Source organism: Chitinophaga sp. HK235, from assembly GCF_018255755.1.
Classification (GTDB): Bacteria; Bacteroidota; Bacteroidia; order Chitinophagales; family Chitinophagaceae; genus Chitinophaga.
Genome location: NZ_CP073766.1, coordinates 4094678 through 4150930 on the forward strand (window position 1 = coordinate 4094678; position 56253 = coordinate 4150930).

The window sequence follows — 56253 nt, forward strand, 5'->3', positions numbered from 1 at the left end:
TTTGCTTTTGCAGTCACCTTTGTTAATTTCGTTTACCCCTCTTAACCGCCCCACCCACTTATCCCTGATACCCGGATACCCCGGCCTGTACTTCTTTTCACTAACTCCCAAATTTATCCCACATGAAAAAAACTTCATTTATCCTGTTCTGCTGCAGTCTGCTCGCGCTCTTATCCCTGACCAGATGTCAGAAACCCTACCCGTCAGGCCCTTGTCTGCCGCCCGTAAAACTTTCCAAAATAACCGGATTGATGCCCTACTACCCTGATACCCTGCGCTTTACATACAATGCCTTAGGCAACCCTACTGCCATCCTACGAAGTTTTGTCTCCACCGGGTCTCCCAATCAGTTGTTCCGGTATGATAAACACAACCGCCTTGCAGTGATCATAGGCGCCTATGATTCGCCATATTACATATATGAATTTGCCCGAAAATTTGTTTACGACAATGCCGGCCGTATCATCAGAGACACTGGTTTCGTTTTTGGGAGGTACAACCCCGAAGGCGAACCCATTATAAAAACAGGTGATACCATCTGGATACACCACTACACCTATGACTATAAAAACAGAATCAACAAGGAAATAGCCATCCAACTACACCACCACCAACCAGCAGTGAAGACCACCAGAGACTTTTACTACAATGCTGACGGTAACTTGTATAAAGTCCATCGGACAGACGAGGAATTCCCTCCCTTCTGTAATGCCAACTGCGTCACCGCTTCAGACGAATACTTCGAATACGACAACAATATCAATTTCCACCAGCTACATCCCATCTGGCAGTTTATTGACGGAGACTACAGTAGAAACAACCCTTTCAAAGCCACCACCTACAACAACTTCGGACTACCTGTTAAAATAGGTCCCCCTTCTCATGGCCAGGAACACCAGATTTTCTATAATCAGATCCGGCAGGCGGAGCTTCACTATCAATACTAAAACAAGCACTATTAAAACAAAAAAAGTCCCCCCGGTTGGGAGGACTTTTTTATTAACGTATATCCGTCAGTGTTATACCAGCTTAAAGGTTTCGGTGAACTTGGTCGTAAAGTTACCTTTACGGAAGTTCTCGTCCCTCATCAGCTGCTGATGGAAAGGAATGGTAGTTTTAACACCTTCGATCACGAATTCGCTCAGTGCGCGCTCCATAGTATTGATAGCCTCTTCACGGGTTTGTGCCATCGTGATGATTTTAGCTACCATGGAATCGTAATACGGAGGAATCACATAACCGGCATAAATGTGGGAGTCCACGCGTACACCGTGGCCGCCCGGGATATGCAGGGTAGTGATCTTACCCGGAGAAGGACGGAAATCGTTGTAAGGATCTTCCGCATTGATACGGCACTCGATGGCATGCATCTGAGGCGTATAGTTCTTTCCGGAGATAGGAATACCGGCTGCGATCTTAATCTGTTCCTTAACCAGGTCGAAGTTGATCACCTCTTCTGTCACCCCGTGTTCTACCTGAATACGGGTGTTCATTTCCATGAAGTAGAAGTTACGGTGTTTATCCACCAGGAACTCAATGGTACCAACGCTTTCGTAGTTGATAGCGCTGGCTGCTTTGATAGCAGCTTCGCCCATTTTCTCACGCAGCTCGGGAGTCATGAAAGGAGAAGGGGATTCTTCTACCAGTTTCTGGTGACGGCGCTGGATAGAGCAGTCTCTTTCAGACAGGTGGCATACTTTGCCATATTGATCACCTGCAACCTGGATTTCAATGTGACGGGGCTCTTCCACGAATTTCTCCATGTAGATACCGTCGTTGTTGAAAGCGGCGCGGGCTTCATTTTTAGCCATATTGTAGGCATTCTCCAGCTCATTCTCATTCCATACCACGCGCATACCTTTACCACCACCACCGGCAGTAGCTTTCAGGATTACGGGTAAGCCCATTTTTTTTGCAAGGGTTTGGGCTTCTTCCACGCTCTGGAGCAGGCCCTCGGAACCGGGGATTACCGGTACACCGGCTGCAATCATGGTTTCTTTCGCCGTCATCTTGTCGCCCATTTTACGGATCATTTCCGGAGTGGGGCCGATGAACTTGATACCATGCTCTCCGCAGATTTCGGCAAAACGGGCATTTTCAGCCAGGAAGCCATATCCGGGGTGGATTGCGTCGGCATTGGTGATCTCGGCGGCTGCCATGAGGTGAGGGATATTCAGGTAAGATTCGCTGCTCTGTGGCTTGCCAATACACACCGCTTCATCCGCAAACTTCACATGCAGGCTGTCTTTATCTGCAGTAGAATAAACTGCAACCGTTTTGATACCCATTTCCTTACAGGTACGGATAATCCGAAGGGCGATCTCACCACGGTTGGCAATCAATATTTTTTTAAACATTGTTTTCCTTATAAGTTGATATAATAGCAAGTAGCATTCAGCCATTAGTCTTTAGTAGTTAGCCTTTAACCCAACATAAAATACTGTCAGAGGCTAAAGGCTAACTGCTAAAAGCTAATGGCTGTTATTACGGTTCTACTAAAAACAAAGGTTGATCATATTCTACCGGAGAAGCATCGTCAACAAGTACTTTAACGATCTTACCACTCACTTCACTTTCAATTTCGTTGAATAATTTCATCGCTTCGATGATGCAAACTACTTTACCAGCAGTTACATCGTCACCAACATTGATAAAAGGAGGTTTATCTGGACCGGCGGAGCGGTAGAAAGTACCGATCATTGGAGATTTGATAGTGATCAGGTTATCTGCTTTAGGTGCAGTTGGCGCAGCAGCGGCTGGTGTGCCTGCTGCAGGTACTGGTGCGGCTGCCGGAGCTACAGCTGCTACCGTTTGGATGGGCGCTGCGGCCGCAGGAACAGTGATTACCTGTTGTACTTCGTTGTCTTTCTGTTTTATTGTAATCTTGAACTTGTCCTGCTCAATGCTCAGTTCACTGATATTGGATTTGTTGATCATCTTTACCAGTTCCTGAATCTGTTTAAAGTCCATGTAGACAATTTTTGGTTTATAAATTATATAGAATATGCGAAGATTGGATTATTTGCATGGACGATCATCTGAATATCGCGTCATAAACAGTAATGCTTACTCAAACATCCGGACCATCCAACCTAATAACGAATTACGCTTTTACTCTTTCGATGTATTCGCCATTCTTGGTATTCACACGGATCAGTTCGCCCTCTTCTACAAACAGGGGCACCATTACAGTTGCACCGGTTTCTACAGTAGCAGGTTTCAGTGTACGGGTAGCAGTATCACCTTTTACACCAGGCTCGGAGTAAGTTACCAGTACCACGATTTTATCAGGCAGTTCTACCGACATGTATTGTTCAGTTTCTGTGTTGATCTGTACCGCCACTTCCTGACCTTCTTTCAGGAACTGAGGTGCATCGATGGTCTGCTCGGCCATAGCAATCTGCTCAAAAGTTTCATTATCCATGAAATTGTAGCCGGTGTCATCCTTATATAAAAACTGAAATGCTTTTTTCTCAATACGAACCGGGAAAATGGTATCACCAGAGTTCCAGGTGTGTTCTATAGAACGGGAATTATCAACGCCTTTCAATTTAGCCCAAACTTTCGCTGCAGCACGGGCGGTTTTGTTTTGACCAAACTCTACAACAGAATACAAACTGTTATCCAGCTTGATAATTAATCCTGTTCTGATATCTGCGGTGGTAGCCATAAATAGGTTACTGATTTTAAGTTAAAAATTTATACGGATTGCAAAAGTAGAAATTTTTGCATATGAACGATCAACTAATTCCTAAAATTAGGCAGATTAGTGACTTTCCAGCCCAATTTTCGTCTTTTTTCTCCAATAAATGACATTAAAGGGGTAAATTGAATTTTAAATCACAGAAATTTTTTGCATATGCGTAATGTGTTTTTATTTGTATTGTGTTGTCTACCAATGTTCCTGAAGGCCCAAAATGCTGCCCCTTCCAAACCTGCTTATCTGCAGTATCCTGTCATTCCGGCATTCCCCCTCACCATGGTAGATGGCCATACCATCACCAAAAACGACCTTCGCAAAAATGAAAAAACAATGGTTTTTGTTTTTAGCGTAGATTGCGACCATTGCAAGCATCTAACAGAAGAAATGCTGAAAAACCTGGACAAATTCAAACGTACCCAGATCCTGATGATAACGCCCTTTAAGGTAGAACAGATGAAGGAATACTATGACCATTATAACATTAAGAATTACCCCAATATTATTATGGCCAGCGAACCTACCCGCCAGATTATGTATTTCTATGACCTGCATTACTTCCCCGGACTTTATCTATATGGCAAAAAACAACAGTTCATCAAGGGCTTTGAAGGCACTGTGAAACTGGATTCCCTGGCTCATTACCTGAAATAGGGAATACCAGCCAAAGCACGGCCATACCAGGTTTATCTGATCCCGAATCATTACATTTGTTTATCATAATCATTCTTCACTTTTAAAGCTATCTACAAAATGAAAGTTACAGTAGTAGGAGCAGGAAATGTGGGCGCAACCTGCGCCAACGTGCTGGCCCATAGAGATTTTCTACAAGAAGTGGTTTTATTGGATATTAAGGAAGGAACAGCTGAAGGAAAAGCGCTGGATACATGGCAGCAAGCTCCCATCGATTATTACAGCACCAGGGTTACCGGGGTCACTAATGATTATACCAAAACGGCCAACAGCGATGTGGTAGTAATCACCTCAGGCCTCCCCCGCAAACCCGGCATGAGCCGTGACGACCTGATTTCCACCAACGCCAATATCGTTAAATCAGTTACTGAAAATATTACCAAACACTCTCCCAACGCAATTATCATTGTTGTCAGCAACCCGCTTGACGTAATGACCTACTGTGCGTACCTGACTGCCAAAAAGAACAGCAACAAGGTGTTCGGTATGGCCGGTGTCCTGGATACCGCCCGTTACCGCGCTTTCCTGGCCGAAGAAATCGGTTGTTCCCCCAAAGATATCCAGGCCATCCTGATGGGCGGCCACGGCGATACTATGGTCCCCCTCCCCCGCTACACCACCGTTAGCGGCATTCCTGTTACTGAACTGGTAGCGGCAGACAAACTGGAAGCCATCATTCAACGTACCAAAGTAGGCGGCGGCGAAATCGTCAACCTCCTCGGCACCTCTGCCTGGTACGCTCCGGGAGCTGCAGCTGCCCAGATGGTGGAAGCTATCGTAAAAGATGAAAAACGTATCTTCCCGGTTTGTGCATGGCTCACCGGCGAATACGGCCTGAAAGATATCTACCTCGGCGTTCCTGTAGTCCTGGGTAAAAACGGTATCGAAAAAATTCTGGAACTGAAACTTAATGAAGAAGAAAAAGCACTGCTCAACACTTCCGCCCAACACGTGAAAGAAGTGATGGACGTGCTCGATAAAATGCAGTCTGCTACGGCATAATCGCATATACTTCTTACCTGCAGGGCTGATCAGAAGGTTGTCAAAACCTTCCGGTCAGCCCTCACTGTTTATACCCACCGGGAAAAATACCAACATCATTCACAACCTCCAATGTTAATTTGTGTTAAAAAAGATTCGTAATTTTGATATCAGCCTGCGTATAAAATCGTATAAATGAAATACTTCTAATCAGTCGGGCACCCATTTTCGCTAACTCTCAGCAACAGCGTATGTCAAATCTTGAAAAACTCATTACACAAAAAAATTTCGGAGATGATTATCAACGGGGACTTGTAAGCCTCATCTTCGTCGGTAACTGGATCACCTCCCGCCATCAGCAGTTTTTCAAACGTTACGACATCACCATGCAACAATACAACATACTGCGCATCCTTCGCGGACAACACCCCAAAGCCGCCAGTATCAACCTGCTGAAAGAAAGAATGCTCGACAAAATGAGCGATGTGTCCCGTCTCGTGGAAAGACTGCGTAAAGCCGACTTCGTGGAACGCAAGAGCTGCGAACTCGACAGAAGAGCTGTAGACGTAAAAATTACCGCCAAAGGCCTGGAACTGCTCAGCACCATCGATGCGGAACTCAGTCAGCTGAACGATTCCTTCAAATCTCTGAATGAAAAAGAAATCGGTCAGCTGAACAAATTATTGGATAAAATGCTGGAAGCTTACCATTAACCTATATCTCTTCCAGATAATTCAGGTCTTTTCCAAAAGTCTCTTCTATTTTCCAGGCAGCAACCATAGCAATACCGATACAAATTACCGCTACTATCGCCCCGCTCTGCAGAAAGGTGAAATAATGCTGCACCTGTATAAACAACAGGGAGATCAGCGGTAACATGCCCCTCGCAAAGTTAGGCACCGTGGTGGCCACCGTAGCCCGCAGGTTGGTACCAAAACTCTCTGCCGCAATGGTCACAAAAATAGCCCAGAACCCTACACTGAAGCCCAGCAGGAAACATACGGTATAAAACATCCAGGTCTGCGCCCCGAACATATTGAGATAAACCGCCACCATAATACCAGTAAACACCAGAAACAACAACATTACCTTACGCCGGCTTCTCCACAGCTGACTAATCAACCCGGAAGAAAAATCCCCCAGTGTCAGCCCTGCATAACAGAAAGCCACCGCATCACCGGGATTGATAGCTCCGTTGACATTCATTTCCTTGGCAAACTTGTTGGAAAAAGCAATCAGGATACCTACCACAAACCAGGTAGGTGCACCCAGCAACATACATTTCAGATATTTGAAAAACCGCTGCCGGCTGGTAAATAACGCGAAAAAACTACCCCTGGCTGCAGTTGAAGAACGTACTTCATTGAACAGATGCGATTCCATCACACTCACCCGCAGAATCAGCAGACAAAGGCCCAAACCTCCACCGATAAAATAACAGATCCGCCAGTCTCCTACCAGTTTGGCGATCAGGTTGGCCGCCACTGCGCCGGAAACCCCTACTGTGGCCACGATCATGGTGCCATATCCTCGTTTTTCTTTTGGTAATATCTCAGATACCAGGGTAATACCTGCACCCAGTTCCCCTGCCAGACCAAAACCAGCAACAAACCGCCAGAGTACATAACCATTGATGCTATGCACAAAACCATTGGCAATATTGGCCACGGAATAAATCAGGATGGAACCGAACAATACGCTCAAACGGCCCTTTTTATCGCCGACGATGCCCCATACAATCCCTCCGATCAACAATCCCAGCATCTGGATATTGATCAGCAACAGGCCGGCACCGGCATCAATTTCATTTTGTGGTAATCCCAGTTCCTTTAAACTAGGCACCCGGACAATGGTAAAAAGAAGAAGGTCATAGATATCTACAAAATAGCCCAGAGAAGCAACAATGACGGCTATATTAAAGATAGAGGCAGAGCGGCTATCAGTTTTCATTTGATATTTGGTTGATAAAATAAATAACGCTCAAAATAAAAAAAATGGGCTAATTATAGCCCATTTTTTAAAAAATTTTATAAAGTTGTGTCTGATGCACTGGTAACTTCGGATTTGTTGGGGTCGTGATCAATCGGATGTTTGACCTTACCGGAGACAAGCTTTATAATAACCGGTAGTGTGGTAACAAGAATAATCACCAGAATGATCAGCTCCAGATGATTTTTAAGAGTAGGGAACAGTTTGTCAAGATAATGGCCTGCCAGCATCATGGAAAATACCCAGGAGAAGGAACCAATTATATTAAACAACATGAATTTCTTTTTTTCCATCTGCACGATACCGGCCACGATAGGGGCAAACGTACGGATAATGGGCAGGAAACGGGCCAGGAAGATGGCGCCGCCGCCATACTTCACAAAGAAGTCATGCGCCTGGTGCAGGTGTTTTTTCTTAAAGAAGAAAGTATCTTTTTTCTTAAATAACAACGGACCGGATTTCTGACCAAACCAGAAGCCTACCATGTTACCCAGCACACCAGCCAGTGCAATCAGCAGCATCACCACAAAAAATGGCATATCGTAAAAGCTCCGGCAGAGATCCTCACTATAAATACCTGCTACAAACAGCAGGGAATCGCCGGGAAGGAAAAAACCAATAAATAAACCGGTTTCTGCAAAAATAATTGCCAGTAACAGGTACAGGCCACCATGTTCAATAATCCACGAGGGATTAATGAGGTGTTTAAAAAACTCTAAAATCTGGTCCATGCTTATAAATCTTTCAGAATCCGTAAATTAAGAATAAAACTGTTATCTATTTGTTAACTAACACATCCGTAACATCGCTTTCTCCCAGCTTATTCTCCCATTTAGACACCACGGCAGTGGCCATGGCATTACCAATTACGTTAGTAGCAGAACGGCCCATATCCAGCAGGTGATCCACGCCCAGCAACAACAACAGCCCCGCTTCCGGAATATGGAACATAGACAGGGTACCGGCAATCACTACCAAAGAAGCACGGGGTACACCGGCAATACCTTTACTGGTGATCATCAGCACCAGCAACATCGTAATCTGCTGTTCGATACCCAGGTGCATACCATAAGCCTGTGCAATAAACAGGCTGGCGAATGTCATATACATCATGGAACCGTCCAGGTTAAAGGAATAGCCCAGGGGTAATACAAAACTTACAATACGGTTATCACAACCGAACCGCTCCAGTTCTGCCATGGTGCGGGGATAGGCTGCTTCACTGCTGGCAGTACCAAAAGCCAGCAACAGCGGATCTTTAATGCCACCCAGTAACCGGAATACCCGTTTACCAAGAATAATCCATCCAACAAAAGCCAGTACTATCCATAAACTGAAAAGACCTGCATAAAATTGTATGATGAACTTACCATATACCATTAACACTGCCAGTCCTTTAGTAGCGATAATGGCCGCCATAGCGCCGAATACGGCAAAAGGAGCGAAGTTCATCACAAAACCGGTTACTTTCAGCATAATATGTGCTACACTGTCCATCAGTTTTACCACTGGTTGCGCTTTTTCTCCGATAGCAGCAGCAGCAATACCAAAGAAAAGTGCGAATATCACGATCTGCAGGATCTCATTTTTAGCCATCGCATCGATCACACTGTCGGGTACCACGTGATGGAAAAATCCTTTGAGTGACATATCCGCCTTGGCAATGCCGGAAGCAGCATGCGTATCAGGCAATGGAAGGTTGAGCGACACGCCTGGTTGCATAATATTTACCAGTATCAAACCCAAAAACAATGATACAAAGGTTGCACTGATAAACCACAGCATAGTTTTACCACCGATACGGCCAACGGCTTTGATATCGCCCATTTTAGCCACGCCCACCACCAGTGTGGAGAATACCAGGGGAGCAATGATCATTTTTACCAGGCGCAGGAAAATATCTGTGAGGATAGAAATCCGATCAGCAAAGATCTGACGAGTATCACCTTCACCACCAGGAAGGACCACACCTTTCTTTAAGAGGTCAGTAGCGGGAACGCTATAAATGGAATAAACAGCATAACCAGTACCAATACCAACCAACATGGCGATAAAAATGAACAATGTCAGCCGATTCGATGATTTCTTCATGCGACGCCAGGATTTTTCTTTTTTAAAAAATTTAATAATTGTTGTAACCGGAAAATTTCCCAAAAATAAGGTTCTGCCGCTACAAATAAGCCTTTTCCGGGCAAAATAAAAGTAAGGGTTATAGATTTTAGATGTTATATTTGACGGATCGACTTACAACACAACAGAACTAAACTACCTTAAAAACATCAACCACAACTTTTCTTTTGTATGGGTCTTTTATTTTCCAGAACAAAATCTTTAAACCAACTTCTAAATGAAGCGAGCGAGTCGGAGAAAGGATTAAAGCGGACATTATCAGCTACCAACCTGATTGCACTGGGTATTGGCGCCATCATTGGTGCGGGGCTGTTTTCCCTCACTGGTCTGGCTGCAGCCAACAACTCAGGACCGGCTGTAACGATCTCTTTCCTCATAGGCGCCATTGGTTGCGCTTTTGCAGGTTTATGCTATGCCGAATTTGCTTCCATGATCCCTATTGCAGGTAGTGCCTATACGTACTCCTACGCCACTATGGGCGAATTTATGGCCTGGATCATCGGATGGGACCTGGTGCTGGAATACGCACTGGGCGCGGCTACAGTTGCTATCAGCTGGTCACAGTATCTGGTGAAATTCCTTCACCACTTTAATATCCATCTGCCAGCACAGCTAACAGCCTCTCCCTTTGAAACCATCACCATGGTGGACGGTACTACTGTACACGGTTGGCTGAACCTTCCTGCTATCTTCATTGTGATATGCTTATCCATGCTGCTGATACGCGGTACTAAAGAATCCGCCTTTACAAACGCCCTGCTCGTAGCACTAAAGGTAACGGTGGTACTGGTATTTATCGCAGTGGGCTGGAGCCATGTAAACCCAGCTAACTACGACCCTTACATCCCTGCCAATGAAGGCTTTGGCCACTTCGGCATTTCCGGTGTATTGCGTGGCGCCGCTGTGGTGTTCTTCGCTTTTATCGGTTTTGATGCTGTATCTACCGCAGCACAGGAAGCCAAAAAGCCTCAGAAAGACATGCCGATCGGCATCCTGGGCTCTCTGGCCATCTGTACCGTCTTATATGTGCTGTTCTCCCACGTGATGACCGGCCTCGCCAACTACAAGGAATTTAAAGACAGCGCTGCTCCGGTAGCTATCGCTATTGCGAAAACTCCATACGGCTGGCTGCAACAGGCTATCATCCTCGCTATCATCGCTGGTTACACTTCCGTAATCCTCGTAATGCTGATGGGACAGTCCCGCGTGTTTTACTCCATGTCTCAGGATGGTTTATTACCTAAAACATTCTCTCAGGTACATCCTAAATACCGTACTCCTTACAAATCCAACCTGCTGTTCATGGTGTTTGTAAGCATGTTCTCCGCTTTTGTGCCTGTGCACGTAGTGGGTGAAATGGTGAGCATCGGTACCCTCTTTGCCTTTGTACTGGTATGTATCGGTATTATCATCATGCGCAAAAAACAGCCGGATGCGGTAAGACCATTCAAAACTCCGCTGGTGCCTTTCGTTCCGATCATGGGCATTATCATTTGCGTGATCATGATGGCTGCACTGCCCTGGGATACCTGGTTAAGGCTGGCTATCTGGATGGGACTGGGTTTCATCATCTATTTCACCTATAGCAAGAAAAACAGTAAGATCGGCCAACGCGGCGAATAGGCTGCCGGTGCTGCTCAAAAACTGTAAAAAAAAATATAAACAGAAAACCGTCCAGGCTTGCCCCGGGCGGTTTTCTGTTATAAAGAGGCTCTATTTTCCCCGAAAGTTCTCTAAATTTGCATCTTTAGTAGCCTTTTGAGGTAAATACCTCCAATTGTTTATCATTCACAAATAATTAATTTATAACCCATTATGGGAAGGATATTTGAAGTAAGAAAGTCAACCATGTTTGCCCGTTGGGACAAGATGGCAAAAGCATTTTCAAGAATCGGAAAAGAGATCGCCATTGCCGTTAAAGCCAGTGGCCCTGATCCGGACAACAACCCTGCTCTCCGTCGTTGCATACTCAACGCCAAAAGCGTAAACATGCCTAAAGACCGTGTGGACGCAGCTATTAAGCGTGCACAAGGTAAAGACAAGACTGATTACGAAGAAGTTGTATACGAAGGTTACGCCCCTCATGGTGTGGCTGTAATCATCGATACTGCTACTGACAATACTACCCGTACTGTGGCGAACCTGCGTATGCACTTTACCAAAGGTGGTGGCAGCCTCGGTAACAGTGGTTCCGTAGGTTTCCTGTTCAACCGTGTGGGTGAGTTTAAGGTAAAAAATACCGGCCAGGACCTCGAAGAACTGGAACTGGAACTGATTGATTTCGGCCTGGAAGAAATCGGAGAAGACAGCGAAGGTAATATCATCATCCGTGCGGCATTCACCGAATTCGGTAATATGGCCAAAGCACTGGAAGACAAAGGCCTGGAAGTGACTAACTCCGAGCTGAAACGTATCCCTTCCACCACCGTGGAACTGAGCGAAGAACAAGCCAAAGAAGTACTGGAACTGGTAGATCGTCTGGAACAGGACGACGACGTACAGCAGGTTTTCTACAATCTGAAGTAATAACTTTTCTACATAAAAAAAACGTCCCGGCATACACCGGGACGTTTTTTTTATCAGGTTTAATAAACAATAAGCCCTCAGGCTTTCGCAATGATGTGAGTGCGGTCCATCTCATTGATGACCAGCATAAGACCTTTTCCATGGAAAGTTTCAATCCTGATAGACGGGTCCATGGCAATATGCCTGCGTAAACGGCTCAGGTATACGTCCATCACCCGTTGTGCCAGGTAGCCGTCCTGACCCCAGACACTGGCGAGGATATGTTCCCGTTTGAGCTTTTTGTTAGAGTTTTCACACAGATAGCGCAGTAGTTCCGCCTCCTTGGGTGCGATCCGGACGTGGTTGTCTACCTCATTGTCTTTATGCCGCAGCTGAAGCTGGGAATAGTCAAAAATGAGGTTACCGACAGTATAAACAATCCGCTTCTCACTCCGAAGCAGACGGCTGCGTTTAATGTAAACTTTAATACGGCTGATCAGTTCATCCGTATTAAAGGGCTTTACCAGGTAATCATCCGCCCCGATATCAAACCCCTGCAACCTGTCCTGCTCCATATAACGGGAGGAAGTAAATACAATGGGAATATTGAAATCCATCGCACGGATCTCTCCGGCCAGCGTAAAACCGTCTTTCCTTGGCATGACTACATCCAGAATACACAGATCAAAGATCGTTTCCTGAAACTTCTCCCAACCGGCCTGCCCATCTATAGCATGCGTAACTTCAAAATTGGCACGCTCCAGCTGGCGCTTGAGCACTTTTGCAAAAAATTCATCGTCCTCTACCAAAAGAATACGTGATTTCATATTTCGGTTGAATTTTGAAGGTGACTTCCTGAATTAGAAACGCGGTCGACCGAAGAAGGTACCGTACTATTTTTATATATTTTAAATCAATAAGGGTAAAATGTACGTTTCCAAAATTATACTAAAACCGGTTATCATTCTGTTCAGTTTCAGAAAACAGTTCAGTGTATTCATTCATCAAACTAAAAATAACAGTTATTTGTAAAGGAAATATTGAAAATTACAAACACATGCTAAATTTCACACAATAATATTTTATTGTATTTTATTGATACTATTTTGACACGCTCCATTCAGAAAACTTTCTACATTCCCGATAGCCACCCGCAGTAACCTGCTCCTCGCCTCCCGCGTAGCCCACGCTATATGCGGCGTAATAATGGTACCCGGCGCCTTCAACAACGGATTATCAGCTGCAGGGGGTTCAGTAGACAACACATCTAATCCGGCCCCGGCTATCACCCCTTCCTGTAATGCCACCGCCAGGTCTGCTTCCTGAATCAACGGCCCCCGACTGGTATTAATCAGAAAAGCCGTCTTCTTCATCGTCCGCAACAGCGCAGCATTCACAAACTCCCGGTTCTCCTGGTTCAGCGGACAATGCAGCGATACAATGTCTGCTTCCCGGAAACAGGTAGCCTGGTCTACAAAGGTTACACCCTCCATCCGGTCACGCTCCGGATACCGGTGACTGGCAATCACCTTCATCCCAAAAGCCTGCGCTATCCTCGCAACCGCCTGCCCAATCTGACCAAACCCAATAATACCCAGGGTACGGCCCTCCAGTTCTGTCAGTGGTGTTTTCCAGTAACTGAAGTCAATACTACTGCTCCATTCCCCAGCCCTCACACTCTCTGCATGCAAACCGGTATGATGGCACAATTCAAGTATCAGGGCAAAGGTAAGCTGCGCCACTGAAGCAGTACTGTAAGCGGGGACATTGGTAACCGGTATCTTACGGGCCGTAGCCGCTGCTATGTCTACCACATTGTAGCCCGTAGCCATAACCCCGATGTATTCCAGGGCTGGCAGACTGTTGATCGTATCTGCGCTGATAATAGCCTTGTTGGTCAGCAGGATATGCGCTCCCTTCGCCCTTGCTGCCACCTCACTTTCCGGCGTCCGGTCGTATATCGTAACATTGCCCAGCGCTTTCAGTGGAGCCCAGTCCAGGTCTCCCGGATTTAATGCATATCCGTCCAGTACAACGATGTTTTTCATATTCTTTTGTTTGATTGCTAAATATACATGATGAATTAAATAATTATTAACTCAGCCTGCTGCCCCTCTGCACTTTGAAAAAAAACTACACCTTTGCTGCGTCGTAATGAATGAACCTACTAAGCTTGCAATAACTGCTTAATTTTAAAACAGAAGCCACCGCATATGCAGATTGATGCATTTACGGTGGCTTCGCCTATTTTAGTCAGATAAGAAACTATTCTTCCATCATCTCCATCACAATCTTCACTACGTCTTCCGTATTAGGTTTGGAGAAATAATCGCCGTCAGAACCATACGCCGGACGGTGAGCCTGCGCACTCAGCGTACGCGGTGCCACATCCAGCCAACGGTAGCCGCCCTGCTGTTCCATTACCTGCTGGAACATAAAGGCGGTGCCACCTCCCGGTACGTCTTCATCAATAAAGGCGATACGGTTGGTTTTCTGCAGTGATTTCACAATACTGTGATGAATATCAAAAGGCAGTAAGGTCTGCACATCTATCAGTTCGCAGGAGATACCCATTTCTTCCAGTGTTACAATGGCTTCTTCCAGGATACGGGTCATGGAGCCATAGGTCACCAGGGTTACATCGGTACCTTCTTTCAGCACTTCCGGTATGCCCAGTGGTACGGTAAAGGTTTCCAGGTTGGAAGGCAGTTTTTCCTTCAGCCGGTAGCCGTTAAGCGATTCGATCACCAGTGCCGGCTCGTTGGCCTGTAGCAGTGTATTATACATACCGGCTGCCTGTACCATGTTGCGGGGCACACATACGTTCATACCTCTGAGGGAGTTGATGATCATGCCCATCGGTGAACCACTATGCCAGATACCTTCCAGCCGGTGGCCACGGGTACGTACAATGATAGGACAATGCTGAATCCCTTTGGTACGGTACTGCAGGGAGGCAACATCATCGCTGAGCGGTTGCAGTCCATACAGCAGATAGTCGAGATACTGAATTTCGGCTATCGGGCGCAGTCCACGGAGGGCCATGCCAATGCCTTGTCCCATGATGGTAAGTTCACGTATACCTGTATCCGTTATACGCAGTGGTCCGTGTTTCTGTTGTAAACCGGCAAAACCCTGGTTTACGTCACCGATCTTACCCACATCTTCACCAAAAGCAAATACTTTCGGGTTGTTGGAGATCAGCTGGTCGAAATATTTATTGAGCACTTCATACCCGTTCAGCGTGATAGCGTCTTCGTTGTAAGCCGCCGGCACTACTGGCACGTTCAGTATGGAATTAGCACCGGTTGCGTGCAGGTAGGAATTGTAGTTTTCTTTTTCAGCCTGGAGATAGTTGTTGTAATACTGCTGCAAAGCCTGTACAGCAGGATCTGCTTTCAGTGCTTTGTGTTTTACCAGGATGATGGAAGCGGCTTTCAGGATATCCCTGCGCTGCGGCTCACGGTTGGCCTGCAACTCACGTACCTGCTGAGATACCAGTTCAGCGTTGGCTCCGGCGGCATCAGCAACCGGAGAGGCCAGTGTTGTAAAATGCTGTACTTCCGCTTTGATGGGGGTGATATATTTTTCCCAGGCGGCCTTACGGGCATCCTGTGAAGTAGTTTTGGCTTCTGCTTCAATATTCACCAGTGTTTCTTCATCACACAGAGCGTTTTCAAGAATCCATGATCTCATTTTGAGATTACAGTCAAAATCTTTCTCCCAGGACAGGCGTTCCTTGCTTTTGTAACGCTCGTGGGAACCGCTGGTAGAGTGGCCCTGAGGCTGTGTGATCTCTTCCACATGAAAGAGGGCTGGCACATGTGTTTCGCGTATTTTGCGGATAGCCGCTTCAAACACTTCACACATACCGGCATAATCCCAGCCTTTCACATTGTAGATATCAAAACCATTGGTACCATCTGTTTTCCGGAAGCCTTCCAGTGCTGCGCTGATGGAGTTTTTGGTGGTCTGGTATTTACGCGGTACGGAGATACCATAACCATCATCCCATACAAACACTGCCAGCGGCACCTGCAGTACACCGGCGGCATTCATGGATTCCCAGAAATGGCCTTCGGAAGTAGAAGCGTCACCGATAGTAGCGAAACAGATTTCGTTACCGTTATCGGAGAGATGTTTGAGATCATGGAGCGCTTCCACTTCACGGAACATTTTGGAAGCATAGGCCAAACCTACGGAGCGGGGCATCTGCCCGGCAGTAGGTGCCATGTCTGCAGCGGAGTTTTTCATGTCCGCGAGATTGAGCCAGGTACCATCCTTATCGAGGTTGGGCGTGGCGAAATGTGAGTTCATCTGCCGGCCACCGGAAAAAGGATCATGTTGCTGATCAGGGTCAGCGTATAACTGGGAAAAGAATTGTTCGGGAGTAGCGATACCAGTGGCAAACGCAACAGTCTGGTCGCGGTAATAACCGGAGCGGAAGTCGCCAGGCTTGAAGTATTTGGACATCGCCACCTGCGCCACTTCCTTACCATCCCCGAAAATGCCAAATTTAGCCTTACCCGTGAGAACTTCTCTGCGGGCCAGCAGACTAACTTCCCTGCTTACACAGGCCAACCTGTAGTCATTTAACACTTCCTTACGGAACTCTTCGAATGACAACCGGCTTTCTATATTCATAGATAGTGCTTTATTTTCTATCATGCCTATTGGTTAAAGTACAAAAGTAAGGTTAATTATACAGTTGAAAAATCACAAGCCATACCCCATTTAAAATAATCTGATTTTTTTTAATAAGATTTTAATAAATTACAAGGTTACTATTACTTTTTGGCCGTAAATTTGTTTCTGGTCAAAAAGAAATTTATATTTTTTAACCAGTTGTGCTAAAACCATCATATGAAAATGAAAAAATTCATCTTGTCCCTATTCGCCAGCTTGTTGATTACTACAGCTTTGTGGGCACAGTCACAGACAAATCCGGCAGATACAAAAGTGAAATTTGCCAAAGAAACTGTGGACTTCGGAAAAACAGCTTTAAACAAACCAGTAACTGTTGATTTCGAGTTCACCAACATCTCAAAAGAGCCGATTTTAATTGAAGCTGCTCGCGCAAGCTGCGGCTGCACTACTCCTAAATGGACTCAGGAACCTATCCTGCCAGGCAAAAAAGGTAAAATCACTGCTAACTACAGTGCTAACGGTTTAGGCCAGCAGAACAAAACCATCTGGGTGAAGTTCAAAGGCGTTGACCAGGATAAAGAACTGCACCTGACCGGTACAGTAGCTAATAACTAATCTTTTTGTCAGCACAATATTCGGGAGGCTGTCTCATTGGAGGCAGCCTCTTTTTATTGCTGTCTGTGCTACTTTTGTTGCCCTGCCTAACCCCTATCTTTCCTATCTTTGCAAGGCAAAAGATCAAAACAATTTTATGCCTACCATTAGCCAGAGAGGCGTGCAAATGCCGCCATCTCCCATCAGAAAACTTGTTCCCTTCGCCGAAGCAGCCAAAAAAAGAGGTGTGAAGGTTTATCATCTGAATATCGGACAACCTGATATTGAGACACCGAAACCTATCCTTGATGCAGTACGGCATACTGATTTCAAAGTTCTGGAATATAGCCACAGCGCGGGCAATGAGAGCTATCGCCGTAAGCTGGTGACTTATTACGATCGGTTTAATATTTCCCTGAACCACAACCAGATCATTGTCACCACCGGTGGTTCTGAAGCGATTGTGTTTGCGTTTATGGCCTGTCTGGATCCGGGAGACGAGGTAATCGTTCCTGAGCCTTTTTATGCGAACTACAATGGTTTTGCTGTAGAAGCGGAGATCAAGATCAAAACCATTACCGCCAGCATTGAAACAGGTTTTGCCTTACCGGCGATGTCTGCTTTTGAAGCGGCTATCACGCCACGCACGAAGGCGATCCTGATCTGCAATCCTAACAATCCTACCGGCTACCTGTACAGCCAGGAAGAGATGGAAGTGCTGAAACAGCTGTGTCTGAAACATAACCTGTTCCTGTTTTCCGATGAGGCTTACCGGGAATTCTGTTATGCCGGTACCCATTTCTCCGCGATGAACCTGGAAGGCCTGGATGATAATGTGATCCTGATGGATACTATTTCCAAGCGTTATAGCGCCTGTGGTGGCCGTATTGGAGCTTTTGTAACCAAGAACCAGGCGGTGCTGGACGCAGCGATGAAATTTGCCCAGGCGAGACTGAGCCCTCCTTCTTTTGCGCAGATCGCAGGGGAAGCGGCCGTAGATCTGCCACTGGATTATTTCGATGGTATAAAGGCTGAATACCAGCGTCGTCGCGATGTGCTGGTGGCTGGCCTGAATGCGATTCCGGGCGTGTTCTGTCCTAATCCGGGCGGTGCGTTTTATGCCATGGCCAGCTTGCCGATCGACGATTCCGACAAGTTCTGCCAATGGATGCTGGAATCTTTTGAATATGAAAAACAAACAGTGATGTTGTCTCCGGCAACCGGCTTTTATGCTACGCCCGGACTGGGCAAGCAGGAAGTGCGGCTGGCTTATGTATTGAATCAGGACGATATTCGTCATGCAATAGTTTGCCTGGAAAAAGCGCTGGAAGTTTATCCTGGTCGTACCAACAAATAATTATCTGAAAAAACCAGGAGTTATGAAATGTGAAGGTTGGAAACAAAACATATTATTAATAATTTAATATTTGTTTTTATCCAATAAAACACGATTTTTTAACATCAACCTCTTGGTTTTTTCATATTTTATTTTGTATATTTGATTCAGAATAACAAAAAGAACTTAAAAAATTCAAAAATAAAAATATTTACATATACGATAGCTTGCAAAATCTAAACTTGTTTAAGAAAAATTTAACCTGGAGAATTTCAACAAACGTTTTTTTGGAGCGAACTTTGAATTCAGAATACAGCAAGAGAATTATCAGCAATCTGTAAAAAGTATAAAGCTTACTAAAACGTTTTAGCAAAATATCGTATTTTTGTATCAGTTTTTCATAACGTGGAATTTATAAAGGCAAACGGCTCTGATCACAGAGCCGTATTTTTTTGTCCTAACTAGCCAGTTTTTGCCTGAAAACTGCCGAAAATCATCATTTTGGTCTTGTCAATCAAAATTTTCATCCTGCTAATTCACTATTACACACCTTTTTTTTATAATATTGTTATGTAATAAAACGGCGGAAAAGCTAATGCCTAGTTGCATAGTATTTTCGTTTGTTTTCATAACGTGGAATTTTAAAATGCAACGGTCCCGATTCCTCGGGACCGTTTCAGTTATATACAGTCTTATTCAGAAAAAACCTGTCTTATTTTTTATTGGCTTTGATCATTTCAAAGAAATCATCAAACAGATAGCGGGAGTCGAACGGACCAGGTGTACTTTCCGGATGGTATTGTACGGAGAAGGCTGGTTTGTTCTTGATACGGATACCTTCCACGGTATTGTCGTTCAGGTTGATGTGGGTCACTTCCACCTGTTCGCTGGCAGCTATAGCAGCAGCGTCCACCGCAAAGCCGTGGTTCTGGGTAGTGATCTCACACAGACCTGTTTTGAGGTTTTTCACCGGATGGTTCAAACCGCGGTGACCGTGGTGCATTTTGTAGGTAGGGATACCGTTGGCCAGGGCCAGCAGCTGATGTCCGAGGCAGATACCAAACAGGGGCCTTTCAGCAGCCAGGATCTGTTTTACGGTTTCTACCGCATATTTCAGCGGAGCCGGATCGCCGGGACCGTTGGAGATAAAGTAAGCGTTGGGTTTGAATTCTTCACATACCTCGAATTTGGTGTCGGTAGGGAATACTTTCAGATAAGCGCCCTTTTCAGATAAACATTTCAGCATGTTTCTCTTCACACCGTTGTCCATCACCGCAATACGGATTTCCGCATTAGGATCACCTACGGTGTAAGGCTCTTTGGTGGTCACTTCCTGGCACAGCGCCAATCCTTCCATGGAAGGAACCTTAGCCAGCTCAGCCTTCAGTTTTTCAACATCCAGCGTCTCGGAAGAGATGATGCAGTTCATAGCACCTTTACTACGGATATGTGATACCAGTGCACGGGTATCCACATCATAGATGGCTACCAGGTTGTTATCGGTCAGGAACTTTTCCAGCGACTCATCAGCCATTTTTCTGGAATAGTTGTACGCGATATTTTTCGCAATCAGACCACTTATCTTCACACTGCTGCTCTCTACGTCCTCTTTCTTAGTGCCGTAGTTTCCGATATAGCAGTTGTTCATGATAAGTACCTGTCCTTTGTAAGAAGGGTCTGTAAACACTTCCTGGTAACCCGTCATACCGGTATTGAAAGCTAACTCACCGGCGGCAGTGCCAATTTTCCCAAAAGCTTTTCCCTGAAAAACCGTACCGTCGTCGAGCAACAGTATGGCAGGCTGGATGGTTCTTGTCTGAGGCATTTCTGGTATCTGTTCTTGTTTTATATTTTAAAAAAAACCTTCAAGGGTTTGTGGGCCCTGAAGGTTCGGATAAAAAACCGTGCAAAGTTATGAAATGCAAGGTTTAAATACAGATTTTTTTTGCCTTTACTGCCCGCTTATTTAATTTTTAACGATTTAAGTACCCTTTGAGCGACCTGAGGGGCTACTGCATCGTCGTCGCGGTAGCGGATCAGGATTTCCCAGCGACTCTTCCCTTTTACCACTACCAGGTTCTGGAATGCCAGCCTGATCCCACCCTTGTAGAGGTAATTGCCCTCCTCCAGTTTGCCGGACATACCGGAAATGAGCACTGGTATGGACTTGGAGCGGATGTCTGACAGGTCGTCCTGCTGCATGGTATGTCGCATGTCTTCCGCTGCGTTTTCCAGGTTGTTGGCCACATTTTCCCAGTAGCTGTACATATTCACTGTAATCTGGATGCCTCCCCCCTCTTCATTCCGGTAGCTTTTGGCATATTCGGTCACTTTAGTGATTTCCGGGGCCAGTGCCTGGTCATGTATCCACAGTTTGACGGGGGTGCTTATTTCCAGCGCCTGACGGCCGATAGTAGCTGTTTGCCAGCTGGAATACAGGTAGGATTTAGGGACTTTGGCGTACAGCAGCGTAAACACGGCCCTTTTACCGAATAGTGTGCCGGCAGTGGCCAGCAGTACCAGCACCAGGGAGAAAAAGACGATGACTTTTCCCTTGTTGGCGGGCTGCAACTGGTTTCTGAGCCAGATGGCGGTTTTGTTGGGCTTTTTTTCTTTTATGGAGATGCCTACCAATTGCTGATATTCGGCAAAAGAACCCAGTGGATGAGCCTTGCGCCAGTCGGCGAAGGTATTGGGTAGTTTTTTGCCACAGTTGTCACAAAAGGTAAGGTATTCAGATTTCAGGGCATTGGTGTGCGAACAGGTATCGCATTGCAGGTATTTCATAGGTCGATGGATTAGGTGATGGTCTTTCCCTGGGGGAAACGCGGTATAATATTACAAAATAAATACATTTATTTAGACATAAAAAAAGGACAAAGCGATGCTTTGTCCTTTTTTGTATCGTAATATAAAATTACTCAGCTGATTTTTCTTCAGTGGCATCAGCAGCTTTTTCTGCACCAGCAGCGTCAGCTTTCTTTTTGGCACCACCAGCACGACGGGTTTTCTTAGCAGCAGCTTTTTCTGTTGGAGCACCGTAGATTTCGTTGAAATCAACCAGCTCAATCAGGGCAACTTCTGCATTATCCCCATGACGTTTACCCAGCTTAATGATACGGGTGTAACCACCAGGACGGTTAGCTATTTTTTCGCTGATCGTACCGAACAGTTCAGTGATAGCTTCTTTGTCCTGCAGGTAGCTGAACACGATCCTACGGTTGTGAGTAGTATCGGATTTACCTCTTGTCAGCAGCGGCTCAACATACACGCGCAGGGCTTTAGCCTTAGCGATAGTAGTGGTGATACGTTTGTGGCTGATCAGTTCGCAAGCCAGATTGGACATCAGGGCTTTACGATGAGATGCTGTTCTGCTTAATTTGTTTAATTTAACTCCGTGACGCATGACATTTTCTGTTTTACCCTTACACCGTGTCAGGAATTGTAAGGTACTTATTAAAAATAAAGGATGCCTTGCAAATGGTTGTCATCCGCAAGGCATCTGGTATGTTTGATTATTCTTCTTCGAGTTTCAGTTTGGACAGGTCCATACCGAAGTGGAGGCCTCTTTCGCCCAGCACTTGTTCGATTTCGCTGAGGGATTTCTGACCAAAGTTTCTGAATTTCATCAGTTCTTCCTGTTCGTACTGTACCAGTTCGCTCAGGGAGTTGATTTTCGCTGCTTTCAGACAGTTGAACGCACGTACGCTCAGATCGAGATCTTCGAGTGGTGTTTTCAGTATCTTACGCAGTTGCAGTGTTTGTTCATCCACAACATCTTCTTTCTCAGCGTCTTTGGTATCAAAGCTGATGTTTTCATCGGTGATGATCATCAGGTGCTGGATGAGGATGCGGGAAGCTTGTTTTACTGCTTCTTCCGGGTGGATGGTACCGTCTGTGACAACTTCCATGATGAGTTTTTCATAGTCGGTTTTTTGTTCCACACGGGTGTTTTCTATGCTGTACTTTACGTTTTTGATTGGCGTAAAGATAGAGTCAATAGCGATGTAGCCGAATACTGCATCTTTGGGTTTGTTTTCTTCAGCTGGCACATAACCGCGGCCTTTGCCGATGGTCAGTTCGATATCCAGTTTGGCAGAAGGGTCCAGGGTGCAGATCAGCAGCTCAGGGTTCATGATCTGGAAAGCGCTGGTGGCTTTTTCGATCATGTCTGCGCGGAATTCTGTTTTCCCTTTGATGGACAGGGTGATCTTTTCGTTCGTTACATCGTTTTCAGCGATTTTCTTGAACCTAACTTGTTTAAGGTTCAGGATGATCTCGGTAACGTCTTCAGTAACACCTCTCAGTGTAGCGAACTCATGATCAGCACCTTCAATTTTTATACCCACAATGGCATAGCCCTCCAAAGAAGACAACAGTACGCGACGTAACGCATTACCGATAGTCACAGCATAACCTGGTTCTAATGGACGGAATTCGAATTGAGCTTCAAAGTCGGTAGACTTCTGCAATACGATCTTATCAGGTTTCTGGAAATTTAAAATTGCCATTGATATGATAGATTTATTAGTTTAAATATGAAGTTAGTCCATGGCATAAGCCATGGACTAATATTTATTACTTAGAGTACAATTCTACAATCAGTTGTTCCTTGATATTTTCAGGAACGCTCTCTCTCTCAGGATAAGCAATGAATACGCCTTTCATTTCTTTCTCATTCCAGTCCAGCCAGCTGAATTTTGGATTTTTACCACGAATAACGCTGGTCAGAGCGGAATTATTGGCAGTTTTGTTTTTCAGGCTGATTACATCACCTGGTTTCAGTTGGAATGAAGGAGTGTTTACCACGATACCGTTAACGGTGATGTGTTTGTGGGAAACCAGCTGACGGGCAGCAGGGCGGGAAGGTGCGATGCCCAGGCGGAAAACAGTGTTGTCCAGACGTGCTTCCAGCAATTTGATCAATACTTCACCGGCAACTCCTTTTCTACGGGTAGCTTCGTCGAACAGGTTGCGGAATTGTTTTTCCAGCAGACCGTAAGTGTACTTCGCTTTTTGTTTTTCTCTCAGCTGCGTTGCGTATTCGCCTAACTGTTTACGTTTGCGGTTAGCACCGTGCTGACCCGGAGGGTTGCTGTTTTTACCTAAATATTTACCATTACCTAAAATGGGTTCGCCAAAAATTCTGGAAATTTTGGTCTTTGGGCCTGTGTACCTTGCCATGATTTAAATATACTTTAGATTTTTTAGTTAATGATGTATGCTCTTCAAAAAATCTGAAAACCTGATCATACACCCAATTTATAAATATAAATTACAAAGTCCAGATACCCAACTTCTTTTGAAGCCCGGTATCTGGAATTTGTAAATATATAAAGCTATACTCTTCTTTTCTTAGGAGGACGGCAACCGTTGTGAGGTAAAGGCGTAACGTCTTTAATCATGCTCACTTCGATACCGGAGTTAGCGATAGCACGGATAGCGCTTTCACGACCAGCTCCAGGGCCTTTTACAAATACATCTGCTCTTTTCAGACCAGCGTCCATAGCAACTTTAGCGGCATCCTGCGCAGCCAGCTGAGCAGCGTACGGAGTGTTCTTTTTAGAACCTCTGAAGCCCATTTTACCAGCAGAAGACCAGGAGATAACCTGACCATGCTTGTTGGTGATGCTCACAATAATGTTGTTAAAGCTGGCGGAGATATGTACGTCTCCGTAGTTATCTACTTTTACTACCCTTTTTTTACTAGCAGCAGTTTTTGTATTATTTGCTTTTGCCATAGTTATTTAAATTCCAAATATGAAATTCCAGATCCCAAATCTTCCGATCAATGTTGATATTGAAACCAAACCCCACGTTTGGAATTTGGGATTTCAACCTGGGATTATTTATTATTTCTTAGTTGCTTTTTTCTTACCAGCCACTGTCTTACGTTTACCTTTGCGGGTACGGCTGTTGGTACGTGTACGCTGACCTCTCACCGGTAAGCCTTTCCTGTGACGCAGACCGCGGTAGCAAGCGATATCCAGCAGACGCTTGATATTCATTTGCACTTCAGAACGCAGTTGACCCTCTACCTTAAACTCGCCGTTGATAATGTTACGGATGGCAGCTTGGTCATCGTCATTCCAATCCTTCACTTTCTTGTTTACATCAATTTCCGCCTTGTTCAGGATATATTGGGCGGTAGAACGGCCTATACCGAAGATATAGGTGAGGCCAATTTCTCCTCTTTTATTTTTAGGAAGATCTATACCGGCTATACGTGCCATATTTATATTTTAGATTTTATGATTCTGATTAAAAAATCAAATTCCGTCCGGGGGACTATTAACCCTGGCGTTGTTTGAAGCGAGGGTTCTTTTTGTTGATCACCAACAGAACACCTTTTCTACGAACTATTTTACAATCCGCACTTCTTTTTTTGATTGCAGCTCTTACCTTCATGATTACTATTTTATAAAAGGTTATATTTTTTATTAATTACTCTGCCTGACTTCACAAATCCGGGCCGCGACTATTTGTATCTGAAAATTATACGGCCTCTTGACAAATCGTATGGGCTCATTTCCACACCCACCTTATCTCCGGGCAGAATGCGTATGTAGTGCATTCTCATTTTTCCAGAAATGGTGGCCAGGATCTCGTGCCCATTTTCCAGTTTAACACGGAACATAGCGTTTGACAAGGCTTCTAATATAATTCCATCCTGTTTAATGAGTGCCTGTTTTGCCATAAAAATTTTTAGGACTGCAAAGATAGCATTTATCTTTTGAAATAGAAAAATTTCCCTGAATTATTATTAATATTGCCGTTCCGGGTATCAATGCCAGTCAATTGTTATTTAAAACCCCTTAACTATGAACCAAATACACTAACAGTTTTTAGTAATTTGAGTTCAGCTCCGGGTTATTTTTTTCTGCTTTTTCGATTTCCGTAAAGGAAGACAACACATCTGCCCTTCCTTTTCCTACTGCCACGGTATGTTCGAAATGTACGGAAGGGCTCTTATCACGGGTAGCCACTGTCCATCCATCTTCCAGGTATTCCACATCCTTGCTGCGCAGGTTGATCATCGGTTCGATAGCGATCACCAGTCCTTCTTTCATCACGGGGCCGCTGCCACGTTTTCCATAGTTAGGCACCTGTGGATCTTCATGGAGGTTACGGCCCAGGCCATGCCCTACCAGTTCCCTTACCACGCCATATCCGCGTTCTTTTTCGGTATATTCCTGTATTGCATAGGAGATATCACCGATCCGGTTGCCTACGATGGCCTTTTCGATGCCTTTGTACAGGGAAGCCTTGGTAGCCCCCATGAGGCGGCGTACATTCTCTGCTACGTTGCCGATACCAAAGGTATACGCGCTATCAGCATGGAAACCGTTCATATACACACCTACGTCTACGGTGAGGATATCACCGTCTTTCAGCACGTATTTGTTGGGGATACCGTGTACTACTTCCTCGTTCACAGAAATACAGCAGGCATTGGGGAAGCCTTTATAGTTTTTAAAGGAGGGCACAGCCCCGTTTTCCACAATAAACCTGTCGGCCACAGCGTCTACATCGAGGGTGCTCATACCGGGCTTCAGGGCTTTGGCCACTTCTGCCAGGGCGGCACTGAGGAGGAGTGCGCTTTTGCGGATCAGCTCTATTTCTTCCTTCGTCTTATAATGAATCATCTTTAGTAAGCTTTTGCTGTCAGCTCTTCAGGGCGGCGATAAAACCGCGGGAGCTGGCGGCTTTAACAAAATATAATAGCCACCAAAGCGTAGAAGCTTCTGTGGCTATTTTATTGCGTTTGTCGGAACGGGCTTTTAAGACCCTCAGACAATTACTTATGCATTAGCCGGGGCTGTTCTGCCCTTGATACGGCCGGTGCTCATGAGGCCATCATAGTGGCGCATCAGGAGCTGGCTTTCGATCTGCTGCAAAGTATCCAGGATAACACCTACCATGATGAGCAGGGAGGTACCACCGAAGAAGGTAGCGAAGTTGCTGTTAACCTTGAATGCTGCAGCCAGGCCTGGCATGATACCCACGAGGGCCAGGAAAAATGCGCCCGGGAGGGTAATGCGGTCCATCACAGCACCGATATAATCGGCGGTAGCTTTTCCTGGTTTAACACCGGGAACGAAACCATTGTTGCGTTTCATTTCATCCGCCATCTGAGTGGGGTTGAAAATCAGCGCAGTATAGAAATAAGTGAATACAATCACGAGTACAGCGTAGATCAGGTTGTACCAGCCATTGGTATGGTCACTGAAGATCCGGACGAAACCGGAAGCGCTTTCAGAGTTGGTAGCGAAACCGATCGCTGTAGCAGGGATGAACATGATAGCCTGGGCAAAGATGATAGGCATAACACCGGCTGCATTCACCTTGAGGGGGATGAACTGGCGTACACCACCATATTGTTTGTTGCCCACAATACGTTTGGCGTAGTTAACGGGTATTTTCCTGGTACCTTGTACGAGCAGGATCAGACCCACGGTAATCATGATAAAGACTGCAATTTCAATCAGGAAGAGGATCGGGCCACCGGAGCCTGCCACTTTGCTGGAGAATTCAGCGATGATGGCTTGCGGAAGGCGGGCGAGGATACCCATCATGATGATAATGGAAGTACCGTTACCGATACCTTTATCTGTGATCTTTTCACCCAGCCACATTACAAACAGGGTACCTGCTGTAAGGACGATGGTGGTAGAGAGCCAGAAGAAGAAGGTACCATATTCGGGTATAATAGCGCCACCTGACTGATTACGCAGATAAGCTACGTAAGCACTTGCCTGGAATCCGGTTACCAACACAGTAAGTATGCGGGTATACTGATTGATTTTTTTACGTCCGCTTTCACCTTCCTTCTGCAGTTTCTGGAAATAAGGCACAGCTATGGTTAACAGCTGAATAGCAATTGACGCAGAAATGTAGGGCATGATACCCAGTGCAAAAATGGAGGCCCTTGAAAACGATCCACCGGCAAACATGTTTACCAGCCCCAGAATTCCCTGGTTAGAATTTTTTTCAAAGTTAGTGAGCGCGTTTGCATCAATACCGGGCAAAGCTATATAAGATCCCACACGGTAAATGAGGACCAGGAGCAGGGTAGTTAAGATGCGATTACGCAGGTCCTCGATACTCCAGATATTCTTAATCGTTTCGATAAATTTCTTCACAGGAAGATAAAGGTTTAATAGCGCTATTAAATATGAAAAGACGCACTACTCCGTAGGCGTCTCCTCAGTCGTAAAGTCTTATACCAGTTCTACTGATCCACCTGCAGATTCGATGGCCTGTTTAGCTTTCTCACTGATCGCGTTCACTTTAACAGTCACCTTGGTTTTCAGTTCGCCGTTAGCCAGTATTTTAACTTTGGCGGTTCTGTTAACCAGGCCGTTCATGTACAGGTTTTCGAGATTGAATTCCTGCAGGCCATATTTTTCAACGAGATGATCGAGCTGACCCAGGTTGAAGATGGTGTATTCCTCACGGTTGTTGTTTTTGAAACCGCGTTTAGGCATACGACGCTGGATAGGCATCTGGCCACCTTCAAAGCCTCTTTTGCTGGCGTAACCGGCGCGTTGCTGGATACCTTTGTTACCTTTTGTAGAAGTACCACCTTTACCGGAAGCCTCACCACGTCCGAGACGTTTTTCTTTATGTACGGCGCCTTTTGCAGGCTGTAATGAATGCAGATTCATAATTAATTGTTTTTACTTACGCGGAAATTAACCGCTCGCGTTTAATATAAAAAGTGTCTTTGTAAAGATACAAATGTAAAAGTAAGATTATCAGCGGACAATCCCACAGCAGTGTTACTTATTAATTAAGCGTTAACTGCTTCTACTTTTACCAGATGGTCTACTTTACGAACCATTCCCAGGACCTGAGGAGTAGCTTCTAACTCAACAGTAGCGTTCATTTTAGTCAGCCCCAGTGCTTTCAAGGTCAGTTTCTGCCTTTCAGGACGGTCTATACCACTTTTCACTTGAGTGATCTTAATCTTTGCCATAAACCCCTATCCGCCAATGGCGGAGTAATTTAATTGTTAATAATGAGTGTCAATATATCCCGTAAGATATATGTTTTCTGAAGATTGGACCCTATAGAAGGATTAACCGTTGAAAACTTTCTTCAGGGAAACAGTTCTGGTTCTAGCTACGCTGATTGGTTCGCGTAACATGCCCAGCGCTTTGAAAGTAGCTTTAACCACGTTGTGCGGATTGGCAGAACCCAGGGATTTAGCCAAAACGTCTGTAACGCCAGCGCTTTCCAGTACTGCACGCATAGAACCACCCGCGATCACACCTGTACCATGAGCAGCAGGTTTGATCAGTACTTTGGCAGCACCTTCTTTAGCAAACTGGTCGTGAGGAATAGTACCGTGCATAACAGGAACCTTGATCAGGTTCTTTTTAGCATCGTCTATACCTTTGGTGATAGCCTGTTGTACTTCTTTAGCTTTACCAAGACCGTGACCAACAACGCCGTTTTCGTTACCAACTACTACCAGAGCGGAGAAACTGAAAGTACGACCGCCTTTGGTGGTTTTAGTAACACGGTTGATCGCTACCACTTTTTCTTTCAGCTCCAGATCACCGGCCTTTACTTTATTGAATGAATTCTTTGCCATTTTGTTTTATAAGAATTACTTGTTCAGAATGATAAAATTCGGATCCAGGGATTAGAACTGGAGACCGCCTTCTCTTGCGCCGTCCGCTACACTTTTAACGCGGCCATGATATAAATATCCGCTTCTGTCGAAAATGCATTTGGTGAGGCCTAAAGCAACGGCTTTCTGAGCCAGGGCAGCGCCTACCAGTTTGGATTTTTCGGATTTGGTACCAGACTGTGCCTTGATATCTTTATCACGGGAAGAAGCTGATGCCAGGGTAGTACCGTTGGTATCATCGATCAGCTGTACATAGATATCGCTGTTGCTGCGAAACACAGATAATCTCGGTGTTCTGGCAGTACCGGAGATCTTTTTACGGATACGGTAGCGGATTTTATCCCTTCTGCTAACTTTTGTGCTCATTGTTGAGTTTTATTTTATTTATCCCGATGCTGCCGGGATATATTGTTAAAACCAGCTAATCAGCCAGTGGCTGATCAGCTGGTTAAAAAAATTATTTACCTGCTGACTTACCAGCTTTCTTGCGAACCACTTCATCACTGTAGCGAACACCTTTACCTTTGTAAGGCTCTGGTTTGCGGAGGCTGCGGATTTTAGCCGCTACCTGGCCCAGCAGTTGGTTATCGATACCTTCCAGCATAATTTTAGGGTTCTGACCTTTTTCAGTCAGGGTAGCCACTTTCAATTCTTTTGGAATTTCGATGATGATATTGTGCGAGTAACCCAGGGCCAGATCCAGCAGCTGACCGTTGTTGGCAGCTTTGTAACCCACACCCACGAGTTCCAGTTGTTTTTTGAAGCCTTCAGTAACACCAACCACCATGTTGGAGATCAGCGCGCGATACAGACCGTGCAGTGCTTTGTGGCGGATCTGGTCTGTAGGACGAACTACAGTCAATACTCCGTCTTTCACCTCTACTTTCAGGTCTCTGTCGATGGATCTTTTCAGTTCACCTTTAGGACCTTTTACGGTTATTTCATTAGCAGGGGAAACAGTAACAGTAACACCGCTGGCTAATTTGATAGGAGCTTTACCTATACGTGACATAACTTGAGTTTAAGTATATTTTTGATATTGTTTGATCGGTTATCCGTGTTCAGCGCCGTATAGAAAGCTTAATTGTCAGATAGCCGTTTGGGTTTACAGGTAGCATAACCACCTGTAAACCAATATATTAATAAACGTAGCAAACTACTTCGCCGCCTACGTTCTGAGCTTTAGCTTCTTTGTCGGTCATTACACCTTTGGAGGTGGAGATGATAGCCACGCCGAGGCCGTTTTTAACGCGTTTGAAGTCTTCCGGTTTAGCGTACTGACGCAGACCTGGACGGCTGATGCGTTGCAGTTCCTTGATAGCGGGCTCTTTAGTTTGAAGATCGTATTTCAGGGCGATTTTGATAACGCCTTGTTTGTTGTCTTCTTCAAATTTGTACTTCAGGATATAACCTTTGTCGTACAGAATTTCTGTGATACGTTTTTTCAGCTTAGAAGCTGGAATTTCCACGATCCTGTGAGTGGCCATTTGCGCGTTCCGGATTCTGGTCAGGAAGTCTGCTATTGGATCAGTAACCATTGTTTAAATAGTTTGATAATGTTTACAATGCGATATCCAATCGAAAAAGATGGGAATCAAATAACTTAAATGATGATTCAGATAACCGGTCATTACCAGTTATCCAAATCAGGGAATTACCAGCTGGCTTTTGTTACGCCAGGGATTTTACCTGCGAGTGCCAGGTCGCGGAACATGTTCCTGCAGAGGCCGAAGTGACGCATGTATCCTTTAGGACGACCGGTCAGCTGACATCTGTTTTTCAGACGAACAGGAGAAGCGTTTTTAGGAAGTTGATCCAGTGCCATGTAGTCACCGGCAGCTTTCAGGGCAGCACGCTTTTCAGCGAATTTTGCTACCATGGCTTCTCTTTTCCTTTGTCTGGCTTTTACGGATTCTTTTGCCATAATTATATTATCGTTTCGAATTACTGATTATCTTTTTTCATATTCCTGAACGGCATACCCATTTCTTTCAGCAGCTCGTAAGCTTCTTCGTTGGTTTTAGCCGTAGTAACGAAAGTGATATCCATACCGGACATTTTTGTTACTTTATCGATATCGATCTCAGGGAAGATGATTTGTTCGGTGATACCCATGGTGTAGTTACCGCGACCGTCGAAAGCTTTTTCGTTAACACCTTTGAAGTCACGTACACGAGGCAGGGATACAGATACCAGGCGGTCCAGGAAGTCAAACATATTGGTGCTGCGCAGTGTTACGCGGGCGCCGATAGGCATGTTTTTCCTGAGTTTGAAGTTGGAGATATCTTTTTTGGACAGGGTAGCTACTGCTTTCTGGCCAGAGATACGGGTCATTTCATCCACAGCGATGTCAACCAGTTTTTTATCGCCTACTGCGCCATTGATACCCTGGTTCAGGCAAATTTTTACCAGACGGGGAACTTCCATTACGCTTTTGTAGTTGAATTTCTTCATCAGCGCAGGAGCCACTTCGTCGAGGTATTTTTTCTGCAGTCTTGGAGTATATTTAGTGTTAGCCATTATTTAATTACCTCCCCTGATTTTTTAGCGATACGAATTAATTTACCGTTTTCCCGCTGTCTGTTTACACGGGTAGGTTTACCAGCTTTGGCATCCCACAGCATCACGTTGGAGATTGCAATCGGAGCTTCCTGCTTTACAATACCACCTTTGGTGTTTTGAGCAGTAGGCTTGGTATGCTTGGTAATAATGTTAACGCCTTCTACAAGAACGCGGCCTTTGTCTGGGTGAACTTCCAGCACTTTGCGTGCTTTAGTCCTGTCCTTGTCGTCGCCGGCAATCACCGCAACCAGGTCGCCCTTCTTAATGTTGAATTTAGGCTTAAATCTAGTTTTCATCACTTTGATTTATTTATAAACGCCAAGCGAAACAGTTGTTTCGCTTGATTAATGTTTTGTCGTTTTGCAAACGGGCTGCAAAGATAAGAAATATTTTGACATTTATCCATTTTGCTATTCCGGAGAAAAACCCGAAATACCAAAATGGATAAATTAACAAATCTTATAATACCTCAGGAGCGAGGGAGATAATTTTCATATAACCCTTGTCTCTCAGTTCACGGGCAACCGGACCGAAAATACGGGTACCGCGTGGTTCGTCTGAGTTGTTGAGGAGTACAACGGCGTTATCATCGAAACGGATATAGGATCCGTCTTTACGACGTAATTTGTTTTTGGTTCTAACGATTACGGCTTTCGTAACCATACCTTTTTTTGCGCCACCACCAGGAATAGCATCCTTTACAGTCACCACAATTTTATCGCCCACTTTAGCGTAGTCCTGACCGGAGTTACCTAACACGCGGATGCAAAGAACTTCTTTGGCACCACTGTTATCTGCGACACTCAGTCTTGATTCTTGTTGTATCATCGTAATGAGTTTGTTGTTTTATCAGCGGCTGGCACCGGGTTGGCCGGCAGCAGCTTGAAACAAGTAATAGATTATTTTACTTTTTCGATAACTTCTACCAGTCTCCAGCATTTGTTTTTGCTCATAGGACGGATTTCCGCGATTTTCACGGTATCACCGATGCTGCACTCGTTTTTATCGTCGTGCGCCATGAACTTGGTAGTTTTTTTAACGAATTTACCATAGATAGGGTGTTTCACTTTACGTTCCACCTTAACAGTAATGGTTTTATCCATTTTGTTGCTGGAAACCACACCAATCCTGGTTTTTCTTAATTTTCTTTCGGTCGTCATTGTTGAAATATTTAATCCTCCGGGGGGAGGTAAATTTTGTTATACGAATGCTTAGAAGCCCAGTTGTTTTTTACGCAGTTCGGTTTGCATACGTGCGATATCGCGTCTCACAGAGCGGATGCTCATGGGATTTTCGATAGGCGTAATTGCGTGACCGAATTTCATTTTCTTCAGGCGCAGCTCTTCTGCAGATATTTTCTCTTGGAGCTCCTGAATGTTCAGGCCTTTCAGATCCAGCTTTTCTTTTGCCATTGTATTTTATTTGTTCCGATTACAGCGGGAGCTGCAGACGGGGAATATTTGTTATTGATTGTAATTAAGCAACGTAGTCGCGGCTGGTTACAAATTTTACTTTAATGGGCAGTTTTTGTGCTGCGAGTTCCATTGCTTCTTTCGCTACCTGTAAAGGAACGCCGTCAGCTTCAAATAAAATTCTACCTGGTTTTACTACGGCTGCCCAATGGTCAGGAGCACCTTTACCTTTACCCATCCTTACTTCCAATGGTTTGGCAGTGATAGGTTTGTCAGGGAATATGCGAATCCATACGTTACCTTCACGTTTCATATGCCTTGTGAGGGCTACACGGGCAGCTTCGATCTGCCTGTCGGTGATCCACTTAGGTTCTAATGCTTTAAGACCGAATGTACCAAAGGAAAGGGTAGCGCCTCTTTTAGCGTTCCCTTTGATGCGGCCTTTGTGCATCTTCCTATGTTTCACTCTTTTTGGCTGTAACATCGTCTATATTGTTAATGTTAATAGTAATTGTTAATGATTGCTTTGCCAACAGAGATTATCTGCGGCCACCGCCACGGTGTTCACCACCGCCTCTTCTTTCGCCACCACGTTCTCTTCTTTCACCGTGTTCTCTTCTATCTCCACCGTGTTCACGTCCACCACCGCGGTTATCGCCTTCTTTACCGCTCAGTAAGTTAGGGTTCAGATCGCGTTTACCCAGTACTTCACCTTTACAGATCCATACTTTGATACCGATTTTACCATATACAGTCAAAGCGAACAGGGAAGCGTAGTCGATGTCCATGCGGTAAGTATGCAGGGGCACACGACCTTGTTTCACTTCTTCCGCGCGGGCGATTTCAGCACCACCCAGACGGCCGCTTACTTTAATTTTGATACCTTCAGCTCCCATTCTCAGTGCAGTAGCGATCGCCATTTTGATAGCACGTTTGTAGTTGATACGGCTTTCAATTTGTTTAGCGATAGTTTCAGCAACGATATTGGCATCCATCTCAGGGCGACGGATTTCGAGGATATTGATCTGTACGTCTTCTTTACCAGTCAGTTTTTTCAGTTCTTCCTTGATACGATCAACTTCGTTACCACCTTTACCTATGATGATACCTGGTTTGGAAGTATGCACAGTAACGATCAACTTACCTAAAGTTCTTTCAATCACAACTCTGGAGATGCCGCCTTTGTTGATACGGGCATTCAGATAAGTTCTGATCTTGTTATCTTCGATCAGTTTGGTAGCAAAATCTTTTTTGCTGCCATACCAATTAGAGTCCCATCCTCTGATGATACCTAACCTGTTACCAATAGGATTTGTTTTCTGACCCATGTTCTGGTTATTTGTCTATTAGTTTAAATAGTTTTAATTTCTATCTCTTTGGTATGAAACGCTTACTGTGCATTTTTACCATCTACCACAATCGTAACGTGGTTACTTCTCTTGCGGATACGGTAACCTCTACCTTGTGGAGCAGGGCGCATTCTTTTCAGGGTGCGGCCGCCATCCACGAAGATGGTTTTAACGATCAGATTCGCGTCTTCAACCCGGGCACCTTCATTCTTCACTTTCCAGTTTGCGATAGCAGATACCAGCAGTTTCTCTAAAGGAACGCTGGGGTGCTTTGGATGGAATTTCAAAATATTCAAAGCTTTTTCCACATCCAGACCACGGATTAAGTCTGCCAGCAAACGCATTTTGCGGGTAGATGTAGGATTATTATTCAGCTTAGCTACTGCTTCCATTGTTATTAATTTCTTTTATTATTTAGTGTCTGATGCCTGGTGTTTGAGATTGGTTGAGCCTTCCTCAAACCTCAAACCTCAGACTATAATTACATTTTCTTGTTAGCGTGTCCTCTGAAGTTACGTGTAGGTGCAAATTCGCCCAGTTTATGGCCTACCATAAATTCCGTTACATAAACCGGAATGAATTTGTTGCCATTGTGTACAGCGAAAGTGTGACCAACGAAATCAGGAGTGATGGTTGAACGGCGGCTCCAGGTTTTGATAACGGTACGCTTGGTGCCAGCGTTCATTTTAACGATTTTATTCTCTAATTTCTGGTCTACGTAAGGACCTTTTTTTATGGAACGAGCCATGTCTTCTTATTTATGATTTTTCCAATTTCGGGTCCCGGGATTAGCGGGACCCGAATTCCGAAATATTATAATTTTTTACCGTTTTTCCTGCTGATGATCAGTTTATCAGAGCTCTTATGCGGTTTTCTGGTTTTCAGACCTTTCGCATATTTACCTGTTCTGGATCTAGGATGGCCTCCGGAAGATTTACCTTCACCACCACCCATCGGGTGATCTACAGGGTTCATAGCCACACCACGGTTGCGGGGGCGGATACCTCTCCAACGGTTGGCACCTGCTTTACCGATGGACTGCAGGGCGTGGTCGGAGTTGGAAACAGTACCTACAGTAGCCATACAGGTGTTCAGCACTTTGCGCAGTTCACCAGAAGGCATTTTCAGTACGGCGTATTTTTCTTCCTTGTTGGACAGCTGGGCATAGGCACCGGCGCTTCTTGCGATAGCACCACCTTTACCAGGCTGCAACTCGATGTTGTGTACTACAGTACCCAGCGGCATGTTTTTCAGCGGCAGCGCGTTACCTACTTCAGGAGCAGCAGTTTCACCGCTAACAACGGTGCCACCTACCTGCAGGCCTTGCGGAGCGATGATATAACGTTTTTCACCGTCTGCATAACTTAACAGCGCGATGAAAGCACTACGGTTAGGATCGTATTCGATTGATTTAACAGTAGCCGGGATATTTACTTTTTCACGTTTGAAGTCTACTACACGGTAGGCTTTTTTGTGACCGCCACCGATGTAGCGCATAGACATCCTACCCTGAGCGTTTCTACCACCGGATCTTTTAGCGGGCTCGAGCAGACTTTTTTCGGGGGTATCCGTGGTCAGCTCAGCGTAAGCGTTGCCTATTTTCCAGCGGGTACCGGCCGTCATTGGTTTGAACTTCTTCAGTGCCATTACTTCCTAAAAAGTTAAATGTTATTGATAATTATTAATTGATGATCTGTATATACATCCATCTCCCGGCTGTTTAGGCCGGAAAGGCACTACATGTTAGCATACAGATCTATAGTTTCACCAGCTGCGAGGGTGATGATCGCCTTTTTGTAAGACGGTTTTTTCCCTGCGATGAAGCCAGCTTTAGTAAAGCGGAATTTTGCTTTACCTGGCATTACGGCAGTATTAACATCCTGTACAGACACACCGTAGAATTCTTCCACTGCTTTTTTGATCTCCAGTTTGTTGGCTTTTTTGTCAACGATGAAGTAGAAGCGGTTGAATTTTTCGGTGGATTTGTTCACCTTTTCGGATACTACCGGTTTGATTAAAACGTCTGAAAGTTTCATCTTCTTATAGCTTATAGCTTTTAAGCTGTGAGCTTGTAGCTTTGTTATTTAATTGGTTTTCAACCCTTATGCTTCTGCAGGCTCTTCAGTGAAGATTTTTGCAGCACTTTCTGTGAACACGATGTAGTTGCTGTTCATGATATCGTAAGTATTGATATCGCTCAGCATAGCACCGTCAACAGTAGGGATGTTTCTTAAAGACAGATAAACGTTGTCATTGTATTCGGGAGTGATGAACATAGTCTTCTTACCGTCTACATTGATGTTGAGGTTCTTTAAGATACCAACGAATTGTTTGGTTTTAGGAGCCTGGAGTGCCAGATCTTCAACGATGATGATGCTGTTTTCCTTAGCTTTTACTGACAGGGCGGAGATCTTAGCGAGATCTTTTACTTTTCTGTTCAGTTTGATACCCCAACCGTGAGGTTTAGGTCCGAAGATGGTACCACCACCTTTATAGAGCGGGTTACGGATGTTACCTTTACGGGCACCACCAGTACCTTTTTGTTTGTGCAGTTTGCGGGAAGCACCTTTTACTTCAGCTCTGGTTTTCACCTTGTGAGTACCCTGACGCTGAGCGGCGAGATACTGTTTAACAGCCAGGTAGATCACGTGGTTGTTAGGTTCCACACCAAAGATCTCTTCAGGAAGTTCGATGGACCTTCCGGTTTTCTTACCTTCTATATTTAAAATATCAACTTGCATGTTACTTCTGGATTAAAACGATTGAACCATTGTGGCCGGGAACGGAACCACTTACCAGGATATAATTCTTTTCAGGGAATATTTTCAGGATTTTCAGCCCTTTCACTTTCACTCTTTCGTTACCTGTCTGGCCGGCCATACGCATACCCTTGAAAACGCGGGAAGGATAAGAGGAACCACCAACAGAACCAGGAGCTCTGCTTCTGTCGTGCTGGCCGTGGGTAGCTTCACCCACACCGCTAAATCCGTGGCGTTTAACAACACCCTGGAAGCCTTTACCTTTGGAAGTGCCTACTACGTCAATAGATTCACCTTCAGCGAAGATTTCGCAGGTGATTGTTTCACCGAGGGCTTTCTGTACGTCCGGGTTACGGAATTCTTTAACAAAACGTTTGGGAGAGGTGCTTGCTTTCGCGAAGTGATTGAGCTCTGCTTTTGTGGTGTGTTTTTCTTTCTTGTCGCCGAAAGAAACCTGAATTGCATTGTAACCATCTGATTCCAGGTTTTTTACCTGAGTTACAACGTTGGGACCTGCTTCGATAATGGTACAAGCAGTTTGCTTACCATTGGCCTCGAAGATACTGGTCATACCAATCTTTTTACCAATAATACCTTTCATTTTTTATATGATTTTACCCAGCGCCTGGGGGATTTCTAGCTATCCCCAGGATGGGCGGTTTAAATACTTTATTGGGCGGCCGCCCAGAAGGCGCGACCTATGTGTTTTTGTTAAAATTGTTACTAACTGATAATCAATCAGTAACCATAAATCAATAAAAGGCGGGCCTTTTGCCCAGCCTTGCTGTTGTCCTTATGCTTTAATTTCAACTTCTACGCCAGAAGGTAAATCCAGCTTGCTCAGTGCATCAACGGTCCTGGAAGAGGAGGTATAGATATCCAGTAAACGTTTGTGAGTGCAGAGCTGGAACTGCTCGCGCGCTTTCTTATTTACGTGCGGAGAACGCAGTACCGTAAAAATTTTCTTCTCTGTAGGTAAAGGAATTGGACCTGTTACCACGGCGCCCGTGTTACGCACGGTTTTAACGATCTTCTCAGCAGACTTATCTACCAGGTTATGATCGTAGGACTTCAGCTTGATTCTTATTCTCTGAGACATATGCAATGAACTTCTTCAGTGTTTTTTCCCGTTACAAATTGGGAGGGCAAAGGTAACCCGGTTTTTTTTAATTGGCAAATAATTCTCAGGAAAAAAATAAAAGATACCTGGCAAAGTATGCCATGGTCACGGAAAGGGGGATTATAGTGAGAGGATTTTTATGAAATTAAACCTCCGAAAACATTCATTTTGTGCGTATTAAGTCTTACGCTTAGTTGACATGCTGATTTCGACAAATATAGGAAAACAAAAATCAAAACAAAAAATTTTTCGTTCAGCGGGGGGGTTCCGGAATCAGGAGTAGAAAAGTAGCAGCATAGGCAGAGGTGGCACCAAAAGAAAACCGCCTCATTCTGCCATTTGAACCTGTAGCAAAATAAAGCGGTTTCTAATTAGTTAAAGCAGATACGGTAGTATCCAGCTCCTCTTACAGAGGCTTGGTGTTACCAATACCACCTAATAAAGATTTTAACAGATTTAAAATCAGGGTCAGCAGTTGATTGAGCAAATCCATGGTTTATAGGTTTTTCAAGATTAATGCCTACTCTATCGACTGGTTTTCGGCAATCCCAGTTGGAGTTTCAATATCCGGGGTCAAATTAATAGCTATCTCTCAATATGCATGAGCTCATTTCATTCATCATCAACTAGTTTGGTCATTGTGTTCATCACAATACCATAGCGGACTGGCGGTGGTTGCCATCGTATATCGGGAGCATATTGGAATATGCCTTGCATAAAGCGACAAACTATCCTCTTCCCCACCCTTCCGGGCATAAAAAAGCTCCGGGTTACCTGTGGCCCGGAGCAATACGTTGCAAGAGAAAATAAGTGCACTTATAGCGACTGATTCCCTTACGCGGAGGATCATTGATTACAGACCTCCCAGCAGAGATTGCAGCAGTGCAATGATCGATTGGAGCAGTTGGTTGAGTAAATTCATAAGGAATGGAATTACACCTGTTATGCCTACTCTTTTTATGGTTTTCGGCAATCCCAATTGGTTTCATAGGAGCAACCAACAAGATAAAAGTAAATCCTATCCGGAGAATAACATACGTTCATTTTATTCATTTCATTGACATCAAATGCATTTCCGTTCAATCCGCTGAACACGCTAATTTCATTTTACAGTAGCAGGTTATATCCAGCTCTATCACGACGTCCTTCATACATAAAAAATCATAAAATGGAAGGAGTCCTTCATAAAACACAGAAGCCGTTGCTGCAGCAACGGCTTCTGAATTACATGTAAAAAATTGTTTCGGCAATCACAGGGTAAATAAGCATTAAAACCCTGAATTTGCAGGGATTACAGGGCACCCATCACTGTCTGAAGAAATTTCAGGATGGCAGCAAGAATTGTGTTTAACATACAAAAATGGTTAAGATTAAAGTGCTTACTCTGTTATTGGTTTTCAGCATCCCCAATGGCCATTCAGGTTCTGACCACACCGCAAAATAGGGGCTTCCAATCAAAAAACAACGTTCCAATTAATCCATTCCTAAGTAAGCCATTCATTTTATTCATTCGGATACCGAACTAAACAAAAAAAAGCCATGACGTTAGTCATGGCTCTGCGGGTAACAAACACAAAAGCTCTTCCGCCAAATGCCGCCCAGTGCGGACATCAGCAACGCATTACAACCTTTTTACAGGTAAAGAGTACACGATGACCATAGAAAAAATGTTTTAATCTCAGCTACGCTTTTACATGGTTTTCGGCATTCTCATTGTTCGTGCGGTCTGGGGTGGCAAACAAGCTGGGGTTAAGAGCAAAGCTCATCGGGCATTAACCACGATGATGGCAGCGATCGCGATCATCATCATCATCATCGCGATGGTGACAGTGGCAAGCTAAGAGTCTGAGGAGCAGTCTGATAAATTCTTCGAAGCTCATAACAAACAATTTAAAACATAATGCCTACTCTTTTTATGGTTTTCGGCAATCCCAGAATCATTCAACGGATTATTATCCGCGATGACCATGTTCATGATCATCATCATCACGAAGATGACAGAGAATAAATTTGATGAGCCACCAGATAAATTTTTCCCATTCCATAACAAATAATTTAAAAAATAATGCCTACTCTTTTCATGGTTTTCGGCAATCCCAGTAACCAATATTAACTGGATACACTACAAATGTAATCGCTATTCATTATTCAATTATTATTCAATCGGTTCATTTATCATCTCCCTGTTCACTCCATTCAATACAGCAGGAATCCTAACTAAAAAGGAACCGGCCGCCATCAGCGATGTCTGCCAGTTCCTCCATTTTTGCTTGTTTTTGTCGTTTTTTTGCTTGCCAGCGAGTTATTTGCCACCTCTTTCTTCCTTGTAAATGGCTTTAGCCTTTGCAGAAGGCAGATAAATCTGGAAACCTACGCCCAGATTGAGTCTGTGAGAGGTAGTAGAGCTGCCGAAACCAATAGTAAGGTCGTATTTCAGGAGTCCCTCCAGCGATACGTTTGGCGTGATAAAATAAGCCAGACCAGGGCCAACACCAATGCCCAGGCCATTGGTAGAAGCTCCGTTGGCAATATTGGTTCCCGCAAAGCCAACATTGGCTTCCACGAAGAACCTTGCTCTCTTGGAGAATTCGAGCTTTCTGATATTTTTATCTTCAAAGAAATAACGGCCGAAGGCACCAGCACCATAGCGGGTATTAGTACCGGGATTGTTTGTTGTCAGACCAAAATCCACGTATCCGCCAACTGCCAGTCCGTCTTTTATAAACCACCCGACTTTTGGGGTAAGATCAAAGCTGAAAACCGTGCTTTCTTTCTGGAAATTAAGACCGAGGTTGGTCAGACTGCTACCGATCATAATATTTCCCTTCTGGATCTGTGCTTTAACGGTTGATCCCACCAGTACTCCGAGTGCAATAAGGGTTAAGAGACGAATTTTTTTCATAGTGTGCTTTTTAGTTTTAACATTTAACATACTGAATGAATAAATATGCCCATAGGCCGAAACCCAAATCAGGATTTGAGTTTTACAGCCATAGCCAATGATATTTCACATTTGGACGATGAACCAGACGATCTTAGCGGCAGGGGATAATTTGGGTATGAGGAAGCGTTTCAAACAATCACAAACACATGCATTTCTTAACTGCAACAAAACTACTGAAAATGAATTATATAGCTTTCACCTTGTTAAAAAAAACTTAAAAAAATATCATAATCGGCTTCTTTGCCCATAATATTTAAGTTTATCATATAAGCTATAACAATCAACCTTTGATGTTGTTGAGCTGGGTACCCGGACTAATCTGCACAAGTTTTCAACACCAGGTCACAGCATATCGATATGGGCGCAAAAACGGCCTTGCTGCTGAAGGAATTGCAGGAATCCTTCCATTTTCTGTTCCATTTTATTGCCGGAGATGCGACTGATATAGGAAGGGAGGGCATAATTGCGGATATCCACCAGTTCCCAGGGGTGAAAATAAAAAGAGAGGTAGTTGTCCTTTCTGAGGATGGTTTTACTGAAGTGGCGGGTTATCCACAGGGGGGCGTTTTTAACACTGAGCCAGAACACAGGGTAGCGGATGAGGGGGGAAACGGAAGAAGGGATGATCCAGATGTTGTTATCACGGAACATGGTCCGGGGTAGATGTCTGTTGTTGTAACGACCGGGCAGCCAGGTAGGGTTAAGGGAAGCGTCGTAGAGGTATCCGGCTTCCTTAAGGGCCTGGAGGTTGACTTTCCGGAGGCGGGGCATGCGGAATCCGCGGACCTGCTGGCCACTGATTTCCTGCAGGGCGAGACGCGACCCTTCCAGGTCGGCATCGGAAAAAGAGCTGTGATAATAGGCATGAGAAGCGATCTCATGTTTGGCGGCCACCTGTCTGATGAGTTCCGGGTAATGCTGGGCCCAGTAGGCGGTGATAAAAAAGGTGGCTCGTACGTTGTATTTATCAAAAAGGTCGAGGGTTGTTTGCAGGCCTTTTCTGGATATTTCCAGTTTTTCCTGCAGGGGTACCTGGCGTCCAAATTCTTCGGGGATATCAAATTCTTCCACGTCTACACTGATCAATATCCTTTTCTCCTGATTCATAGTTAGTTAGCACTGATAATAATCCGGCAATAATTTCTAAGTTCTTTCAGCAGCAGTTTAATTCTAAAGGCGCTGAAGCTGATTCCGGGGCGGCAAAATACATCAACTGCGCCAATTTTGAGGCGGGGATTTTTACCTGCTTTGTAGAGGAATTCGCTATCATACAGGAAACCGTCGATGGTGGTATTGAGGAGAACAGATTTTCCGTGGGCGTTAAATCCTTTGAGGCCGGCCTGGGCATCGTTTACCTTGAGGCGGAGCACTGTTTTGTTAAGCATACGACTGATGCGGGTAATGATGCGTCTTTTACGGGGCAGTTCCCGGAGATAGGCGGCGCCTCTTTCACCAGCTACCACATCGAGGCCCTTCTGAAGCTGGTCATATGCTTTTCTGACAGCGTCGACACCGAAGGGGAAATCGAGATCGGTATATACCTGGAATGCGTGGCGGGCGTTTTTAACCCCTTCTCTGACAGCGTATCCTTTACCGCGGTTCTGTTCATAGCTGACGATGATAATACCGGGAATAGCAGCTTCGAGCCAGGATATATGCTGGCTGGTGAAGTTGCGGAGCGAGCCATCATTGACCAGGATCAGCTGGACAGGGACATCGCCCATGAGGCGGACTACCTCGTGATAATGCCTAATCAGCGATTCCACCCAGGGTCCTGATGGGTTCCAACAGGGCAGAATCACATCCAGGCCGGGTGCCAGTGCAATCTGCTCACCCGTTTCGTATTTAACAGTTGCAGGAGGTACTTGTATTAATTCCAGATACATATTGTGGTTAAGTCGGCTATCAGTAATAAAAAATACAGGCTCTGTTAGTTTGCATTTTCCCTAGTATGACGAAAAAAAAGATAGTACCCCCTAGTGCTTGGAAAGAAAATCAATAAAAAAAGGTCCTGAAGAGCAGGACCCTGGCATTTGGCAAAAAGTACGTTCAGTTGCAGGTTATGTTCCCTCAATTTATCGAAAAAAGGGCAATTGGCAATAGCATGTTCATGTAAGTAAAAAAGGTTGTCCCGCTTACGCAGGACAACCTTTTTCTATCGAAAAAATATGTATTAGGCGTTTACTTTACCTTTTACTTTCGCGATCACCTCTTCGGCTACGGCGTTCGGAGCCGGAGCGTAGTGGGAGAATTCCATGATAGAGCTCGCACGGCCGGAAGACAGTGAACGCAGCTGCGTTACGTAACCGAACATTTCGCTCAAAGGAACTTTGGCTTTGATAACCTGTACACCATTTTTGGAGTCCATACCTTCCAGCATACCGCGACGGCGGTTGAGGTCACCGGTAACGTCACCCATGTACTGGTCAGGAGTTTGTACTTCCACTTTCATGATAGGCTCCAGCAGAACTGGTTTAGCTTTGCGGGCAGCTTCACGGAAAGCTTGTTTGGCGCACAATTCGAAGGACATTGCGTCAGAATCCACCTGGTGGTAAGATCCGTCGAACAAACGTACTCTCAGGTTTACCAGCGGGAAGTTAGCCAGTACACCCTGGCTCATGGATTGTTCGAAACCTTTCTGGACAGCAGGGATAAATTCTTTCGGGATAGCACCACCGAAGATATCGTTGATGAACTGGAAAGATTTACCATCGTTTTCTTTCATCCATTCTGCATCAGCAGGTCCGATTTCCACCTGGATATCAGCGAATTTACCGCGACCACCAGTTTGTTTTTTGAATACCTCGCGGTGTTCTATTTTGGAAGTCAGGGCTTCTTTGTAGGCAACCTGCGGAGCACCCTGGTTAACTTCCACCTTGAATTCGCGACGCATACGGTCAAGAATGATTTCGAGGTGCAGCTCACCCATACCGCTCAGTACGGTTTGACCGGTTTCTTCGTCGGTTTTAGCTTTCAGGGTAGGATCTTCTTCTACCAGTTTAGCGATGGCCATACCCATTTTATCAACGTCGGCCTGAGTTTTAGGCTCGATAGCGATGTCGATTACCGGTTCAGGGAATGTCATAGATTCCAGGATGATCGGATTGTTTTCATCGCAGAGGGTGTCACCGGTTTTGATATCTTTAAAACCAACAGCAGCGCCGATATCACCAGCTTCGATGAAGTCAACGGGGTTCTGCTTGTTAGCGTGCATCTGCATGATACGGCTGATACGCTCGTTTTTGCCGGTACGTGTGTTCAGGATGTAGGAACCTGCATCCAGGTGACCGGAGTAAGCGCGGAAGAATGCCAGACGACCTACGAAAGGATCGGTCATGATTTTGAACGCCAGGGCAGAGAATGGTTCTTTTGCGTCTGGTTTACGTTCGATTTCAGCGCCAGTGTCAGGGTCTGTACCTTTAACTGCTTCGATGTCCATTGGAGAAGGCAGGTAACGGCAAACCGCATCCAGCATTTTCTGAACACCTTTGTTTTTGAAGGAAGAACCGCACATCATTGGGATGATAGCGATGTCGATGGTTGCTTTACGGATAGCTTCGTGGATTTCAGCTTCGGAGATAGAGTTAGGATCTTCGAAGAATTTCTCCATCAGGGTATCGTCGTATTCAGCAACAGCTTCTACCAGTTTAGCTCTCCATTCTTCTGCCTCTTCTTTCATATCGGCAGGAATTTCGATTTCCTGGTAAGTAGCACCTTTACCTTCTTCGTCCCAGATGATACCTTTCATGGTGATCAGGTCAACCACACCTTTGAAAGTATCTTCAGCACCGATAGGCAGGGTTAAAGGAACGGGGTTAGCACCCAGCATTTCTTTTACCTGTTTTACCACATTCAGGAAGTCGGCACCGGAACGGTCCATTTTGTTAACGAAACCGATACGGGGTACGCGGTAGCGGTTAGCCTGGCGCCAAACGGTTTCAGACTGAGGTTCAACACCGGATACGGCGCAGAACAGTGCTACCAGACCGTCCAGTACACGCAGAGAGCGTTCTACCTCAACGGTGAAGTCCACGTGGCCTGGGGTATCGATGATGTTGAATTTAAATTGCTTAGTATCCGGAAGAGCTTTACCTTGTAAGGTTGGGAAATTCCAAAAACAAGTGGTAGCAGCAGATGTGATGGTAATACCTCTCTCCTGCTCCTGTGCCATCCAGTCCATGGTGGCAGCACCTTCGTGCACCTCACCAATTTTGTGGGATTTACCTGTGTAATACAGGATACGCTCTGTGGTAGTGGTTTTACCCGCATCGATGTGCGCCGCAATACCAAAGTTCCTTTGAAATCTTAAGTCTGCCATAATATTAAAATGACTAAATAATGCAATTTGGGGGGCAAAGGTAATTTATTTTTAGCAATAAATAAAACGCGCGATATTGCGCAATTGTTATTTCTTTTTAACAAGCACGGGCGTTTCAACACATTAATTTAAATCAAAATAGCTTTAATTGTTTTAGCCAGTTTTATACTGATATCTACCATTTTTCAGTCAAAACCAGCCATTGGAAAAGTAGACATTTGCTCAGATCGATAATTCGTTGATATTCGTGTTATTATCGATCGCTTATAGCATAATCCCCAAGTTCCATTTCACACACGTATATTGTCATGTAGAAATTGTCTGGTAGCATTCCCCCCAGAAGATTAATTGGCTTTATTCATACCTGCTTATCAAAATTTTGCCATATCCATACCCTGCCTGGATCGATTCTGATCTTAGGTCGATTTCCGTATTTATCTATTTCTGTTCATCATCTATTCACCATTTCGTTATCTATCTATTCATTCCAAAAGTGAAAAATTTATGGCTACATCTGTACATTCCTCCTAATCAATAAGGTGGCTGTTTCGTTTTCATTCATTTTTCGGTGCCGGACGTTCATTTCCGGTGTCGGAAACAGCTTTCCATTGCTTATACACACCTTTTAACTCCACAATTTATGACATCGTTTATCTCCAAGTGCACTATTGCGCTGATGGTGCTGGCAGCGCTATGCACCCAAGCGGACGCGCAACTGATCCTGAACAGGCAGGTCGTTGGCAGTAATGGCGGCAGTGGTAACCTCAATCAGGTATTGATTCAATATACGATAGGGGAACCGGTTGTGCTGCCTATTACAGACGGACGGCTTCTGCTGACACAGGGATTTCAGCAACCATACGAGCTTCCTCCCCTTCCACCCGGGAAGAGTCCTGTAAAAAACTACATACTGTTTCCCAACCCGGCCCTCACCAGTGTAAAACTACAGTTTGAGATGCTGGCTGATGCAACGATTAACATTCTGATACTCAATACTGCAGGACAAACCTTGTATAACAAGCTACATCAGGTGGGCCAGGGTAAATCCACGGTAGTGATACCGGTCAACCATTTTGCAGCAGGGATCTATACGGTTGTGCTGAAAGTGGGTGTCAGCATTTACTTCGAAAAACTCATTGTGCAGTAATTAAATGTCGTAATCATGAAACCTGATCGAATAATTCTTCTTTTTTCCGGCATGCTGGCTGCCATACCAGCCGTTCATGCACAAAAAACGACCCAGCAGCCAGCTAATATCGGTGCGAGTTTTCTGCAGGTAAACCCCGACGCCAGGTCAAGCGGTATGGGTGATGCAGCCACAGGCATTAGTCCGGACGCCAATTCCATTTTTGCCAATGCGGCCAAAATTGTATTTGCAGGAGACTGGGGCGTGAGTGCCACCTACTCGCCCTGGATGTGGGAGCTGAACAATTACAAGTCAAACATGGCTTTTGTATCAGCCTACAAGAACCTGAATGCCAACGAAGGTATCGGGGCTTCCATGAAATACTTTAATTACGGGGAAGTCACCTTCCGGGATGAAAACGGTACCACGCTCCAGAACTACTCTCCCCGGGAATTTGCCATAGACGGAGCATATTCCCGCAAGCTGGGAGAACATATGTCGATGGCCATCAGTATGCGTTACATCCGCAGTCAGCTTGGGCAAGGCTCTTTCAACGGATTACAGCAAAAGCCGGCCTCTGCTGTAGCGGGTGATGTCAGCTACTATTATCAGAACAGCAAGGATTATCTGGATTTCGGCAACCGGTATTGTTTTGGTATCAGCATTACCAACATCGGTACTAAACTTTCGTATACTGACGACAGCCGCCAGAAAAGCTTTTTGCCTATGAACCTGCGGATAGGTGGCAGTTATACGTTTGTACATACCAGTGACCATGAGTTTACCGTAGCGGTAGACATCAACAAATTACTTGTTCCTACCCCGCCCATCTATGACAGCTCCGGCCAGATATCAAAAGGCAAAGACCCGGACCGGAGTGTTGTCAACGCCATTTTCTCCTCATTTGGGGATGCGCCCGGAGGTTTCCAGGAAGAACTACGGGAGTTTACAATTGGCAGTGGCCTTGAGTACGCCTACAGACAATCCTTCTTTGTACGGACCGGCTACTTTTATGAGCATCCCAATAAGGGTTACCGGCAACATTTTACCAGCGGCCTCGGTGTAAGAGTGGCCAATCTGGAGCTGGATATGGCTTACCTCATCCCCACTTCCAACAGTTTACGCGAAAGAAGAACCCTGAAATTTTCACTGATGTACAACATCGGCAGACATACTACCGCTACTGTAACCCCCGATATAACACATTAAGCAATTACTGTATAAAACACCAGTTATGACAAAAAGATACTTGTTTATCATTTGCTGCACGCTATTCTCTTTACAGCTCTATGCACAAAACGGGCTTAAAACGATCAACTACCAGGCAGTGGCCAGGAATGGAAATGGCACTATGCTGGCCAATGAAAATATAAACGTGAGAATCACCATTTTGGGAGGCTCTCCATCCGGCCCTGTACAATACCAGGAAACGCACAACACTACCACCAACCAGTTAGGGCTCTTTACTTTACAGATCGGTGCAGGAACCCCTAGCAGCGGTCATTTCAGTACAATTCCCTGGGCAAACGCCAATCAATTCATCAAAGTGGAAGCCTCCACAGATGGTGGCAGTTATCAGGAACTGGGCACCTCTCCCTTTGCGAGCGTACCATTTGCTTTGTATGCAGCCAACTCAGCCCCAGGCGCTACAGGGCCTAAAGGTGATCCCGGCCCCACAGGCAATGCAGGTCCACAAGGGCCAGCCGGAGCTGTAGGACCACAGGGTCCAGCTGGTATTCCGGGATTACCCGGAGTAACAGGCGCCCCCGGGCCACAGGGCCCAGCTGGAACACCAGGTGCCAAGGGTGACCAGGGAGACACAGGACCAGCAGGGGTACAAGGCGAAAAGGGAGACAAAGGAGAACCTGGAGCCCAAGGTCCGCAGGGGATGCCAGGGGACAAAGGTGATCCGGGCGATACGGGGCCACAGGGTGAAAAAGGAGACCAGGGAGAACCTGGACTTCAAGGCCCACAAGGAACTCAAGGGTTACCGGGCATGCCAGGAGCAATGGGACTTCCAGGAGCCAAAGGTGATCCGGGTGATAAGGGTGAACCCGGCATACAAGGAGTACAAGGAGTACAAGGAGATCCGGGCAATACAGGGCCACAGGGCGAAAAGGGAGATAAAGGAGCACCCGGCCTCCAGGGGCCCAAAGGCGACATGGGGCCACAGGGGGCGCAAGGTTCACCGGGTATTCCAGGACAACCAGGAGCACCCGGCGCGAAAGGTGATACCGGCCCTCAGGGTGCTACAGGTGCTATTGGCGCTACAGGCCCACAGGGCCCGCAAGGACCAACTGGCCCTCAGGGTCCTCAGGGACAGGCCGGCAATATGAATGGCATACCTGCGTCAGGAGATTTAGGCGGTACCTATCCCGGTCCCACAGTCAGAGCGCTACAAGGTAAAGCAGTGAGCAGCGCAATTCCTCTCTTAAATCAGTACCTCAAGTTTGACGGTACCCAATGGCTGGCGGCCAATTGCGTTCTTACACTGCCCTATGCTACGACTGAAAATAGCAACAGTACTCTTTTCAGTATAACAAATAATGGTAGTGGTACTATCGTGTGGTCTACTGCGAATGGATCCGGAGATGCTCTCCAGACAGTTTCAAAAAATGGTCATGGTATTAATACAAGTTGTACAGGGTCGGGAGATGCAGTAAACTCCAACAACTCCGGTTCAGGCAGGGCTGGCTACTTTATTAATTCCAACTGGGCCAGTGGCAGCCCCGTGGTAGAACTAACCAATAATGGACTGGGTACAGCTTTCGTTGTTAGCCAAGTAGGGTTCAACAGCGACTTTCTGCTTTTTAAAACCGGTAATGGTAATAGAAAAGTCCGCATAGACAATAGCGGTATGGGGTTCTTTAACGGGGGCACTCAAATGGGTGGTGCGGACATGGCAGAAGCCTTTGATGTAACCGGCAGGAGACAAGAATACGAGCCAGGTGATGTGATGGGGATTGCTACAGGAACAGACCGTACCCTTGAAAAAACTACCGGCGCATATTCCTCCCTGGTGGTAGGTGTTTATGCAACTAAGCCAGGTGTGCTCATGTCGGAAGAAGAAATAGATGCCGACCTTTCCAACAAAGTGCCGTTGGGCGTGGTTGGTGTGATTCCTACCAAGGTATGCAATGAAAACGGTCCGATTCATCGTGGAGATATCCTGGTTACTGCGAGCAGACCGGGTTATGCGATGAAAGCTGATCTGAGTGTTCTGAAAACCGGCCAGGCCATCGGCAAGGCATTACAGGAGTTTTCCGGTGAAACCGGGAAGATTAAAGTATTGGTCAATGTGAGATAAGCAGTATACTACCCAATTAGCAAAGGCCGTCGGGATCTCCTGACGGCTTTTTTGTGTCCGGGGGAAAAGCGGCTGAAATACCGGACTGTTTATGCAGGAATTCCATAGTTATCCACATTCAGATCATGTTAAATGATGTTCTTGCAAATCCGCTATGGTGGTGGGGGACTTAGTTTATCAACGGGGTAATGCAGGGGTTATTCACATCAAAAGCAGTGTTTATCCACACATAAAAAGGCAAACAGCTCCGAAGAGGAACTGTTTGCCAAATATATTGAGTTGCCCGTGAGGGCTAAAACTATACTCTGAAGTGAGAGAAAGCTTTGTTAGCTTCCGCCATGCGGTGAGTATCTTCTTTTTTCTTGAACGCTGCGCCTTCACCTTTGCTTGCTGCTACGATTTCGTTGGCCAGCTTATCTGCCATGCTCTTACCGTTTCTTTCACCAGCGAAACGAACCAGCCATTTGATGCTCAGGGAAACTTTCCTATCAGGACGAACCTCAGCAGGGATCTGGAAGGTAGCACCACCGATACGGCGGCTTCTAACTTCAACAGCAGGAGTAACATTGTTTAATGCTTTTCTCCAAACCTCATAACCGTTTTCTCCGGTCATCTGGCTCACCTTATCCACAGCATCGTAGAAAATTTTATAGGCAATGCTCTTCTTTCCTTGTTCCATTACGTTATTAACGAAGCGTGTTACCAGCTTGTCGTTAAACCGAGGATCCGGAGCCAGAGGCAATTTTTTTGCAGCTTGCTTTCTCATTATTGAAAATTACGACTATTTATAATTGATTATTTTTTAGCCTTTTCCTTTTTAGTACCATATTTGGAACGGCTCTGCTTTCTGTCTTTCACACCGGCAGTATCCAGGGAACCGCGAACAATGTGATAACGAACACCTGGTAAGTCTTTTACCCTACCACCACGGATCAGTACGATAGAGTGCTCCTGCAGGTTGTGACCTTCACCTGGGATATAAGCGATCACCTCAACTTTATTGGTCAAACGAACCTTTGCCACTTTACGTAAAGCGGAGTTAGGTTTTTTAGGCGTGGTTGTGTACACACGAGTACAAACACCGCGACGCTGAGGGCAGCTATCTAATGCCCTGGACTTGGACTTAGCCCGGATAATTTCTCTTCCTTTTCTTACTAATTGTTGTATAGTAGGCATTCTTTACCTAGTTTTTTATGTCGGTTTACAATGACATCCAAATTTCCCATAAGGGATTTTGGGAGGGCAAAGGTAAAACTATAAATGTGAATAACAAAATTGTTTCGAATATTTTTTACCGGCTTTGAATTTCCTTGTAGTCGGAGATTGGTTAATCTATCTTGGTAAAAAGAGGACATCAAAAATCCGGACTGCAAAGGTATGATTTCCTTCAGAAACTACCATAAAAAAATAGGGCTGTTTTAAACGCCCTATTTTCATTATTTTAATAATATGTAATCCTTTTATTCATTGCCTACATGGTAATTCCAGTGACGGTTATCCTCTTCACGGCCGGTACGGATGGCATCGAGACGGCGGATAACTTCAGCTCCGGTTTTGTAGGTGGTAGTATCCAGTTTGATCTCAGTATCGAGGTAATCCAGTTGTTCTACATAAGCCAGTGCAGCGGCGGTACCAGTACCGAATACTTCTTTAAGGGTACCGTTTTTATAGGCGTTCACTACTTCATCAATAGAAACAGGTCTTTCTTCCACTGTGAGGCCCAGGTCTTTGAGCAGGTCGATTACGCTGGCGCGGGTTACCCCTTCCAGGATAGTGCCCTGAGACAGGTCAGGTGTGATGGCCGTATTGCCGATGATCACGAATACGTTCATGGTACCGCATTCCTGCAGGTATTTGTGTTCGTAGCCATCTACCCAGAGAATCTGGTCGTAGCCCTGCTTTTTGGCCTGCATGGTAGGATACATGGTACCACCATAGTTACCCGCAGCTTTAGCATATCCAACACCACCCGGGAAAGCACGTACGTATTTGTCCTGCACCAGCAGTTTGATTGGCTTATTAAAATACGGTCCGGATGGAGAATTGATAATGGCAAAACGATAGGTATCGGAAGGACGTACACCAATAAACTCATCAGCGGCAATCATAAAAGGACGCAGATAGAGGGAACAGCCAGGTCCTGTAGGGATCCAGTTGCGGTCCAGATCTATCAGCATGTCCAAGCCACCAATAAACAGCCACTCGGGAACTTCGGGCATACCCATTCTTTCCGCGGAGGTATTAAATCTTCTGTAGTTATCATAAGGCCTGAAAATCATCGGGTTGTCCTGAGGATCCTTATAGGCTTTGATGCCCTCGAAGATAGCCTGTCCATAGTGCCAGGCTGCATTGGAAGGACTTACAGAAAAGTTCTGAAAAGGCATGATTTCGGCATTCACCCACGCTTTTCCATCAAAATCAGCTACCAGCATGTGGTCTGCATACTTTTTACCGAATACCAGATTATTAAAATCTACTTCACTTAAACGGCTATGCGTAGTTTTTGTGACTTTGATCTTCTGTAATGCTTCTTCCTTTACTGTTGATTTAGCTACCATCATGGTTAATCAATTTTATCTCAATATTTTTACACTTTCGTCCCGGGGTAGGGCGCAGTTGCGGCCTACGGCAGTGCAAATAAACTGATTTTTCCCTACGCCGGACTTTAATATTAAATTAAATCATAATAATATGTCGCTCGAGCAATTGGAACTTGATCCGTATTATCTGGCTAAAATCTTCACCCAGCCCATCATTCCCGGGAAAAGCATGCCGGTTGCAGCGCAGCAAATTGAGGTGCCGAAAGTCAAATATTTAGGAGAAAATCAAAAAAACATTGCGCTCTTCATACAAAACGAAAATGAAGCCTACTTAAATGATGAATTATTCAACCTCCTTACCAATATATTAAATGCCTGTAAACTAAGCATGCAGGATGTGTCGCTTATTAACACCTCCCACTACCCTCAACTGGGCTTTGCTGACTGGCAGTCTGCCGTAAAAATAGAGAAGGCCATTGTATTTGGCACAGCATCGGGACCGTTAGGGCTTGCTGATGCACCATTGTATCAGATAGTGACTGTCAATTCCACTACCCTGCTGCTTTCTGACGAGCTCCAGCTGATCGGGGCCGACAAAATACTGAAAGCCAAATTATGGGCCGGATTAAAACAACTATTAGGTATTTAGGTTATTATATAATTTTTTTTTCTATTTGAAGATGAAACTGATTTTTGCCACCAATAACGAGAACAAGGTTAAAGAATTCCGCTCCATGCTGGGTGATCACTTTGAGATCATTACCCTGCATGAAGCCGGTATTGATATCGATATTCCTGAGCCACACGATACGCTGGAGGAGAATGCCCGGGAGAAATCCGGCACCATCCACCGGATGACAGGACAGAACTGCTTTGCGGAAGATACCGGCCTGGAAATAGATGCCCTTCAGGGCGCTCCGGGTGTATTAAGCGCCCGCTATGCCGGAGAACAGAAGCTGGCGTCCGACAATATTGCCAAAGTGCTGACTGAAATGGAAGGTATCACCAACAGGGCAGCCCGTTTCCGCACCGTCATCTCCCTAATACTGGACGGCAAGGAATACCAGTTTGAAGGTGTCAGCCAGGGGCATATCAGCACCCATACCATGGGAGAAAAAGGCTTCGGCTACGATCCCATCTTTATTCCGGAAGGAGCTGACCGTTCCTTTGCCCAAATGGACCTGACAGAAAAAAACCAATACAGCCACCGGGGCCGGGCCTTCGAGAAATTCGTAGCCTTCCTGCAATCATTACCCGCCTGATCATTTATGGATTTTTTGATTTCGGGATTTTGGGATTTAAAATGAAATCATCCCCTACATCAAAAAATCATAAATCAAAAAATCTCTAAATCAAAACCATCTACCTAAAAAATAATGGCAAGAATAAAAATAGACTTACCGGAAAAACTCGGATTCAGCACAACGATACCCATCAGGATACAGGATGTTAACTATGGAGGACATGTAGGCAATGATGCCATCCTGTCTATTATGCACGAAGCCCGTATGCAGTTCGTGCAGCAGGCCGGCTACAAAGAACTGGACCTTGAAGCCCATACCGGCCTGATTATGACCGACGTGGCCGTTGCCTATAAAGGCGAAGGTTTTCACGGAGATATCTTCACCGTGGAGATGGCCGCCGGGGAATACAGTCCGTTTGGCTTCGAGTTGTTCTATCATATTACCACCCAGCGCAATGGCCAGTCCATTACTATCGCCGATGCCAAAACCGGCATGATATGCTTTGACTATAACCTCCGGAAAGTCATGAAACTACCGGCAGACATGAAAACCGCTCTGGAAAACATTTAACCGATTAAAACAAGATCATGGAAGTAAATACAACGACCAGTTATCTGGAAAAAATAATTGCCTCCCGCCGTACGGTGAAGCCCACCAGCATGAACGGTAAAAAAGTGGCTGACGATACTATACAGCAGCTGCTGCAGCTGGCTGACTGGGCCCCTACCCATGGCTATACAGAGCCCTGGCATTTTATTGTTTACAGTGGAGACAAAGTGCAGCAGTTTTGTGCTGACCATGCCGACCTGTACAAACAACATACTGCTGCCGACAAGTTCATCGCCGGCAACTACGACAAACTGAAAGACCAGGGTAACCTGGCCTCTCATGTTATTGCCATCTGCATGAAACGGGGCAGCAATCCTAAAATTCCTGTGATAGAAGAAATTGCAGCAGTATCCTGTGCCGTGCAGAACATGTGGCTGGGTGCCACTGCTCAGGGCATTGCCGCCTACTGGGGTTCAGGTGGTATGACCTACCACCCTGCCATGCAGGATTATCTGGGCCTGGGAGATGATGACCAGGTGCTGGGATTCTTTTACCTGGGTTATACCGACGAACCGGCACAACCAGGAAAACGAATCAAACCATTGGCAGAGAAAGTAAAGTGGATGTAGATTTTTGATTTACGATTTTGTGATTTAGGGATTGAGAGATTTTCTCAAAATCCCTAAATCATCCATCAGGATAAAATATACCCTTTGGCGAGGGTTTCGAAGGTTTGCAGTTGTTCGTTTACCCAACGTTCATCTTTAATCAGTTCAGTTGCCATGATAGCGGCAACGGCGGGGGCTATACGTAAAGCTTCCCTGGCATCCAGAAACAGGAGGCGTACCCTTCTGGCCAGGAAATCCGCAATATTCCGGGCCATTTCTTCTCTTACAGCCCATACTACCTGTGCTTTTAAAATATGATATGGTTCACTCAGTACTTCCTGCATATCAGGCTGGGTGGCTACCAACTGATGCAGATGCAGTGCATCGCTGCCGTAGAAATACCAGGGATCGTCCCAGTTGACATTAGGAGTGGCGCCATGAACCAGCATTTCCTGGGTTTGGGATTCTGTTTGTTTCCAGCGCAGGGATTTTTCCAGTTGATGTAGCACATCTTCCCCCATGCGGCGGTAGGTAGTCCATTTACCGCCAATGATAGTGATCAGGCCGGAGGCGGCCACGATGATTTTATGGCTGCGGGAGATCTCTTTGGTTTTATGTCCTTCTGCTCTGGCAGCAGCCAGTGGTCGCAGGCCTGCCCATACGCTGCGTACATCGCTGCGTTGGGGTGCCCGGACGAGGTATTGTCCGGCTGTTTGCAGGATAAAGTTGATTTCAGCTTCCAGCGCATGGGGTTCGAGACTGATGTGATTGACCGGTGTATCCGTGGTACCTACTACCACCTTATTGTGCCAGGGCACCACAAACAACACACGGCCATCGCTGGTAGACGGTATCATGAGTGCATTGTGGCCGGGCAGGAAACTGCTGTCGAGTACCACATGAACACCCTGACTTGCCGCGATGGATTTCGGTGCGTCGGGGTTGTCCATTTCCAGGATATCATCTGCAAAAACACCGGTGGCATTGATTACCGCTTTGGTATTGAGGAAAATTTCCGGGCCATCATTTAGTGTATCCCTTACCGTCAGTCCGCTGATATTTCCTTCTTCATCCTTGCGGAGGCTGGTGATTTTCATGTAGTTCAGCACAGTGCCGCCTTTATCGGAGATGGTCTGGGCCAGGTTGATGGCGAGCCGGCTGTCATCGAACTGGCCATCGTGGTACAGGACGCCGCCGGCGA

Annotated in this window: 64 protein-coding genes (1 of these 64 running past the window's edge); 15 read left to right on the plus strand and 49 right to left on the minus strand. The window is 45.4% G+C overall.

Annotated elements, in window-relative coordinates:
• The first annotated feature begins 122 nt into the window (after positions 1-122).
• The gene (locus KD145_RS14795) at positions 123-947 is read left to right on the plus strand and encodes a hypothetical protein (RefSeq protein ID WP_212006616.1); all 825 of its coding nucleotides are present in this window, start codon (positions 123-125) and stop codon (positions 945-947) included.
• Between the two features lie 72 nt (positions 948-1019).
• Here KD145_RS14795 and accC read toward each other — a convergent pair whose 3' ends face one another.
• From accC to efp, 3 genes are all read right to left on the minus strand, one after another.
• On the minus strand, positions 1020-2357 hold the full coding sequence (gene accC, locus KD145_RS14800; protein WP_212006617.1) for an acetyl-CoA carboxylase biotin carboxylase subunit: 1338 nt from the start codon (positions 2355-2357) through the stop codon (positions 1020-1022).
• Between the two features lie 127 nt (positions 2358-2484).
• Entirely contained in the window at positions 2485-2970 is a 486-nt protein-coding gene (accB, locus tag KD145_RS14805) for an acetyl-CoA carboxylase biotin carboxyl carrier protein (RefSeq protein WP_212006618.1), read from the minus strand.
• A gap of 133 nt (positions 2971-3103) precedes the next feature.
• Entirely contained in the window at positions 3104-3670 is a 567-nt protein-coding gene (gene efp / locus KD145_RS14810; RefSeq protein WP_212006619.1) for an elongation factor P, read from the minus strand.
• A gap of 189 nt (positions 3671-3859) precedes the next feature.
• Here efp and KD145_RS14815 point away from each other — a divergent pair, with 189 nt between their 5' ends.
• From KD145_RS14815 to KD145_RS14825, 3 genes are all read left to right on the plus strand, one after another.
• The gene (locus tag KD145_RS14815) at positions 3860-4354 is read left to right on the plus strand and encodes a peroxiredoxin (protein ID WP_212006620.1); all 495 of its coding nucleotides are present in this window, start codon (positions 3860-3862) and stop codon (positions 4352-4354) included.
• Between the two features lie 99 nt (positions 4355-4453).
• Positions 4454-5395: a malate dehydrogenase gene (gene mdh / locus KD145_RS14820; RefSeq protein WP_212006621.1), complete on the plus strand. Its 942-nt coding sequence runs from the start codon at positions 4454-4456 to the stop codon at positions 5393-5395.
• Between the two features lie 230 nt (positions 5396-5625).
• Positions 5626-6087: a MarR family winged helix-turn-helix transcriptional regulator gene (locus KD145_RS14825; RefSeq protein WP_212006622.1), complete on the plus strand. Its 462-nt coding sequence runs from the start codon at positions 5626-5628 to the stop codon at positions 6085-6087.
• 1 nt (position 6088) lies between these two features.
• On the opposite strand, the gene KD145_RS14830 is transcribed toward KD145_RS14825, so the two are convergent.
• The 3 genes from KD145_RS14830 to KD145_RS14840 form a co-directional block, all read right to left on the minus strand.
• Positions 6089-7324 carry an MFS transporter gene (locus KD145_RS14830; RefSeq protein WP_212006623.1) on the minus strand — a complete coding sequence of 412 codons (1236 nt, stop codon included), beginning with the start codon at positions 7322-7324 and terminating at the stop codon, positions 6089-6091.
• A 77-nt stretch (positions 7325-7401) separates the two neighbouring features.
• Positions 7402-8094: a DedA family protein gene (locus KD145_RS14835; protein ID WP_212006624.1), complete on the minus strand. Its 693-nt coding sequence runs from the start codon at positions 8092-8094 to the stop codon at positions 7402-7404.
• 46 nt (positions 8095-8140) lie between these two features.
• A complete protein-coding gene (locus tag KD145_RS14840; RefSeq protein WP_212006625.1) occupies positions 8141-9454 on the minus strand; it encodes a dicarboxylate/amino acid:cation symporter in 1314 nt (437 codons plus the stop codon).
• Positions 9455-9664: 210 nt separating this feature from the next.
• Between KD145_RS14840 and KD145_RS14845 the strand changes: the two genes are divergently transcribed.
• Positions 9665-11116 carry an amino acid permease gene (locus KD145_RS14845; RefSeq protein ID WP_212006626.1) on the plus strand — a complete coding sequence of 484 codons (1452 nt, stop codon included), beginning with the start codon at positions 9665-9667 and terminating at the stop codon, positions 11114-11116.
• A 192-nt stretch (positions 11117-11308) separates the two neighbouring features.
• A complete protein-coding gene (locus KD145_RS14850) occupies positions 11309-12019 on the plus strand; it encodes a YebC/PmpR family DNA-binding transcriptional regulator (RefSeq protein ID WP_212006627.1) in 711 nt (236 codons plus the stop codon).
• Between the two features lie 77 nt (positions 12020-12096).
• On the opposite strand, the gene KD145_RS14855 is transcribed toward KD145_RS14850, so the two are convergent.
• From KD145_RS14855 to KD145_RS14865, 3 genes are all read right to left on the minus strand, one after another.
• Positions 12097-12825 (minus strand): response regulator transcription factor, encoded by a 729-nt coding sequence (locus tag KD145_RS14855; RefSeq protein WP_212006628.1) that lies wholly within the window; start codon positions 12823-12825, stop codon positions 12097-12099.
• A 255-nt stretch (positions 12826-13080) separates the two neighbouring features.
• Positions 13081-14046 (minus strand): D-2-hydroxyacid dehydrogenase, encoded by a 966-nt coding sequence (locus KD145_RS14860; RefSeq protein WP_212006629.1) that lies wholly within the window; start codon positions 14044-14046, stop codon positions 13081-13083.
• 217 nt (positions 14047-14263) lie between these two features.
• Positions 14264-16666, minus strand: coding sequence for a thiamine pyrophosphate-dependent enzyme (locus KD145_RS14865; protein ID WP_212006630.1), 2403 nt, complete (start codon positions 16664-16666; stop codon positions 14264-14266).
• Between the two features lie 195 nt (positions 16667-16861).
• Between KD145_RS14865 and KD145_RS14870 the strand changes: the two genes are divergently transcribed.
• Together KD145_RS14870 and KD145_RS14875 are read left to right on the plus strand one after the other, a co-directional pair.
• The gene (locus KD145_RS14870; RefSeq protein WP_245957481.1) at positions 16862-17260 is read left to right on the plus strand and encodes a DUF1573 domain-containing protein; all 399 of its coding nucleotides are present in this window, start codon (positions 16862-16864) and stop codon (positions 17258-17260) included.
• A 136-nt stretch (positions 17261-17396) separates the two neighbouring features.
• The gene (locus KD145_RS14875) at positions 17397-18596 is read left to right on the plus strand and encodes a pyridoxal phosphate-dependent aminotransferase (protein ID WP_212006631.1); all 1200 of its coding nucleotides are present in this window, start codon (positions 17397-17399) and stop codon (positions 18594-18596) included.
• A 691-nt stretch (positions 18597-19287) separates the two neighbouring features.
• Here KD145_RS14875 and carA read toward each other — a convergent pair.
• The 36 genes from carA to fusA all read right to left on the minus strand — a co-directional run bounded on the left by carA (position 19288) and on the right by fusA (position 45678).
• On the minus strand, positions 19288-20400 hold the full coding sequence (gene carA / locus KD145_RS14880) for a glutamine-hydrolyzing carbamoyl-phosphate synthase small subunit (protein ID WP_212006632.1): 1113 nt from the start codon (positions 20398-20400) through the stop codon (positions 19288-19290).
• A gap of 137 nt (positions 20401-20537) precedes the next feature.
• Complete coding sequence (locus KD145_RS14885) at positions 20538-21362, minus strand: hypothetical protein (RefSeq protein WP_212006633.1); 825 nt, start codon at positions 21360-21362, stop codon at positions 20538-20540.
• A gap of 130 nt (positions 21363-21492) precedes the next feature.
• On the minus strand, positions 21493-21981 hold the full coding sequence (gene rplQ / locus KD145_RS14890) for a 50S ribosomal protein L17 (RefSeq protein WP_212006634.1): 489 nt from the start codon (positions 21979-21981) through the stop codon (positions 21493-21495).
• A gap of 109 nt (positions 21982-22090) precedes the next feature.
• Entirely contained in the window at positions 22091-23086 is a 996-nt protein-coding gene (locus KD145_RS14895; RefSeq protein ID WP_168871759.1) for a DNA-directed RNA polymerase subunit alpha, read from the minus strand.
• A gap of 67 nt (positions 23087-23153) precedes the next feature.
• Complete coding sequence (gene rpsD / locus KD145_RS14900) at positions 23154-23759, minus strand: 30S ribosomal protein S4 (protein WP_113617143.1); 606 nt, start codon at positions 23757-23759, stop codon at positions 23154-23156.
• Between the two features lie 155 nt (positions 23760-23914).
• Positions 23915-24316, minus strand: a complete 402-nt coding sequence (gene rpsK, locus KD145_RS14905) for a 30S ribosomal protein S11 (protein ID WP_078666997.1) — start codon at positions 24314-24316, stop codon at positions 23915-23917.
• Positions 24317-24427: 111 nt separating this feature from the next.
• Complete coding sequence (gene rpsM / locus KD145_RS14910; protein ID WP_078666996.1) at positions 24428-24808, minus strand: 30S ribosomal protein S13; 381 nt, start codon at positions 24806-24808, stop codon at positions 24428-24430.
• A 58-nt stretch (positions 24809-24866) separates the two neighbouring features.
• Positions 24867-24983, minus strand: a complete 117-nt coding sequence (gene rpmJ / locus KD145_RS14915) for a 50S ribosomal protein L36 (RefSeq protein ID WP_073083232.1) — start codon at positions 24981-24983, stop codon at positions 24867-24869.
• A gap of 70 nt (positions 24984-25053) precedes the next feature.
• Positions 25054-25272, minus strand: coding sequence for a translation initiation factor IF-1 (infA, locus tag KD145_RS14920; RefSeq protein WP_012789309.1), 219 nt, complete (start codon positions 25270-25272; stop codon positions 25054-25056).
• 148 nt (positions 25273-25420) lie between these two features.
• Positions 25421-26221: a type I methionyl aminopeptidase gene (gene map, locus KD145_RS14925; protein WP_212006635.1), complete on the minus strand. Its 801-nt coding sequence runs from the start codon at positions 26219-26221 to the stop codon at positions 25421-25423.
• Between the two features lie 156 nt (positions 26222-26377).
• The gene (secY, locus tag KD145_RS14930) at positions 26378-27718 is read right to left on the minus strand and encodes a preprotein translocase subunit SecY (RefSeq protein WP_212006636.1); all 1341 of its coding nucleotides are present in this window, start codon (positions 27716-27718) and stop codon (positions 26378-26380) included.
• Between the two features lie 78 nt (positions 27719-27796).
• A complete protein-coding gene (gene rplO / locus KD145_RS14935) occupies positions 27797-28243 on the minus strand; it encodes a 50S ribosomal protein L15 (protein ID WP_212006637.1) in 447 nt (148 codons plus the stop codon).
• Positions 28244-28368: 125 nt separating this feature from the next.
• Entirely contained in the window at positions 28369-28554 is a 186-nt protein-coding gene (gene rpmD / locus KD145_RS14940) for a 50S ribosomal protein L30 (protein ID WP_212006638.1), read from the minus strand.
• A gap of 102 nt (positions 28555-28656) precedes the next feature.
• Positions 28657-29175 (minus strand): 30S ribosomal protein S5, encoded by a 519-nt coding sequence (gene rpsE / locus KD145_RS14945; protein WP_113617138.1) that lies wholly within the window; start codon positions 29173-29175, stop codon positions 28657-28659.
• 51 nt (positions 29176-29226) lie between these two features.
• On the minus strand, positions 29227-29580 hold the full coding sequence (gene rplR, locus KD145_RS14950) for a 50S ribosomal protein L18 (RefSeq protein ID WP_212006639.1): 354 nt from the start codon (positions 29578-29580) through the stop codon (positions 29227-29229).
• A 91-nt stretch (positions 29581-29671) separates the two neighbouring features.
• Entirely contained in the window at positions 29672-30226 is a 555-nt protein-coding gene (gene rplF, locus KD145_RS14955) for a 50S ribosomal protein L6 (RefSeq protein WP_113617136.1), read from the minus strand.
• A 127-nt stretch (positions 30227-30353) separates the two neighbouring features.
• A complete protein-coding gene (gene rpsH, locus KD145_RS14960) occupies positions 30354-30752 on the minus strand; it encodes a 30S ribosomal protein S8 (protein WP_113617135.1) in 399 nt (132 codons plus the stop codon).
• Positions 30753-30868: 116 nt separating this feature from the next.
• On the minus strand, positions 30869-31138 hold the full coding sequence (rpsN, locus tag KD145_RS14965) for a 30S ribosomal protein S14 (protein ID WP_113617134.1): 270 nt from the start codon (positions 31136-31138) through the stop codon (positions 30869-30871).
• Positions 31139-31158: 20 nt separating this feature from the next.
• Positions 31159-31734 carry a 50S ribosomal protein L5 gene (gene rplE, locus KD145_RS14970; protein WP_212006640.1) on the minus strand — a complete coding sequence of 192 codons (576 nt, stop codon included), beginning with the start codon at positions 31732-31734 and terminating at the stop codon, positions 31159-31161.
• Positions 31734-32072, minus strand: coding sequence for a 50S ribosomal protein L24 (gene rplX, locus KD145_RS14975; RefSeq protein WP_113617132.1), 339 nt, complete (start codon positions 32070-32072; stop codon positions 31734-31736). The genes rplE and rplX overlap by 1 nt, the downstream gene beginning before the upstream one ends.
• 163 nt (positions 32073-32235) lie before the next feature.
• Positions 32236-32604 carry a 50S ribosomal protein L14 gene (rplN, locus tag KD145_RS14980; RefSeq protein ID WP_078666984.1) on the minus strand — a complete coding sequence of 123 codons (369 nt, stop codon included), beginning with the start codon at positions 32602-32604 and terminating at the stop codon, positions 32236-32238.
• A 71-nt stretch (positions 32605-32675) separates the two neighbouring features.
• Positions 32676-32936, minus strand: coding sequence for a 30S ribosomal protein S17 (rpsQ, locus tag KD145_RS14985; protein WP_113617131.1), 261 nt, complete (start codon positions 32934-32936; stop codon positions 32676-32678).
• Between the two features lie 51 nt (positions 32937-32987).
• The gene (rpmC, locus tag KD145_RS14990) at positions 32988-33188 is read right to left on the minus strand and encodes a 50S ribosomal protein L29 (protein WP_113617130.1); all 201 of its coding nucleotides are present in this window, start codon (positions 33186-33188) and stop codon (positions 32988-32990) included.
• A gap of 64 nt (positions 33189-33252) precedes the next feature.
• Positions 33253-33672, minus strand: coding sequence for a 50S ribosomal protein L16 (gene rplP, locus KD145_RS14995; protein ID WP_078666981.1), 420 nt, complete (start codon positions 33670-33672; stop codon positions 33253-33255).
• A gap of 55 nt (positions 33673-33727) precedes the next feature.
• Positions 33728-34516, minus strand: a complete 789-nt coding sequence (rpsC, locus tag KD145_RS15000) for a 30S ribosomal protein S3 (protein ID WP_212006641.1) — start codon at positions 34514-34516, stop codon at positions 33728-33730.
• A gap of 62 nt (positions 34517-34578) precedes the next feature.
• On the minus strand, positions 34579-34929 hold the full coding sequence (gene rplV / locus KD145_RS15005) for a 50S ribosomal protein L22 (RefSeq protein WP_078666979.1): 351 nt from the start codon (positions 34927-34929) through the stop codon (positions 34579-34581).
• Between the two features lie 89 nt (positions 34930-35018).
• Positions 35019-35285, minus strand: coding sequence for a 30S ribosomal protein S19 (gene rpsS / locus KD145_RS15010; RefSeq protein ID WP_113617128.1), 267 nt, complete (start codon positions 35283-35285; stop codon positions 35019-35021).
• Positions 35286-35350: 65 nt separating this feature from the next.
• On the minus strand, positions 35351-36184 hold the full coding sequence (rplB, locus tag KD145_RS15015; protein WP_212006642.1) for a 50S ribosomal protein L2: 834 nt from the start codon (positions 36182-36184) through the stop codon (positions 35351-35353).
• An 89-nt stretch (positions 36185-36273) separates the two neighbouring features.
• Positions 36274-36573 carry a 50S ribosomal protein L23 gene (gene rplW / locus KD145_RS15020; RefSeq protein ID WP_113617126.1) on the minus strand — a complete coding sequence of 100 codons (300 nt, stop codon included), beginning with the start codon at positions 36571-36573 and terminating at the stop codon, positions 36274-36276.
• A gap of 66 nt (positions 36574-36639) precedes the next feature.
• On the minus strand, positions 36640-37278 hold the full coding sequence (gene rplD / locus KD145_RS15025) for a 50S ribosomal protein L4 (RefSeq protein WP_212006643.1): 639 nt from the start codon (positions 37276-37278) through the stop codon (positions 36640-36642).
• Between the two features lies 1 nt (position 37279).
• Complete coding sequence (rplC, locus tag KD145_RS15030; RefSeq protein ID WP_212006644.1) at positions 37280-37897, minus strand: 50S ribosomal protein L3; 618 nt, start codon at positions 37895-37897, stop codon at positions 37280-37282.
• Positions 37898-38089: 192 nt separating this feature from the next.
• Entirely contained in the window at positions 38090-38395 is a 306-nt protein-coding gene (gene rpsJ / locus KD145_RS15035; protein ID WP_012789286.1) for a 30S ribosomal protein S10, read from the minus strand.
• Positions 38396-40718: 2323 nt separating this feature from the next.
• Positions 40719-41318 carry a hypothetical protein gene (locus KD145_RS15040; protein WP_212006645.1) on the minus strand — a complete coding sequence of 200 codons (600 nt, stop codon included), beginning with the start codon at positions 41316-41318 and terminating at the stop codon, positions 40719-40721.
• Between the two features lie 384 nt (positions 41319-41702).
• Positions 41703-42467: a polysaccharide deacetylase family protein gene (locus tag KD145_RS15045; RefSeq protein ID WP_212006646.1), complete on the minus strand. Its 765-nt coding sequence runs from the start codon at positions 42465-42467 to the stop codon at positions 41703-41705.
• Positions 42468-42469: 2 nt separating this feature from the next.
• Complete coding sequence (locus KD145_RS15050) at positions 42470-43246, minus strand: glycosyltransferase (protein ID WP_212006647.1); 777 nt, start codon at positions 43244-43246, stop codon at positions 42470-42472.
• Between the two features lie 287 nt (positions 43247-43533).
• Positions 43534-45678, minus strand: coding sequence for an elongation factor G (gene fusA, locus KD145_RS15055; RefSeq protein WP_212006648.1), 2145 nt, complete (start codon positions 45676-45678; stop codon positions 43534-43536).
• A 640-nt stretch (positions 45679-46318) separates the two neighbouring features.
• On the opposite strand from fusA, the gene KD145_RS15060 reads away from it, so the two are divergent.
• Genes KD145_RS15060 through KD145_RS15070 form a run of 3 tightly spaced genes read left to right on the plus strand, consistent with a single transcriptional unit; the run spans position 46319 to position 50111 of the window.
• The gene (locus KD145_RS15060; protein WP_212006649.1) at positions 46319-46825 is read left to right on the plus strand and encodes a T9SS type A sorting domain-containing protein; all 507 of its coding nucleotides are present in this window, start codon (positions 46319-46321) and stop codon (positions 46823-46825) included.
• A 15-nt stretch (positions 46826-46840) separates the two neighbouring features.
• On the plus strand, positions 46841-48013 hold the full coding sequence (gene porV, locus KD145_RS15065; protein ID WP_212006650.1) for a type IX secretion system outer membrane channel protein PorV: 1173 nt from the start codon (positions 46841-46843) through the stop codon (positions 48011-48013).
• 25 nt (positions 48014-48038) lie between these two features.
• Positions 48039-50111, plus strand: a complete 2073-nt coding sequence (locus KD145_RS15070; protein WP_212006651.1) for a hypothetical protein — start codon at positions 48039-48041, stop codon at positions 50109-50111.
• A gap of 298 nt (positions 50112-50409) precedes the next feature.
• Here the strand turns inward: KD145_RS15070 and rpsG are convergent, their stop codons facing one another.
• The 3 genes from rpsG to KD145_RS15085 all read right to left on the minus strand — a co-directional run bounded on the left by rpsG (position 50410) and on the right by KD145_RS15085 (position 52672).
• Positions 50410-50880: a 30S ribosomal protein S7 gene (gene rpsG, locus KD145_RS15075; RefSeq protein WP_374223534.1), complete on the minus strand. Its 471-nt coding sequence runs from the start codon at positions 50878-50880 to the stop codon at positions 50410-50412.
• A 26-nt stretch (positions 50881-50906) separates the two neighbouring features.
• Positions 50907-51287 (minus strand): 30S ribosomal protein S12, encoded by a 381-nt coding sequence (gene rpsL, locus KD145_RS15080; RefSeq protein ID WP_012789278.1) that lies wholly within the window; start codon positions 51285-51287, stop codon positions 50907-50909.
• A 284-nt stretch (positions 51288-51571) separates the two neighbouring features.
• Positions 51572-52672, minus strand: a complete 1101-nt coding sequence (locus KD145_RS15085) for a branched-chain amino acid aminotransferase (protein ID WP_212006652.1) — start codon at positions 52670-52672, stop codon at positions 51572-51574.
• Positions 52673-52802: 130 nt separating this feature from the next.
• Between KD145_RS15085 and KD145_RS15090 the strand changes: the two genes are divergently transcribed.
• The 4 genes from KD145_RS15090 to KD145_RS15105 all read left to right on the plus strand — a co-directional run bounded on the left by KD145_RS15090 (position 52803) and on the right by KD145_RS15105 (position 55073).
• The gene (locus KD145_RS15090; protein ID WP_212006653.1) at positions 52803-53300 is read left to right on the plus strand and encodes a hypothetical protein; all 498 of its coding nucleotides are present in this window, start codon (positions 52803-52805) and stop codon (positions 53298-53300) included.
• A 31-nt stretch (positions 53301-53331) separates the two neighbouring features.
• Entirely contained in the window at positions 53332-53913 is a 582-nt protein-coding gene (rdgB, locus tag KD145_RS15095) for an RdgB/HAM1 family non-canonical purine NTP pyrophosphatase (RefSeq protein ID WP_212006654.1), read from the plus strand.
• 114 nt (positions 53914-54027) lie between these two features.
• On the plus strand, positions 54028-54465 hold the full coding sequence (locus KD145_RS15100) for a thioesterase family protein (RefSeq protein WP_212006655.1): 438 nt from the start codon (positions 54028-54030) through the stop codon (positions 54463-54465).
• A gap of 17 nt (positions 54466-54482) precedes the next feature.
• On the plus strand, positions 54483-55073 hold the full coding sequence (locus tag KD145_RS15105) for a nitroreductase (RefSeq protein WP_212006656.1): 591 nt from the start codon (positions 54483-54485) through the stop codon (positions 55071-55073).
• A gap of 65 nt (positions 55074-55138) precedes the next feature.
• Here the strand turns inward: KD145_RS15105 and KD145_RS15110 are convergent, their stop codons facing one another.
• Positions 55139-56253: the 3' portion of a glycerol-3-phosphate dehydrogenase/oxidase gene (locus KD145_RS15110; RefSeq protein ID WP_212006657.1), read on the minus strand. Its footprint extends 454 nt past the window's final position; only the last 1115 of its 1569 coding nucleotides appear in the window; its start codon lies off the right edge, out of view; the stop codon is at positions 55139-55141.

What these genes read in the sequence shown, in the direction of transcription:
- KD145_RS14795 (WP_212006616.1), top strand. Translation starts at nt 123, where the DNA reads ATGAAAAAAACTTCATTTATCCTGTTCTGCTGCAGTCTGCTCGCGCTC.
- accC (WP_212006617.1), bottom strand. Translation starts at nt 2,357, where the DNA reads ATGTTTAAAAAAATATTGATTGCCAACCGTGGTGAGATCGCCCTTCGG.
- accB (WP_212006618.1), bottom strand. Translation starts at nt 2,970, where the DNA reads ATGGACTTTAAACAGATTCAGGAACTGGTAAAGATGATCAACAAATCC.
- efp (WP_212006619.1), bottom strand. Translation starts at nt 3,670, where the DNA reads ATGGCTACCACCGCAGATATCAGAACAGGATTAATTATCAAGCTGGAT.
- KD145_RS14815 (WP_212006620.1), top strand. Translation starts at nt 3,860, where the DNA reads ATGCGTAATGTGTTTTTATTTGTATTGTGTTGTCTACCAATGTTCCTG.
- mdh (WP_212006621.1), top strand. Translation starts at nt 4,454, where the DNA reads ATGAAAGTTACAGTAGTAGGAGCAGGAAATGTGGGCGCAACCTGCGCC.
- KD145_RS14825 (WP_212006622.1), top strand. Translation starts at nt 5,626, where the DNA reads ATGTCAAATCTTGAAAAACTCATTACACAAAAAAATTTCGGAGATGAT.
- KD145_RS14830 (WP_212006623.1), bottom strand. Translation starts at nt 7,324, where the DNA reads ATGAAAACTGATAGCCGCTCTGCCTCTATCTTTAATATAGCCGTCATT.
- KD145_RS14835 (WP_212006624.1), bottom strand. Translation starts at nt 8,094, where the DNA reads ATGGACCAGATTTTAGAGTTTTTTAAACACCTCATTAATCCCTCGTGG.
- KD145_RS14840 (WP_212006625.1), bottom strand. Translation starts at nt 9,454, where the DNA reads ATGAAGAAATCATCGAATCGGCTGACATTGTTCATTTTTATCGCCATG.
- KD145_RS14845 (WP_212006626.1), top strand. Translation starts at nt 9,665, where the DNA reads ATGGGTCTTTTATTTTCCAGAACAAAATCTTTAAACCAACTTCTAAAT.
- KD145_RS14850 (WP_212006627.1), top strand. Translation starts at nt 11,309, where the DNA reads ATGGGAAGGATATTTGAAGTAAGAAAGTCAACCATGTTTGCCCGTTGG.
- KD145_RS14855 (WP_212006628.1), bottom strand. Translation starts at nt 12,825, where the DNA reads ATGAAATCACGTATTCTTTTGGTAGAGGACGATGAATTTTTTGCAAAA.
- KD145_RS14860 (WP_212006629.1), bottom strand. Translation starts at nt 14,046, where the DNA reads ATGAAAAACATCGTTGTACTGGACGGATATGCATTAAATCCGGGAGAC.
- KD145_RS14865 (WP_212006630.1), bottom strand. Translation starts at nt 16,666, where the DNA reads ATGATAGAAAATAAAGCACTATCTATGAATATAGAAAGCCGGTTGTCA.
- KD145_RS14870 (WP_245957481.1), top strand. Translation starts at nt 16,862, where the DNA reads ATGAAAATGAAAAAATTCATCTTGTCCCTATTCGCCAGCTTGTTGATT.
- KD145_RS14875 (WP_212006631.1), top strand. Translation starts at nt 17,397, where the DNA reads ATGCCTACCATTAGCCAGAGAGGCGTGCAAATGCCGCCATCTCCCATC.
- carA (WP_212006632.1), bottom strand. Translation starts at nt 20,400, where the DNA reads ATGCCTCAGACAAGAACCATCCAGCCTGCCATACTGTTGCTCGACGAC.
- KD145_RS14885 (WP_212006633.1), bottom strand. Translation starts at nt 21,362, where the DNA reads ATGAAATACCTGCAATGCGATACCTGTTCGCACACCAATGCCCTGAAA.
- rplQ (WP_212006634.1), bottom strand. Translation starts at nt 21,981, where the DNA reads ATGCGTCACGGAGTTAAATTAAACAAATTAAGCAGAACAGCATCTCAT.
- KD145_RS14895 (WP_168871759.1), bottom strand. Translation starts at nt 23,086, where the DNA reads ATGGCAATTTTAAATTTCCAGAAACCTGATAAGATCGTATTGCAGAAG.
- rpsD (WP_113617143.1), bottom strand. Translation starts at nt 23,759, where the DNA reads ATGGCAAGGTACACAGGCCCAAAGACCAAAATTTCCAGAATTTTTGGC.
- rpsK (WP_078666997.1), bottom strand. Translation starts at nt 24,316, where the DNA reads ATGGCAAAAGCAAATAATACAAAAACTGCTGCTAGTAAAAAAAGGGTA.
- rpsM (WP_078666996.1), bottom strand. Translation starts at nt 24,808, where the DNA reads ATGGCACGTATAGCCGGTATAGATCTTCCTAAAAATAAAAGAGGAGAA.
- rpmJ (WP_073083232.1), bottom strand. Translation starts at nt 24,983, where the DNA reads ATGAAGGTAAGAGCTGCAATCAAAAAAAGAAGTGCGGATTGTAAAATA.
- infA (WP_012789309.1), bottom strand. Translation starts at nt 25,272, where the DNA reads ATGGCAAAACAGGCACTCATTAAACAGGATGGAATTATATTAGAAGCC.
- map (WP_212006635.1), bottom strand. Translation starts at nt 26,221, where the DNA reads ATGATTCATTATAAGACGAAGGAAGAAATAGAGCTGATCCGCAAAAGC.
- rplO (WP_212006637.1), bottom strand. Translation starts at nt 28,243, where the DNA reads ATGAATCTGCATTCATTACAGCCTGCAAAAGGCGCCGTACATAAAGAA.
- rpmD (WP_212006638.1), bottom strand. Translation starts at nt 28,554, where the DNA reads ATGGCAAAGATTAAGATCACTCAAGTGAAAAGTGGTATAGACCGTCCT.
- rpsE (WP_113617138.1), bottom strand. Translation starts at nt 29,175, where the DNA reads ATGGCAAAGAATTCATTCAATAAAGTAAAGGCCGGTGATCTGGAGCTG.
- rplR (WP_212006639.1), bottom strand. Translation starts at nt 29,580, where the DNA reads ATGAGCACAAAAGTTAGCAGAAGGGATAAAATCCGCTACCGTATCCGT.
- rplF (WP_113617136.1), bottom strand. Translation starts at nt 30,226, where the DNA reads ATGTCACGTATAGGTAAAGCTCCTATCAAATTAGCCAGCGGTGTTACT.
- rpsH (WP_113617135.1), bottom strand. Translation starts at nt 30,752, where the DNA reads ATGGTTACTGATCCAATAGCAGACTTCCTGACCAGAATCCGGAACGCG.
- rpsN (WP_113617134.1), bottom strand. Translation starts at nt 31,138, where the DNA reads ATGGCAAAAGAATCCGTAAAAGCCAGACAAAGGAAAAGAGAAGCCATG.
- rplE (WP_212006640.1), bottom strand. Translation starts at nt 31,734, where the DNA reads ATGGCTAACACTAAATATACTCCAAGACTGCAGAAAAAATACCTCGAC.
- rplX (WP_113617132.1), bottom strand. Translation starts at nt 32,072, where the DNA reads ATGAAAACTAGATTTAAGCCTAAATTCAACATTAAGAAGGGCGACCTG.
- rplN (WP_078666984.1), bottom strand. Translation starts at nt 32,604, where the DNA reads ATGATACAACAAGAATCAAGACTGAGTGTCGCAGATAACAGTGGTGCC.
- rpsQ (WP_113617131.1), bottom strand. Translation starts at nt 32,936, where the DNA reads ATGACGACCGAAAGAAAATTAAGAAAAACCAGGATTGGTGTGGTTTCC.
- rpmC (WP_113617130.1), bottom strand. Translation starts at nt 33,188, where the DNA reads ATGGCAAAAGAAAAGCTGGATCTGAAAGGCCTGAACATTCAGGAGCTC.
- rplP (WP_078666981.1), bottom strand. Translation starts at nt 33,672, where the DNA reads ATGTTACAGCCAAAAAGAGTGAAACATAGGAAGATGCACAAAGGCCGC.
- rpsC (WP_212006641.1), bottom strand. Translation starts at nt 34,516, where the DNA reads ATGGGTCAGAAAACAAATCCTATTGGTAACAGGTTAGGTATCATCAGA.
- rplV (WP_078666979.1), bottom strand. Translation starts at nt 34,929, where the DNA reads ATGGAAGCAGTAGCTAAGCTGAATAATAATCCTACATCTACCCGCAAA.
- rpsS (WP_113617128.1), bottom strand. Translation starts at nt 35,285, where the DNA reads ATGGCTCGTTCCATAAAAAAAGGTCCTTACGTAGACCAGAAATTAGAG.
- rplB (WP_212006642.1), bottom strand. Translation starts at nt 36,184, where the DNA reads ATGGCACTGAAGAAGTTCAAACCAATGACGGCCGGTACCCGCTGGAAA.
- rplW (WP_113617126.1), bottom strand. Translation starts at nt 36,573, where the DNA reads ATGAAACTTTCAGACGTTTTAATCAAACCGGTAGTATCCGAAAAGGTG.
- rplD (WP_212006643.1), bottom strand. Translation starts at nt 37,278, where the DNA reads ATGCAAGTTGATATTTTAAATATAGAAGGTAAGAAAACCGGAAGGTCC.
- rplC (WP_212006644.1), bottom strand. Translation starts at nt 37,897, where the DNA reads ATGAAAGGTATTATTGGTAAAAAGATTGGTATGACCAGTATCTTCGAG.
- rpsJ (WP_012789286.1), bottom strand. Translation starts at nt 38,395, where the DNA reads ATGTCTCAGAGAATAAGAATCAAGCTGAAGTCCTACGATCATAACCTG.
- KD145_RS15040 (WP_212006645.1), bottom strand. Translation starts at nt 41,318, where the DNA reads ATGAAAAAAATTCGTCTCTTAACCCTTATTGCACTCGGAGTACTGGTG.
- KD145_RS15045 (WP_212006646.1), bottom strand. Translation starts at nt 42,467, where the DNA reads ATGAATCAGGAGAAAAGGATATTGATCAGTGTAGACGTGGAAGAATTT.
- KD145_RS15050 (WP_212006647.1), bottom strand. Translation starts at nt 43,246, where the DNA reads ATGTATCTGGAATTAATACAAGTACCTCCTGCAACTGTTAAATACGAA.
- fusA (WP_212006648.1), bottom strand. Translation starts at nt 45,678, where the DNA reads ATGGCAGACTTAAGATTTCAAAGGAACTTTGGTATTGCGGCGCACATC.
- KD145_RS15060 (WP_212006649.1), top strand. Translation starts at nt 46,319, where the DNA reads ATGACATCGTTTATCTCCAAGTGCACTATTGCGCTGATGGTGCTGGCA.
- porV (WP_212006650.1), top strand. Translation starts at nt 46,841, where the DNA reads ATGAAACCTGATCGAATAATTCTTCTTTTTTCCGGCATGCTGGCTGCC.
- KD145_RS15070 (WP_212006651.1), top strand. Translation starts at nt 48,039, where the DNA reads ATGACAAAAAGATACTTGTTTATCATTTGCTGCACGCTATTCTCTTTA.
- rpsL (WP_012789278.1), bottom strand. Translation starts at nt 51,287, where the DNA reads ATGCCTACTATACAACAATTAGTAAGAAAAGGAAGAGAAATTATCCGG.
- KD145_RS15085 (WP_212006652.1), bottom strand. Translation starts at nt 52,672, where the DNA reads ATGATGGTAGCTAAATCAACAGTAAAGGAAGAAGCATTACAGAAGATC.
- KD145_RS15090 (WP_212006653.1), top strand. Translation starts at nt 52,803, where the DNA reads ATGTCGCTCGAGCAATTGGAACTTGATCCGTATTATCTGGCTAAAATC.
- rdgB (WP_212006654.1), top strand. Translation starts at nt 53,332, where the DNA reads ATGAAACTGATTTTTGCCACCAATAACGAGAACAAGGTTAAAGAATTC.
- KD145_RS15100 (WP_212006655.1), top strand. Translation starts at nt 54,028, where the DNA reads ATGGCAAGAATAAAAATAGACTTACCGGAAAAACTCGGATTCAGCACA.
- KD145_RS15105 (WP_212006656.1), top strand. Translation starts at nt 54,483, where the DNA reads ATGGAAGTAAATACAACGACCAGTTATCTGGAAAAAATAATTGCCTCC.